The organism is Streptomyces poonensis, assembly GCF_014650915.1.
Classification (GTDB): domain Bacteria; phylum Actinomycetota; class Actinomycetes; order Streptomycetales; family Streptomycetaceae; genus Streptomyces; species Streptomyces poonensis.
In genome coordinates this window covers 462,727-518,578 of sequence record NZ_BMVW01000003.1, presented here as the reverse complement: position 1 = coordinate 518,578, position 55,852 = coordinate 462,727, and the positions used below count along the sequence as shown (strand labels likewise).

Here is a 55,852-nt window from a genome sequence, read left to right as displayed (position 1 = left end):
CGGACGAGACGATCTCGACCAGCTTCATCGCCGGGGCCGGGTTGAAGAAGTGCATGCCGAGCACCCGCTCGGGACGGGCCGACTCGGCGGCCAGCCGGGTCACGGACAGGGCGTTGGTGCCGGTCGCGAGGACGGCGTCCGGGCGGACGATCACGTCGAGCTCGCGGAAGACCTGCTGCTTGACCTCGTACGACTCCGGGACGACCTCGACGACCAGATCGGCGTCGGCCGCGGCCCGGAGGTCGGTGAAGGTGCGGAAGCGGGCGAGGACGTCGCCGCGCTCGTCCTCGGTGATCCGCCCGCGCGCCACGGCGCGGGCGGTCGAGGACTCCAGGGCGGCGACGGCCCGCGCCGCCGCGGCCGCGCTGATGTCGATGCCGACGACCTCGCGGCCGGCCCGGGCCAGGACCTCGGCGATACCGGTGCCCATGGTGCCGAGGCCGACCACGGCGATCGTCTGGAGCGGGGACGGGGAAGTGCCGGACTGGGGAGTGGCCATCGCGGGACTCCAGGGATGAGGGTGACGACTGGGAACACGCCGGGGTGCGTCGAAGAGTGCACCCGGCGCGAAGGGCTGCGATTGCGGGTGTTGCCGGGCTGCGTACGCACACGCCCGGTGCCGTCGCGCGGGCGTGCGCCCGCGGAACGGCGTTCACCGACCGGCCCTGTCCCGGAGCCGCGTCGTACTGCGGTACTCGACGTACCGAACCGACTGCTCTCGTGCTCTCGCGACGACTGCGTCACCAGGCCGTCGCGAGGAAGGCGAGCGGGTAGCTCGCTCGATTGAGCTTAACCCGTGAGTAACGAGCGCGCCAGTCCCCGCCGGTCCGCGTCGGCTTGGTCATGTACGCCCCCAGTGACGCGGCGCACCCCTAGGCTCGGTCGCATGAGCGAAGAGTTCCGATCACTCACGGAGCGCATACGAAGGGAGTCGGGGGCGTCGCTGGCGTACGACCGGCTGACGGCGACCGGCGACCTCGACGAACTGGCCGGTGTGCTCATCGCTCCCGGACAGCCGCTGTGGGCACGGGAGCTGGCCGCCTTCCGGCTCGGCGTCGCCGGGGACAGGCGGGCCTTCGAGTCACTCGTCCTCCTCCTCAACCACCGCGACCCGCAGCGCTGTGCCTCCGCCGCGTACGCCCTGGCGCAGCTCGGCGATCCGCGCACCGGCCGCGCCGCCGCCGCGCTCGCCACCAACGAACTCCGGGTCGCCTACGCGCTCCACCCCGTACGGCTCCTGGTGGCACTGCGCGCTCCCGAGGCCGTGCCCGCGCTGATCACCACCCTGGAGCGGCGGCTGCGCCCGCACGATCCGTACCGCAAGGTCGCCCTCGCCTGCGTCGAGGGACTGGGCGCGCTGGGGGACCCGCGGGCGCGGCGCGTCCTCACCGAGGCGCTGGCGCACCCGGCGCTCGCGGAGGCGGCGGCCGCCGCGCTGAAACGGCTGCCCACGGGGTGAGCGCCGCGATGGCGCCCGACGGCGTCCGCGGCGTCCGACGGTGTCCCGTGGTCAGCCCCGGAAGCCCAGCAGCCCGTGCAGCGCCGCGCCCGGTACGTCGTCGGCTCCCGTCTTCCCGGTCACCGGCCCCGGGTCGGGCAGCGGCTCGCACAGCGCGTCCACCTCACCGGCGGCGCGCGGCACCGTGCCGTCGGACAGGTAGGCCGCCAGATGCCGGTCCAGGCAGGCGTTGCCGCTCAGCGTGATGCCGTGGTTGCCGCCGCCGTCCTCCACCACCAGGCTGGAGCCGCGCAGCAGACGGTGCAGGGTGACAGCGCCCGCGTACGGGGTGGCCCCGTCGTGCGTCGCCTGGAACAGCAGCACCGGCGGCACCGCCTCGCCCGAGACGTCCACCGGCCGCAGCGGAGTGCCCGGCCAGAAGGCGCACGGGGCGTTGAACCAGGCGTTGTTCCAGGTCATGAACGGCGCCTCCGCGTACTGGGCCCAGTTGTCGTGGCGCCACCGCCGCCAGTCGCGCGGCCAGGGCGCGTCATGGCACTGCACCGCCGCGTAGACGCTGTAGGTGTTCTCGTCCGCCGCGTCGACGGCGCCGAGGTCGCGGTACGCCGCCACGAGCGGGCCGGTGTCCCCGTCGTTCACGAACTGTGCGAACGCCTCGGCGAGACGGGGCCAGTGGCCGTTGAAGTAGCCGCCGGGGAGGAACGTGTCCTCCAGTTCCCCGGCGCCCACCCTGCCACCCGCGGGCTCCGCGGCGAGGGTGTCGCGCATCGCGTACCACTGGGCCTCGACACCGGCCGGGTCGGTGCCCAGCCGGTACGTGGCGTCGTGTCGCGCCACCCAGGCCAGGAACGCCCGGTGGCGGTCGTTGAGGGCCCGGTCCTGCAGGAGGTTGCTGTCGTACCACACGCGCGCGGGGTCGACGACGGAGTCCAGCGCCATCCGCCGCACCCGGTCGGGGTGCAGCTTCGCGTACACGGCGCCCAGGTAGGTGCCGTACGAGTACCCGAAGTAACTGATCTTCCCCGCGCCGAGCGCGCGGCGGATCACGTCCATGTCCCTGGCCGCGCTCACCGTGCCCATGTACGGCAGGACGTCCCCGTACTTGCCGGCGCATCCCTCGGCGAACGCCCGCGCGCGGGCGAGGCCGGCGCCCTCCGCGTCCGGTGCGGCCGGCAGCGGGTCGGGCCGTGGCGCGGCGAAGTGCCCGGGCCGGCAGTTCAGGGCCGGCCTGCTCGCGCCGACGCCCCGCGGGTCGAAGCCGATGACGTCGTACTGGGCCGCCACCTCCTTCGGCAGCGAGGAGGCGACGAACCCGGCCAGCCTCCGGCCGCTGCCACCGGGTCCGCCCGGGTTGACCAGCAGCGGGCCCTGGTACGTCCGCGCGGTGTGCGGAACGCGGGACAGGGCGAGCGTGATCTGCCGTCCGTGCGGGTCCGCATGGTCGAGGGGCACCTTCAGGGACGCGCACTGGAGTGTCGGGTGCTCGCCGGTGCCGCAGTTCTTCCAGGCGGGGCCCGGTGCGGGGCGGGCGGTCGCCGTGGACGGGGCCGCCGTGACGAGCGAGGCGATCACTACGGCGCACAGGAGGGGTGCGCACAGGGCGGCTGCGTGTTTCCTCATCGGGTGCCTCCCGGGACGGAGGAATGCCGAGCCGCGCGCGTCACGGCTCTCGTCGCATCCGTCCCGGCAGGGGGCTGTGCAGGAACTCGCCGAGCCGGAACGTGACCCGATTGGTCCGCCAGAAGCGTCCGGACGCCCGGACACTCGGGTGCGGTGCGGTGCTCTGCGGTCAGAGCAGTGTGAGCTGGGTGGGTGCCGCGTCGGCCGCCTCCGCCGCCGTCTCCGGCGCGGGCGCCGGGATCCTGCGTGACAGCCCGGGGCGCCAGGGCCCGATGCCGTACTCCTGGGCCAGCGCGTGCACCTGGCCCGTGATCCGGCGCTGGTACCACTTCGGGGCGTACGAGCCCTGTGCGTACAGCCGCTCGTAGCGCCGTACGAGATGCGGATGGTGGCGCTCCAGCCAGGCCATGAACCACTCACGGGCGCCGGGCCGCAGATGCAGCACCAGGGGTGTCACCGAGGTGGCGCCGGAGGCAGCGATGGCCCGGACCGTCTCGCGCAGCCGGTCCGGCTGGTCGCTCAGGTACGGGATCACGGGGGCCATCAGCACGCCGCAGCCGATGCCGTGATCGGTGAGGGTGCGCACGACGTCCAGGCGGCGCTCCGGAGCGGGCGTGCCCGGCTCCACCGTGCGCCACAGCTCCCGGTCGGTGAAGCCCACGGAGACGGAGATCCCCACCTCGGTGACCCGGGAGGCCTGCACGAGCAGATCGAGGTCGCGCAGGATCAGCGTGCCCTTGGTCAGGATCGAGAACGGGTTCGCGTGGTCGCGCAGGGCCGCGATGATGCCCGGCATCAGCCGGTAGCGGCCCTCCGCCCGCTGGTAGCAGTCGACGTTGGTGCCCATCGCGATGTGCTCCCCGTGCCAGCGCGGGGAGGCGAGCCGGTGGCGCAGCAGCTCCGGCGCGTTGACCTTGACCACGATCTGGGAGTCGAAGCCGAGGCCCGTGTCGAGGTCGAGATAGCTGTGGGTCTTGCGCGCGAAACAGTAGACACACGCGTGTGTGCAACCCCGGTACGGGTTCACCGTCCACTCGAAGGGCATGCGGGAGGCGCCCGGAACCCGGTTCACGATCGATCTCGCCCGGACCTCGTGGAAGGTCATGCCGCGGAACTCCGGGGTGTCGAAGGTGCGGCTGACCACCGCGTCCGCGCCGAACAGCGCGGCGTTCCGGGCCGTGGCGGGGTTGTCGTCGGCCAGATGGTCCCAGCGCATGGGCGCCTCCTCGGTAGCACTGGCCTCAGAATAGAACATGTGTTCCCTTGATCGTGCGAACTCATTTTCGAGCGTCGTGTGAGGGTCCCGCCCGTACCTGCCCTGGGCGGTGGTTTCGCTGTCCGTCACCGGCCCCCGATTTGGGCGGCTCGGCAGCCTGATGGTTGGCTTTCCGCCAACACGAGCAACCAAGTGCTGGAGGAAGTGCAGATGGCACAGGTCGAGGCCACCACGGAGCGCATCGTCGCCGCGGACGCGGACACGGTGTTCGACACCCTGGCCGACTACAGCGGCACGCGCGCGAAGCTGCTGCCCGAGCACTACAGCGAGTACGAGGTCCGCGAGGGCGGTGACGGCGAGGGCACCCTCGTCCACTGGAAGCTCCAGGCCACCAGCAAGCGCGTCCGCGACTGCCTGCTGGAGGTCACCGAGCCGACCGACGGCGAGCTCGTCGAGAAGGACCGCAACTCCTCCATGGTCACCACCTGGCGGGTCACCCCGGCCGGAGAGGGCAAGTCCCGCGTCGTCGTCGTCACCGTCTGGAACGGTGCCGGCGGCATCGGCGGCTTCTTCGAGAAGACCTTCGCTCCCAAGGGCCTCGCCCGCATCTACGACACCGTCCTCGCCAACCTCGCCGCCGAGGTCGAGAAGTAGGAGGGGAAGGGCCGGCGGGCAGGGGGGAGGGCGGACGGGCCTTGTCCGCCCTCCCCTTCCTCCTTGCCCCACGCGGCGACCGCCGCGCTCCTCCGCGCCTTTCCGTGCCCCTCCGCACTCCCGCGCGCGCCGTCGCGCTCGATGTGATCGGCAACAGCCCGTGCTCCGGGGCCTGTTGCCATCTCACTGATTCGGGTGGATCTGCCGTGACGTGCGCCGTTTCGCCGTAACTCGTGGAGCTTGCCGGAAGTTGTCGCGTAACGCGGGAACCGCCCGGCATGCGACGAGGGGAGCGGCACATGAGCGGGATCACGCTGGCACAGGAAGAACCGGCCACCGCGCCTCCACCGGACCGCGAGCCGCCCGAACCCGCGCCGTTGCCGCTCGGCCCCCGGCGGGCGCGGCTGGTTCTCCTCGGGCTCCTGCTCACGCTGCTGCTCGCCGCGCTGGAGCCGCTGGCCGTGGCCACCGCGCTGCCGCGGATCGCCGGCGAGCTGGACGGCATGGACCGGATGTCCTGGGCGATCGCCGCCCCGCTGCTCGCCACCGCCGTCGGCCTGCCGGTCCACGGCAGGCTCGGCGACCGCTACGGGTACAGGACCGTGTTCCGGTTCGCGCTCGCCGTCTTCATCGCCGGCTCGGCGCTCGCCGGCTGGTCGCGCACCATGGACCAGCTCGTCGTCTTCCGCGCGCTCCAGGGCCTGGGCGCCGGCGGACTCCTGACCGGCGTGCAGATGATCGCCGCCGACATCGCGCCGGCCGGGAGGCGCGGCCGCTTCCTGGGAGCGATCGGCGCCGTCTTCGGCCTCGCCTCCCTCGCCGGACCCCTCCTGGGAGGCCTGCTCACGGACCACCTCTCCTGGAGATGGTGCTTCCTCCTCAACATCCCCTTCGGGCTGATCACCCTCGCCGCCGTCGCCCTGGTGCCCAAGCCGCCGAAGAACCGCCCGAAGGCGCGCCCCGACGTCCTCGGGGCCCTGCTCCTCACCGCCGCGTCGGCCTCCCTGGTGCTGCTCGCCGGATGGGGCGGCACCGCGTACGCCTGGAACTCGCCCGTCGTCCTGGGGCTCGCCGCCTCGGCCCTGGCCGCGACCGCCCTCTTCCTGCTCACCGAGCACCGCGCGGCCGACCCCCTGATCCCGCTCCGGCTGTTCAGGGACCCGGTCGTCACCGTCACCTGGGCGGTGGGCTGCACGACCGGCGTCGCGCTCTTCGCCGCCTGCGGCTACCTGCCGCTCCACCTGCAGATGGCCGGCGGGATGTCGGCGACCGCGTCCGGGCTGTTCATGCTGCCGATGACGGCCGGCATCGTCGGCGCGTCCGTCCTCGCCGGTGAGCTCGTCAGCCGTACCGGGCACTACCGGACGTACCCCGTCCTCGGCACCGCTGTCGCCGCCGTGGGCATGTGGCTCCTCGCCCGCCTGGAGGCGGACACGCCCCCGCTGTACTTCGCCATCGGGACGGCCGTCCTCGGCGCCGGCATCGGCACGGTGATGCCCGTCCTGGTGCTCGCCGTGCAGAACGCGGTGCGCCCGGCCGACGCCGGCATCGCGACCGGGGCGGGCGACTGGGCCCGGCACCTCGGCGGCAGCGTCGGCGTGGCCCTCTTCGGCGCGCTCCTCGCCGGCCGGCTCGCCGACCGCCTGCCCCCGCGCGCGGGCGACGGCTGGCCGGACCCCGCCGCCCTCGGCCCCGAGGCCGTGCACGCCCTGCCCGCGGTGCTGCGCGACGAGTACACCGGGGCGTACGCCGAGGCCGTCCCGGGCGTCTTCGGTCAGCTCGTGCCGGTGCTCGTCCTCGGCCTCCTCCTCGCCTTCGTCCTCCTCACCTTCCTCAAGGGCAGACCACTGGTGTCCGACAGCGTTCCCGAGTCCCCACCGGTCCCGCCGACGCGCTCCCCGCACACCGGCGAGCCGACCGTGCGCGGCACCGTGCGGCGCCACGACGGCATGGCCGTGGCACGAGCCGCGCTGACCCTCCTCGACGTGACGGGACAGCAGACCGGGCGGGGCACCGGCGGCGAGGACGGCCGGTACGCGCTCACCGCACCCGGCCCGGGGGCGTACGTGCTCATCGCCGCGGCCGACGGCCACCAGCCGCAGGCGGTGACCGTCACCGTGGGCAAGGGCCCCGTGGACGTCGACATGGTGCTCGGCGGCACCGGACGGCTCATCGGACGCGTCGCCACCGCCGACGGGAACCCCCTGCCGGACGCCGCCGTCACGGTCACCGACGTCCAGGGACAGATCGTCGCCACCACCCGCAGCGGACCGGAGGGCGGCTACGCCGTCACGGACCTCCCAGCGGGCGAGTACACCCTCACCGCGGCCGCGCACACCTTCCGCCCGGCCGCCCTCCCCGTCACCGTCCGCCCCGCGCGCGAGATCCACCAGAACATCGAACTCGCGGGCGGCGAGGTGCTGCGGGGCACGGTCCGCGCCGGCGCCGGTCGGCCCGTCGACGCTGCCCGCGTCACCCTGCTCGACACCGCGGGCAACGTTGTCGGCACCCTGGTCACGGGCCCCGACGGCACCTACTGCTTCGCCGACCTCGCCGCCGGCGAGTACACCCTCGTCGCCTGCGGCTACCCGCCCGCCGCCACGGTTCTCGAGGTCGCGGGCGGCAGCGGAGCGGAGAGGGACATGCACCTGGGGCACGACGACGAGGAAGGCTGACGAGTGAGGCCGGCGCGTGAGGCCGGCGAGGAAGGCCAGGGCAGGGCCGGGAGCATACGCGGAGGGGGCGCGTCCGGCGGAGGGACGCGCCGGTGAGAGCGCGCCGGAGGCGACCCGGGAGCCGAATTCGACCGTTGCCCCACATCGCGACCGTACGCCGCCGTACGGTGGTGACTTGCGGCACACATCTCGCCGAGAAGACGGCGCACATCCCACGAAACCGTGAGGAGAGAGGGCCGGGGCCATGGACCGTGGCGCAGGCAGCGGCGCACCTCCCGGCCAGGCGGCCGGAGGGGAACCGGCGGTGGAGCACACCGCCGGCCGTGTTCCCCTGGCCGTGGTCGTGGTCGACCGCGACGGCCTCGTCTCGCACTGGAGCAGCGGCGCGCGGCGGCTGTTCGGCGCCGCCAAGGAGGACGCCGTGGGCCGTACCGCGGTGGACCTGCTGCCCGTGTCCGGCGCACTGCCCGAGAACACCGAGAACGACGACGCGCCCTACGGGACGTACGCCGACCTGGACGGACTCGGCCCCGGACTGGAGACCTCCCTGGCGGGCCGGCTGTCCTACCCGGCCGCCGGACGGGCCCGGATCACGGTGGACCGGGGCCGTGTCGACGTGCTCTGGTGGGCGTACCCCCTCGTCGGCCCCGGACAGGGGCGGCTGCTCGTCCTCGCCGCCGACGCGGGCGCGCTGCGGCACGACGAGGGCGCGGCGGAGGCCGGGGGCGCCGAGGGCACCGGCGTCGAGCGGATCGCTCCCGGCTTCGCCCTGTACACCGACTTCCCCGGCGCGGAGGACCTCGCCCGCCGCCTCCCCGAGATCCTGCCGAGCATGAGCGTCGACGAGAGCGCCCGCATCGTCGCGCAGGTCCTCGAACTCGGCTATCCCGTCCTGGAGTTCAGCCAGCAGGACCGGGTGCCCGTCACTCCCGACTGGGGCGTTGCGCGCAGGGCGGAGCGCCGGGCACGCCGCGAGCGGGCCGCCCGCGCCGTCGCCGAGGGCCTGCCCGTACCGGAGGAGCTGCGCGACGAGGCCGAGGACCTCGAGTACGCCGCCGTGCGCGAACGTCTCGAGTTCCTGAACGAGGTCAGCTCGCGCATCGGCACCTCCCTCGACCTCTCCAGGACCATCGTCGAGGTCAGCAAGGCCGTCGTGCCCCGCTTCACGGACGTCGCGGGCACCTATCTGCGCGAACAGGTCGTCGCCGGCGAGGGGTTCCCCGAGGGCGTGCCCGACACCACCACCCTGTGGCACCGCGTCGCCGTCGAGCACACGGACGAGCCGGGCCGCTGGGACGACGTCGTGCCGGTCGGCGAGGCCATGCCGTTCCCCGCGCACACGCCGTTCTTCCAGTGCATGACCAGCGGCGAGCCCGTCCTCGTGCCGCGCATCAGCGAGCAGATGGGTCACGCGATCGCCGCCCAGTTCGAGAAGCGGGACATCCGGCCGCTGATCACCCACCGCTCCATGCTGGTGGTGCCCCTCAAGGCGCGCGACGTGGTCCTCGGCTTCATGATCCTGCTGCGGCACCCGGAGCGGGCCGAGTTCAACGACATGGACCGGGTCACGGGCGCCGAACTCGCCGCACGCGCGGGCCTCGTCCTCGACAACGCGCGCATGTACACGTACCAGGAGAGCGTCGCCGAGACACTCCAGGACAGCATGCTGCCGCACATCCCGGCGCGCCGCGCGGGCTGTGACATCGCCACCCGCTATCTGCCCGGCACGCTGCTCGGCCGGGTCGGCGGTGACTGGTTCGACTCGGTCAAGCTGCCCGGTGCCCGCACCGCCCTCGTCGTCGGTGACGTCATGGGACACGGACTCAACTCCGCGGCGATGATGGGGCAGTTGCGCACCGCGGTGCAGACGATGGCCGCGCTCGACCTGCCGCCGGCGCAGCTCCTGCGCAACCTCGACGACCTCGCCCAGCGCCTCGGCGAGCACTATCTCGCGACCTGTCTGTACGCCGTCTACGACCCGATCGCCGGCGAGCTGCACCTCGCCAACGCGGGCCACATCCCTCCCGTGCTGGTACGGGCGCGGGACGGCCGCAGCGAGCTGCTGGAGCTGCCCACGGGTGCGCCCATCGGGGTCGGCGGCGTCGCGTTCGAGGCGGTACGCGTGCGCATGGAGCCCGGCGACCGCCTCGTGATGTGCACCGACGGGCTGGTCGAGGTGCGCGGCGAGGACATCGGTGTCGGCCTCGCCACGCTCTGCGAGTCCGCCGCCCATCCGGCCGCGTCCATGGACGACGCCTGCGACACGATCATCCGCGCCCTCAACACCCGGGGCGGACGCAAGGACGACGTGGCCCTGCTGCTGGCCCGCCTCAACGGCATCGAACCCGAGGACGTCGCCGAGTGGGTGTTCACCCACTACCCGGCGGAGGTCGGCCGGGCCCGGGCCGCGGTCCGCGAACAGCTCCATGTCTGGGGTTTTACGGCGCTCGCGGACACCGCCGAGCTGCTGGTCGGCGAGCTGGTCGCCAACGCCGTACGGCACGCGCGCGGGCAGCGGATCGAGCTACGGCTCGTACGCGGCGACACACTGCTGTGCGAGGTCGACGACGAGGACCCCACACTGCCGACGCTGCTCGGCGCGGGCCCCGGCGACGAGTCCGGGCGGGGCCTGCGGGTGGTCAGCACCCTGGCCCGGGAGTGGGGCACCAGCCGGACCAGCGTGGGCAAGACGGTCTGGTTCGAGCTGACGCTGCCGCGACGGCGCTGACGGAACGCTGCCGGGGCGGGGGCGTACGAGAACCTCCTGAGGGGCGCGTGGGGCGCTCGACGGCGTGCGTCCCCGGAACGGGGCGTAAAGGAAGCCGCACTGTGCTTGTCGCTCCCTGTCCGGCGCGATACACCCGTGGTCCGGTCCACCGCCTTCGATGGGCCGCGCGCACCCTGGGGAGTAGGTATGAGCGTCACCAGTCGGTACAGGCAGGCGTGGGAGGGCTTCTGGAGCGAGGCCCCCGAGGAAGAAGGGGCCGTTTTCTGGGACACGGAGCCCAGGGCGACCGCGGGCATCCACCTCGCCCTCTTCGAGCCGTATCTCGCCCACCCCGGACTGCCGGTCGTGGATCTCGGCTGCGGCAACGGAACGCAGACCCGGTATCTGGCGGACCGCTGTCCGCGCGTCGTGGGCGTCGATCTGTCGGCCGCCGCCCTCGACCACGCCCGGCGCGCCGACCCCGCGGGACGGGCCGCGTACCGGCTGCTCGACGCGGCGGAGACGGCACAGGTCCAGGCGCTGCACGCGGAACTCGGCGACGCCAACGTCTACATGCGGGGCGTGCTGCACCAGTGCGAGCCCGAGGACCGGCAGCCGCTCGTCGACGCCCTGGCCACCCTGGTGGGGGAGCGGGGCCGGGCCTTCCTGGTGGAGCTCACCGAGGCCGCCCGCCCGCTGCTGCTGGGCCTGGCCCGGGGCAGCGACGGGCCGCCGGCCAAGCTGGCCCCCGTCCTGCGGCACGGCATCGCACCGGGCGAGGTCGCCGACGACGCCGTTCCCGTCTTCCTGCGCAGGGCCGGCCTCACGGTCCTCGCGAGCGGTGAACTGCCCCTCGCCACCACGGAGCACACCGCCGACGGGACCCTTATCGAACTGCCGTCGAAGTGGCTGGTCGCGGGCCGCGCGGAGGGGTGAGGAACGGGGTCGCACGAGCCGGTGCACGAGCACGTGGCTCGAACGGACGCACGCTGCCGGCCCGGCGAAGTGAGAGTTTTCCACAGGCCTGAGCGCGGATGGCCGAGGGCGCGTACGGTGCTGGCATGAAGATCCTCATCAGCGCCGACATGGAGGGCGCCACGGGGGTGACATGGCCCGCCGACGTGCTGCCGGGCACCCCGCAGTGGGAGCGGTGCCGGTCCATGTTCACCTCCGACGTGAACGCCGCGGTGCTCGGCTTCCTCGACGGCGGAGCCGACGAGGTGCTGATCAACGAGGCGCACTGGACCATGCGCAACCTGCTCCTGGAGCGCCTCGACGAGCGGGCCGAGATGCTCACCGGCCGCCACAAGGCGCTGTCCATGGTGGAGGGCGTGCAGCACGGGGACGTGGACGGGGTCGCGTTCGTCGGCTACCACGCGGGCGCCGGCATGGAGGGCGTCCTCGCGCACACCTACCTGGCCAACTCCATCACCGGGGTGTGGCTGAACGACACACGGGCCAGCGAGGGCCTGCTCAACGCCCATGTCGTCGCTGAGTACGGCGTCCCGGTCGTCCTCGTCACCGGCGACGACGTGGCCTGCGAGGACGCCCTCGGCTACGCCCCCGAGGCGCTCAAGGTCGCGGTCAAGGACCATGTGTCCCGCTACGCGGCGGTGTGCCGGCCACCCGCCAGGACCGCCGCCGAGATCCGCGCGGCGGCCAGGGACGCGGCGGCGCTCGCGGTGCGCCGCACACCGGTCCGGGCGGGGCCGCACACCGTCGCGCTCGAGTTCGACGCCGAGCACCTCGCGATGGCCGCCACCGTCGTCCCGGGCGTGGACCGCATCGGCGAGCGCAAAGTGGCCTACACCAGCCCGGACATGTACGAGGGCATCCGTACGTTCAAGACAGTCACCACGGTCGTCTCGGCCGCTGTGGAGGAGCAGTATGGCTGAGCGGAACACGAGTGAGCAGGACGAGCAGGGCGGGGAGATCGACGAGGGGGCCCTCGACGAGGTCGTACGGTTCACCTCCGACCTCATCCGCATCGACACCACCAACCGCGGCGGCGGGGACTGCCGGGAGCGGCCGGCCGCCGAGTACGCGGCCGCGCGGCTGGCCGAGGCGGGCCTCACGCCCACCCTGCTGGAGCGCACCCCGGGCAGGACCAACGTGGTCGCCCGCATCGAGGGCACCGATCCGTCGGCCGACGCGCTGCTCCTCCACGGGCACCTCGACGTGGTGCCCGCGCAGGCGGAGGACTGGAGTGTGCACCCGTTCTCCGGGGAGGTCCGGGACGGCGTGGTCTGGGGCCGGGGCGCCGTCGACATGAAGAACATGGACGCGATGATCCTCGCCGTCGTCCGCGCGTGGGCGCGGCTCGGCGTACGGCCCCGGCGCGACATCGTGATCGCGTTCACGGCCGACGAGGAGGCGAGCGCCGAGGACGGCTCCGGCTTCCTCGCCGACAAGCATGGCGAGCTGTTCGAGGGGTGCACGGAGGGCGTCAGCGAGTCGGGGGCGTACACCTTCCACGACGGGGCGGGCCGGCAGATCTACCCGATCGCGGCGGGTGAGCGCGGCACCGGCTGGCTCAGGCTCACCGCGCGCGGCCGGGCGGGCCACGGCTCCAAGGTCAGCCGGAACAACGCGGTGACCCGGCTGGCCGCCGCGGTCACGCGCATCGGTGCCCACGAGTGGCCCGTCAGGCTCACCCCCACCGTGCGGGCCGCGCTGGTGGAACTGGCCGCCCTGTACGGCATCGACGACCCGGACCTCGACGACGTGGACGCGCTGCTGAACGAGCTGGGGCCCGCCGCCGCCCTCGTCGAGGCGACCGTCCGCAACAGCGCCAACCCGACCATGCTGACCGCCGGTTACAAGGTCAACGTGATTCCGGGGGAGGCCGTGGCCTATGTGGACGGCCGGTATCTGCCCGGCGGGGAGGACGAGTTCGTCACGACCCTCGACCGGCTCACCGGACCCGGGGTGGAATGGGAGTTCCACCACCGTGAGGTGGCCCTCCAGGCGCCGGTGGACTCGGTGACGTTCGCGCGGATGCGGGCGGCCGTCGAGGAGTTCGCGCCCGAGGGGCACGTCGTGCCGTTCAGCATGTCCGGCGGCACGGACGCCAAGCAGTTCTCACGGCTCGGTATCACCGGCTACGGCTTCACCCCGCTGAAGCTGCCTCCGGGGTTCGACTACAACGCGCTCTTCCACGGCGTCGACGAGCGAGTGCCGGTGGAGGCGCTCCACTTCGGGGTACGTGTCCTCGACCGCTTCCTGCGGACGGTCTAGAGATGGGGGACGAGGTGCAGACCCTGGCGTACGGTTCGTGGCCCTCTCCGATCGACGCGTCGCTCGCCGCCCGGCACGACGGGCGTGCCGAGTTCGTGGGCTTCGTCGGGGAAGAGGCGTGGTGGACCGAGCCCCGGCCCACCGAGGGCGGCCGGCGCACCCTGGTCCGGCGCACACCCGACGGCACGGAGGAGACGGTGCTGCCCGCGCCGTGGAACGTGCGCAGCCGGGTCATGGAGTACGGCGGGCACCCCTGGGCGGGCGCCGCGCGGGTGGACGGACCGCTGGTGGTCTTCGTGAACTTCGCCGACCAGCGGCTCTACCGGTACGAGCCCGGCGGTGTACCCCGGCCGCTCACTCCGGTGTCCCCGGTGGGCGGCGGACTGCGCTGGGCGGAACCGCGGCTGCGGCTCGACCGGGACGAGGTGTGGTGCGTGCTGGAGGAGTTCACCGGGGACGGGCCCACGGACGTACGGCGCGTCCTCGCCGCGGTGCCGCTGGACGGATCGGCGGCCGGCGACCGGGACGCCGTACGGGAGCTGACCGGCGCCGGTCACCGCTTCGTGACCGGGGCCCGGCTCTCGCCCGACGGGCGGCGCGCGGCCTGGCTCGCCTGGGACCATCCGCGGATGCCCTGGGACGGCACGGAGCTGCTGGTCGCGGAGGTGACCGGGGACGGCACGTTCGGGGAGCCGCGCACGGTCGCCGGAGGACCGGAGGAGTCCGTCGCGCAGGCCGACTGGGCCGCCGACGGCACGCTCCTGTACAGCAGTGACCGTACCGGCTGGTGGAACCTGTACAGGAGGGACCCGCAGGGCCGCGAGCGGGCCCTGTGCCCGCGCGAGGAGGAGTTCGGCGGGCCGCTGTGGAAGCTCGGGTGGCGCTGGTTCGCGCCGCTGGACAGCGGGCTGATCGCCGTCGTGCACGGGCGGGGCACCACCTGTCTGGGCATCCTCGACCCGGAGAGCGGCGAGGTCGTCGACGCGGCCGGGCCGTGGACCGAGTACGAGCCCACGCTCGCCGTGCACGGCACCCGGATCCTCGGCGTCGGAGCGAGCCCCCGCAGCGCGTACGAGGTCGTCGAACTGGACGCCCGCACCGGCCACGCGCGCGTCGTCGGGGACGCCCACGACGACCCCGTCGACCCGGCGTACTACCCCGAACCGCAGATGCGCACCTTCACCGGCCCCGACGGACGGGAGATCCACGCGCACATCTACCCCCCGCACCACCCCGGCCACGTGGCGCCCGACGACGAGCTGCCGCCGTACGTGATCTGGGCGCACGGCGGCCCCACCAGCCGTGCACCCCTCGTCCTCGACCTGGCGATCGCCTACTTCACCTCGCGCGGCATCGGCGTCGCCGAGGTCAACTACGGCGGTTCGACCGGGCACGGGCGGGCGTACCGCAACCGGCTGCGCGAGCAGTGGGGCGTCGTGGACGTCGAGGACTGCGCGGCCGTCGCGCTCGCGCTCGCCGACGAGGGCACCGCCGACCGCGGCCGGCTCGCGATCCGCGGCGGCAGCGCCGGCGGCTGGACCACCGCCGCGTCGCTCGCCTCGACCGACGTCTACGCCTGCGGCACGATCCTCTACCCGATCCTCGACCTCACCGGCTGGGGCTCGGGGGAGACCCATGACTTCGAGTCGCAGTACCTGGAGACGCTGGTCGGGCCGCTCGCCGAGGTGCCCGGCCGGTACGCGGAACGGTCGCCCGCCGAGCACGCCGACCGGATCACCGCTCCGTTCCTGCTGCTCCAGGGGCTCGACGACGTGATCTGCCCGCCCGCGCAGTGCGAGAGGTTCCTGGCCCGGATGGAGGGACGGCGGGTATCGCACGCGTACATGACGTTCGAGGGGGAGGGGCACGGCTTCCGGCGGGCCGACACGATGGTGCGGGTGCTGGAGTCCGAACTCTCCCTGTACGCGCTGGTCTTCGGCCTCAACCCGCCCGGCATCCCCACCCTGGAGCTCACCAAGTGACAGCGACCGCCCCGCTCGGGCCGCTCACCCGGCCCGCCCGTCTCGCCCCCGGCGCACGCGTCGCCGTCGTCGCGCCCAGCGGCCCGGTCCCCGAGGAGCGGCTGAGCGCCGGACTCGACATCCTCCGCGGCTGGGACCTCGACCCCGTCGTGGCGCCCCATGTCCTCGGCCGGCACCCCGAGTTCGGCTATCTCGCGGGCACCGACGCCGACCGGGCGGCCGACCTCCAGGCCGCCTGGTGCGACCCGGACGTCGACGCGGTGCTGTGCGCCCGCGGCGGCTACGGGGTGCAGCGGATGGTGGATCTGCTCGACTGGGACGCGATACGGGCCGCGGGACCCAAGGTGTTCGTCGGGTTCAGCGACATCACCGCGCTGCACGAGGCGCTCGCCGTCCGGGCCGGGGTCGTGACGCTGCACGGACCGATGGCCGCGGGCGTCGACTTCCTCAAGAACGCGCGGGCGCAGGACCATCTGCGGGCCACCCTCTTCGCACCGGAGACGGTACGGACCATCACCGCCGGCCGGGCGGCGGCGCTGGTGCCCGGGCGGGCCCGGGGCGTCCTGCTCGGCGGCTGCCTCAGCCTCCTCGCGGCCGAGCTGGGCACCCCGCACGCCCGGCCCTCCGCACGCGGCGGACTGCTCTGCCTGGAGGACGTCGGCGAGGACACGTACCGCCTGGACCGCTACCTCACCCAGCTGCTGCGCGCGGGCTGGCTCGACGGCGTCGCCGGAGTCGTCCTCGGCTCCTGGGCGGACTGCGCCCCGTACAGCGAGGTGCGGACCCTGCTCGCCGACCGGCTGGGCGGGCTCGGGGTGCCGGTCGTGGAGGAGCTCGGGTTCGGGCACGGGGAAGGGGCGCTGACCGTTCCCTTCGGGGTGACGGCGGAACTGGACGCGGGGGAGGGCACCCTGACGCTGGACGAACCGGCGCTGGTCTGAGGCGGGCCGTGTCTCGGCGTCCCGGCCGCGTACTGTGACGGGATGCTCGCTCCTGGAAACGCCTGTCTCGCCGAAGGACCCGGCGTCGGCATCCGGCACTTCACCCTCCACGACGGCGCCGAGTTCACCGCACGGGCGCGGGAGAGCAAGGACCTGCACCACCCGTGGCTGTTCCCGCCCGACAACGTCACCGCGTACACCGCCTACGCGGGGCGGCTGATCGAGGACCCGACGAAGGCCGGGTTCCTCGTCTGCGAGAAGGACGGCGGGGGCATCGCCGGGTTCATCAACATCAACAACATCGTCGAGGGCGCCTTCCTGTGCGGGGCCCTCGGGTACGGGGCCTTCGCGCACGCCGCGGGGCGGGGGCTGATGACCGAGGGGCTGCGACTCGTCCTCGACCACGCCTTCACCGTGCTGGGCCTGCACCGGCTGGAGATCAACGTGCAGCCCGGCAACGCCGCGTCCATCGCGCTGGCCCGGCGCTGCGGGTTCCGGCTGGAGGGGTTCTCGCCCGCCTTCCTCTTCATCGACGGGGCCTGGCGGGACCACCAGCGGTGGGCGCTCACGGCGGACATGCCCCGGTGACCCCGGCCCTCACAAGGCACCCGCGCCGAATCGTGGCGATCTTCTCCGGCTGCGCCGACTGAGCCGCCCGCGACGGGGAACCCGGCAGGTCGTAAGGCCGACCGCAGGCAGCGACGGAAGGAGGCGGACAGCATGAGCCGCAGGCCGCACGATCCCGGGGCCGACCCTGAGGACGAGGGCATTCCGGATCTGCAGGACGGCACACCGGAACAGCAGTGGTCATCGGACCCGCAGCAGGAGTCCGTGCCCGGGGACGAGCCCACGGCAGCCATGGCACACGGCACCACCGCGAACGAGGCCCGGGAGGGCGAGTCGCTGGACGAACGGCTGGCGGAGGAGGAACCGGAACCCGACCCCACCGTTCCGCCGGGCCCGCCCGAGGAGCGGGCCGGGCTGCTGTACGACGAGCCGGACCCCGACCGGCCGCGTGAGCAGGACGTCTACTCCCAGGAAGGATCGACGCACGGGCTGTCGGCGGAGGAGGACGCGGTACGGATCCGCGACGAGGACGACTTCGCGGAGGACCAGCTGGAGTACCGGGCGGACACGCCCTGACCGCTCGCACCGGGCACCGGCCGGTCCGCCCGGTCCGTCTCAGGCGTCGGCCGCCCGGCGGTCCACGTACTCGTACACCGAGCCGTCCGGGTGCATGGCGATGAGGTTGCGGCCCACGGGTGTCGCCACCGGGCCCGCGAGGACACGGGCGCCGGACGCGGTGAGCACCTGGTGGGCCTCCTCCACGTCCTTGACGGCGATGGTCGCGGCGACCTTGCGGAGCACCTCCAGTTCGGCCTCGGGGCCGCTCATCAGGAGGAAGCAGCCGACCGCGGCCACCTGGACGCCGCCGCGTTCGAAGCGCAGCGCCCGGCTGCCGGCGAGCCGTTCGTAGAAGGGGACCGTGGTCTCCAGGTCGTCGACGCAGATGCGCAGCGTGGCTCCCAGAATCTCCATGCCGTCGAGCGTAGTTGGGACCGGCCGGGAAGGAGATCGTTTCCACGGGATCCCGCGGGACCCCACACGCTCTCCCCCTCCGGCCGGCCCCGGGCCACCTGTCAGCCCATCGCCTTGCGGATCGCGTCACGCGTGCGGTCGATGACGGCCGCGACCGGCCCCACCGCCAGGTTCTTCACGGCGGTGTCGGCGCCCGGGTGCGGGCGGGTCGGCGCGACGGCCTCGGCGGCCTTCACCGCGCGGGCCATGTTCTCCAGTTTGGTACGGTCCGCGATCTTGCTGAACTGCGCGAACTCGTACTTCTCCTCGGCCTCGGCGTGGTCCAGCACGTTCTGCCGCAGCTCCTTGAACTGCTGCATGAACTGGGAGGAGTCGGTGTCCATGTCGTCGAGGCGCGACAGCACCTCCTTGGCCCGCTCCTCCTCCCGGATCCGGTCGTTGACCACGAGCTCGCCGTTCTCGATGTTCTTGCGGGCGAAGGGGTGGACGACCTCTTCCTCCGCGGTCTCGTGCACCGCGAGGAGGCGGACGAGCTCGTGGAAGTGCTCCTTCCGTTGCTCGCCCTTGGCCGCCATCACCTCGTCGAGCAGGTTGCGGATCCGGGTGTGCTGAGCCTTCAACAGCTCCACGACGTCGGTGCGTTCGGTCATCCCGTTTCCCTCTTCTCCGGCTCCTGCTGTGGATGGAAGTCGTACGGGCGGGGCGGGTACCCGGGGCCGGCCGCGTTACGCGCGCCGCGGCGTTACGGGCCTTCGGACGGGGGTACTCGCGCCACATGAAACGTCTGGCTCACCTGGAACATCTGGACAGGCACCTGGTCGACGAGCTGGCACAGGTGGCCCGTGAGACCGTGCGCGACGAACTGCGCGAGCAGACGCGCAAGCAGCGCCGCACGGCCGCGCTCTACGCGGCGTCCGGCGCGGCGGCGCTGTACGCGGGCGCCGCGCTGGCGCTCGCCCTCGGTCTGGCGCTCGCGCTGGGCCTGCCCGGCTGGGCCGCCGCGCTGATCACGGGGGCCGTGCTCGGCGCCGTCGCGTACGCGCTGCGCAGCGCGGCACGGCCGGCCGCGGCCCGTCCCGCGGCGGGTGGTCCGGGCGCCGGTGGGGTTCCGGTCCCCGGGACGCCCTCCGACGGCCGGGGCCCGGCCGTTCCGCCGAAGCCGCGCGTCGCGCCCGATGTCTCCGGTACGGCGGGACGCCTGACCGGAGCGCCGGGCAAGGACGGCGGCCCTGTTCCCGGCGCCCCCGGCACGGGGACGACGCCGCCCCCGGGTCCGGCCGACCCCGAGGCACCGCACTTCAGGGAACCGTGAGTCAGCCCGTCCGGTAGTCCTTGATGTCCTCCGTACGCAGCGTCAGGCCATGGCCCACGCCCGCCGTGGGGCGGACGGCACCGCCCGTCGGGTCCAGCGCGCCGTCGAAGAACATCGACTCGATCCGTACATGGTCGTGGAACCACTCGATGTGCCGGAGGTTGGGCACCGAGGCGGCCACGGCGGCGTGTGCGTGCGGGGCGCAGTGGGCCGAGATCTCCAGCCCGTGCGCCTGGGCCAGGGCCGCCGCGCGCAGGAACTCGGTGAGGCCGCCGCACCGGGTGGCGTCCACCTGGAGGCAGTCGACCGCGCCGGCCGCGGTCATCCGGGCGAAGTACGGCAGGTCGTAGCCGTACTCGCCCGCCGCCACGTCGCACACCAGGGCGTCGCGGGCCATCCGCAGACCCGTCAGGTCGTCCGACGACACCGGCTCCTCGAACAGGCCCACGCCGTGGTCGGACAGCACCCGGCCCACGCGGACCGCCTGCTTGCGGTTGTAGGCGCCGTTCGCGTCGACGTACAGCTCGGCCCGCGCGCCGATGACCTGGCGGGCGGAGCGGACCCGGGAGAGGTCACGGGAGACCGCCCGGCCCCAGTCCTCCCCGATCTTGATCTTGACGCGCGGGATGCCCTGTCCGTGCACCCAGCCGCCCAGCTGTGCGGCGAGATGGGTGTCGTGGTAGGTCGTGAATCCGCCGCTGCCGTAGACCGGGACCGTCTCCCGGGCCAGGCCCAGCAGCCGGGCCAGCGGCACCTCGAGGAGCCGGGCCTTCAGGTCCCATAACGCGAGGTCGACCGCCGAGATCGCGCGGGACACCAGCCCGGCGCGGCCCGTGTCCCGCATCGCCCGGCACATCGCGTCGTGCGCCGCCGGGATGTCGAACGCGTCCAGGCCCGTGACGACCGGGCCGAGCTGCTCGTCCAGCACCTCCGCGATCGCGGCGGGGCCGTACGTCCAGCCCGTGCCGGTGCTGGGGCCGGCCGTGACCTCGGCGACGACGATGGTCGTGGTGTCCCAGGACAGGGTGCCGTCCGCCTCGGGCGCGTCGGTCGGCACCGTGTAGACGGAGACCGCCGGGCGCTGCAGCTTCACAGCGCACCCCACGCGCGGCATTCCCGGTGTCGTGGTGACGAGCCGCCGCGGACGACGGGCCGCACCGGCATCAGAGCTCACCCCGCTGCAACTGCGGCAGCACCTTCGTCCGGTAGAAGTCGAAGAAGCCGCGCTGGTCGGGGCCGATCTGGTTGACGTACACCCGGTCGAAGCCCGCCTCGGCGAAGGCGCCGAGGGCCGTGACGTGCTCGTCGGCGTCGTCTCCGCACACCATGTCCTCGCGCACCATCTCCTCGGTGACGAGCGGTGCCACCTGCTCGAAGTGGCGGGGCATGGGCAGCACCTGTCCCAGCTCGCCGGGGAGCAGCTCGTTGTACCAGAGCCGGCGCACCGTGCGGACGGCCTCGTCGCGGTCCGTGCCGTAGCACACCTTGGTGCCGCCGCTCACGAGCTTGGCGCCCCCGCCGCCCTTGCGGTACTGGGTCACCAGCGCCTCGTCGGGCGCCATCGTGATGTAGCCGTCCCCGATGCGCGCCGCGAGCGCCGTCGCCTTGGGGCCGAAGCCGGAGATGTCGATCGGGACGGACTCGTCCGGGACGGTGTAGAGGCGGGCGTTGTCCACCGTGTAGTGGGTGCCGCGGTGGTTGACCGTCTCCCCGGTGAACAGGCGCCGCATCACCTGGATGGCTTCTTCCAGCATCTCCAGGCGGACGTACGACGGCGGCCAGGGCCCGCCGAGGATGTGCTCGTTCAGTGCCTCGCCCGTGCCGACGCCGAGCCGGAAGCGGCCGCCCGTCAGCACCGCGCTCGTCGCCGCGGCCTGCGCCAGCACCGCCGGATGAATGCGTACGGTCGGGCAGGTCACCGCCGTCTCGACGGGCAGCGACACGGCCTCCGAGAGAGCGCCGATCACCGACCACACGAACGGGCTCTGGCCCTGGTGGCGGTTCCACGGATGGTAGTGGTCGGAGATCCACAGACACTGGAAACCGGCCTGCTCGGCCATCCGCGCCTGTTCGATCAGATCCGCCGGCCCCCATTCCTCCGTCGCCAGGAAGTAGCCGTACTCGGGCATTGGGAGCACCTCCGCGACATGCGACCGGACCGGTCGCCGTCCCGGGTAACCCCGCCCCGCGAGCGCGAAACGCCGGGAAACCATGCGTTTGGGCGCCCCGGCCAGGGGGACGCGGAAGACCCGTACGTGTGCCGTACGCGGGACACGTGTGCGTACGGTCGCTTCAGTGGCGCCCCGTACGCGGACCCATGACCGAGACCCGTACGCGACCACTGCCGGAGGCGAACCGTGAGTCGACCCCGCATCGTCATCGTCGGAGCCGGCTTCGCCGGCTACCAGACGGCCCGCACCCTGTCGCGGCTGAGCCGCGGCAAGGCCGACGTCACCGTGCTCAACCCGACCGACCACTTCCTCTATCTGCCCCTGCTGCCCCAGGTCGCCGCCGGCATCCTGGAACCGCGCCGTGTCACCATCTCGCTCACCGGCACCCTCAGTCACGTCCGCCTGGTGCTCGGCGAGGCCGACAGCATCGACCTCGAGGGGCGGACCGTGCAGTACACGGGCCCGGAGGGCGAGGTCGGCACGCTCCCGTACGACCGGCTGGTGCTGGCCGCGGGCAGCGTCAACAAGCTGCTGCCCATTCCGGGCGTCGCCGAGCACGCGCACGGCTTCCGCGGGCTGCCCGAGGCGCTGTACCAGCGCGACCACATCATCCGCCAGATCGAGCTCGCGGCCACCGACGACGACCCCAAGACCTGCGCTGCGCGCTGCACCTTCGTGGTGGTCGGCGCCGGGTACACCGGTACCGAGGTCGCGGCCCAGGGGCAGCTGTTCACCGACGAACTGGTGCGCCAGCACCCGTTGACGAAGGACATCCGCCCCCGCTGGATCCTGCTGGACATCGCCGACCGGGTGCTGCCGGAGCTGGACGAGCGGCTGTCGCGCACCTCGGACCAGGTGCTGCGGCAGCGGGGCGTCGAGGTGCGGATGGGCGTCTCCGTGAAGGAGGCGACGCGCACCGGAGTGCTGCTGACCGACGGCGAGTTCGTCGACACCCGCACGGTGGTGTGGTGCGTCGGCGTCCGGCCCGACCCGCTCGCCGCCTCCCTCGGGCTGCCGATGGAGCGCGGCCGGCTGCTCGTCGAGCCCTCGCTCCAGGTGCCCGGCCACCCCGACGTGTACGCCGCCGGTGACGCGGCCGCCGTGCCCGACCTGGAGAACCCCGGCAAGTACCACCCGATGACGGCCCAGCACGCCTGGCGGCAGGGCAAGGTGGCCGGGCACAACGTGGCCGCCTCGCTCGGCGTCGGCACCCGGCGCCCCTACCGCCACAAGGACCTGGGCTTCGTCGTCGACCTGGGCGGGGTGAAGGCCGCAGCCAACCCGCTGGGCGTGCATCTGTCCGGTCCGTTGGCCGGCGCGGTCACCCGCGGCTACCACCTCGCCGCGATGCCCGGCAACCGCATCCGGGTGGCCGCCGACTGGGTTCTGGACGCCGTACTGCCGCGACAGGCCGTGCAGCTGGGGCTCGTACGGTCCTGGTCGGTGCCGCTGGACACCGCCTCGCCCGAGGTGGCGCGGGTGCCGGGCGGCCCGGAGAAACCGCGGGCCAAGGCCGATGGCAAGCCGCAGGACGAGGGCACTGGAGGAGCGCAGCAGGCGCAGCAGGAGCCCGCCAAGCCCGGACCGGCGGAGATGTCCGGGGGCCCCGCGCGGACCGCGGACCAGCCGGGTGCGCCCGACGCCGGGGACAAACCGGGACCGGTCAAGATCACGGACGACGGCCCGGACGTGTCCCGGCGGCCGGACGGCAAGGAGGGCGCATGAGCGACGAGGGAAGGAACGACGTCACCGTGACCGACCACCAGCTGTCCGAACTCGCCCAGCAGTTGCGCGTCGACAGCGTCCGCGCCGCCGCGGCGGCGGGCTCCGGGCACCCCACCTCCTCCATGTCGGCCGCCGAGCTGATGGCCGTCCTGCTCGCCCGGCACTTCCGCTACGACTTCGAGCGCCCCGACCACCCCGGCAACGACCGGTTCGTGCTCTCCAAGGGCCATGCCTCACCGCTGCTGTACGCCGCGTACAAGGCGGTCGGCGCGATCGACGACGACGAGCTGCTGACCTTCCGCAAGCTCGGCAGCCGCCTCGAAGGGCACCCCACCCCGCGGCGGCTGCCGTGGGTGGAGACCGCCACCGGCTCGCTCGGCCAGGGGCTGCCCGTCGGCGTCGGCATGGCGCTGGCCGGCAAGCGGCTGGACCGTACCGGCTACCGCGTGTGGGTGCTGTGCGGCGACAGCGAACTCGCGGAGGGCTCCATCTGGGAGGCGGCCGAGCATGCCTCGTTCGAGCACCTCGACAACCTCACCGCGATCGTCGACGTCAACCGGCTCGGCCAGCGCGGCCCGACCCGGCACGGGCACGACCTGGACGCGTACGCCCGCCGGTTCGCGGCCTTCGGCTGGCACACCGTGGAGATCGACGGCCATGACGTGGACGCCGTCGACCGCGCGTACGGCGAGGCCGCCTCGACCCTCGGCCAGCCCACCGTGATCCTCGCCCGCACCCTCAAGGGCAAGGGCGTCGCGGCCACCGAGGACCGGGAGGGCCTGCACGGCAAGCCGGTCAAGGACGCCGACGAGGCGATCGAGGAGCTGGGCGGCATCCGCGACCTGCGCGTCGAGGTGCGCAAACCGCCCGCCGCGCGCGTGATGCACGCCGCCCGCGCCGGTCATCTTCAGCTCCCGCCCTTCCAGACCGGCGACGAGGTCGCCACACGCGACGCCTACGGCCAGGCCCTCGCCGCCCTCGGCAGCGGACGCGGCGACATCGTCGCCCTCGACGGCGAGGTCAGTGACTCCACCCGCGCCGAGTACTTCGCCAAGGAACACCCCGAGCGGTTCTTCGAGTGCTACATCGCCGAGCAGCAGATGGTCGCGAACGCGGTCGGGCTCGCGGCGCGCGGCTGGGTGCCGTACGCGTCCACGTTCGCCGCGTTCCTCACCCGCGCCCACGACTTCGTGCGCATGGCCGCCGTCAGCGGAGCGGGCATCAACCTGGTCGGCTCGCACGCGGGCGTCGCCATCGGCCAGGACGGGCCCTCGCAGATGGGCCTGGAGGACCTCGCGATGTTCCGCTCGGTGCACGGCTCCACCGTGCTGTACCCGTGCGACGCGGGCCAGACGGCCAAGCTCGTCGCCGCCATGGCCGACCACGAGGGCATCCGCTATCTGCGCACCTCGCGCGGCAAGACCCCGGTGATCTACGGTCCCGACGAGGAGTTCCCGATCGGCGGCAGCAAGGTGCTGCGCTCCTCCGGGCGGGACCGGCTGACGCTGGTCGCCGCCGGTGTCACCGTCCCCGAGGTCCTCGCCGCCGCCGACGCGCTCGACCGCGAGGGCATCCGGGTCCGGGTGATCGACCTGTACTCGGTCAAGCCCATCGACCGCGCCACCCTGCGCGAGGCCGCCGAGCAGACCGGCTGCCTGATCACGGTCGAGGACCACCGGGAGGAGGGCGGCCTCGGCGACGCGGTCCTCGACGCCTTCGCCGACGGGCGCCCCGTACCGCGCCTGGTGCGCCTGGCCGTGCGGACGATGCCGGGCTCGGCCACGCCCGAGGAGCAGCTGCACGCCGCGGGCATCGACGCCGAGTCGATCGCGGCGGCGGCCCGGCTGCTGGTGGAGCAGGCGGTGGTCCCCTGAGCCCGCCCGTCACCAAGTCTGCTGTCAGTGAAGGGAGTTGAGGATGCCCAGCGCGCGTACGGTGCGGGCCGGCCGGCGCACCGTGGAGCTCCACCGGCCGGACAAGGTGCTCTTCCCCGGCGGCGGACATGGCGAGGAGCACAAGGAGTACACCAAGGCGGACCTCGTCGCGTACTACCGTGCCGTCGCCCCGTATCTGCTGCCCCAGCTGCGGGGACGGCCCCTGATGCTGGAGCGGCACCCGGACGGGACCGACGGGCCCCGGTTCATGCAGAAGAACGCCTCCGAGCACTACCCGGACTGGATCCGGCGGGTGGAGATGACCAAGGAGGGCGGCACCGTCCGCCACGTCGTGTGCGAGGACACGGCCACCCTCGTGTACCTCGCCGACCAGGCCTGCATCACCCTGCACCGCTGGCTCTCCCGGGCCGCCCGGCCCGATGTCCCCGACCGGCTGGTGTTCGACCTCGACCCGGGCGCGGACGACTTCGAGCAGGTCCGGCAGGCCGCCCACGACCTCGGCGAACTGCTCGGTGAGCTGGAACTGCCGTCCGGGCCGATGACGACGGGCTCGCGCGGGGTGCACGTCGTGGTCCCGCTCAGGGGCGACGACGACTTCGACGGTGTGCGGGCGTTCGCCAAGGACGTCGCCGAGGTGCTCGCCGCACGGCGTCCCGACCGGCTCACCACCGCCGCCCGCAAGAAGGACCGGGGCGACCGGCTCTACCTCGACGTCCAGCGCAACGCCTACGCGCAGACCGCCGTCGCCCCCTACACCGTGCGCGCCCGGCCGGGCGCGCCCGTCGCCACCCCGTTCACCTGGGAGCAGCTGGACGACCCGGCGCTCGGCGCCCGTCGCTGGACCGTCGCCGACGCCGTCGACCAGGCGCGGACCGACCCCTGGGCAGGGCTGGCGAACCGGGGCCGCGCACTCGGCCCCGCGCGACGGCGCCTGAACGCGCTGCGCGCCTAGAACCGGCGCCGGGGAAACCGGCCACGCGGTGCGCCGCGCACCGCGTGGCCGGTACACGCTTGCCCGCAGGTTTGGTCAACCCACTTGTGAGCACCCGGTGTTCGAGGTGGCCATGTCGAACACATCGAATGCATCGAATTCACCGAAGACACGCAACTCACCCGAGTCCCGCAAGGGCAACAGCACATCGGAGGACACACGGAGGGCGGCGGACGCCCGGCTCAGCCCGATGGAGGTGCTGCGCCACGCGCGCTCCCAGCTCACGGAGCTGACCGGCATGGTGCCCGAGTCCGTGTCGTCCTTCGAACAGACCGAGGACGGCTGGGCGTTGGAGGTCGAGGTCCTGGAACTGGCCCGGGTCCCCGACACGATGAGCCTGATGGCGAGCTATCTGGTCGAACTCGACCCGAACGGCGAGCTCACCGGCTACCGGCGCGTCCGCCGTTACGAACGCGGGAGGGCCGACGCACATAGGCCCGGCGGCCGGTAGGCCGCCGTCCCGCACCGTCCATCACAGACAAGGAGGACCGGCCGGCATGACCGTGGTTCCTGCACAGCAGACCGGCGGAGGAGGCGGCAGCAGCGGCCTGTACGACGTCCTGGAGCTCGTCCTCGACCGAGGGCTTGTCATCGACGCCTTCGTACGGGTCTCCCTCGTCGGCATTGAGATTCTGAAGATCGACGTCCGTGTCGTCGTCGCGAGCGTCGACACGTATCTGCGTTTCGCCGAGGCGTGCAACCGCCTCGACCTGGAGTCCGGGCCGCGCAAGAGCCCCGGGCTGCCCGACATCGTCGGCGAGATCACCGAGTCGGGTGCGCGCGGCAAGTCCAAGGGTGCCCTGTCCGGTGCCGCCCAGACGATCTCGGACGCCTTCCAGCAGGCCCGCGGCGAGGGGCAGTCCGAGTCGCGGCCGCGTGCCCGCAAGGCCACCGCGCGCAAGAGGGAGGACGAGGAGTGACCACGTACGTCTACGGCATCGCGGCGCGTTCGCACCCCGCGCTCCCCAAGGACATGGGCGGCGTCGGCACCCCGGCCCGGCCCGTGCGCGTCCTTCAGGAGGGCGAGCTGGCCGCCATCGTGAGCGACGCACCCGAGGACCTGCGCCCCAAGCGCAAGGACCTGCTCGCCCACCAGAACGTGCTGAGCGAGGCGGGCGCCGGCGGCGCCGTGCTGCCCATGCGGTTCGGCAGCGTGGCCCCGGACGACGCGGCCGTCACCGGTGTGCTCGCCGAACGTGCCGAGCACTACCTGGAGCGGCTCCAGGCCCTGGACGGCAAGGTCGAGTACAACGTCAAGGCCAGCCACGACCAGGAGGCCGTGCTGCACCGCGTGATGTCCGACAACCCGGAGCTGCGCGCCCTCGTCGAGTCCAACCGGCAGGCGGGCGGCGGGAGTTACGAGGACAAGCTGCGGCTCGGCGAGATGGTGGCGGGCGCGGTGCAGGCCCGGGAGGGCGAGGACGCGGCGGTGCTGCGGCAGGCGCTGGAGACGGCCGCCGCGGCCGAGAGCGTGGGCCCCGAGTCCACCGGCTGGCTCGCCAACCTGTCGTTCCTCGTGGACCGGGAGAAGGCGGAGGAGTTCCTCGCCGCCGTCGAACGGGTCCGCGAGGGCAATCCGCACCTGGACGTGCGGGTCAACGGGCCGCTGCCGCCCTACAGCTTCGTCGAGCCGGCACCGTCCGAGCCGGCGGAGGCGAGGGCGTGAGCGACGGCGGAACGTGAGCGACGGCGGAACGTGTCAGTGACGGCGACGACCGTACGGGCCCGGATCGCGGGCACGGGTGAGGACGGATGGCATGGGACTGATCGGTGAGGTGCTGCTGCTGCCGTTCGCACCCGTGCGCGGCAGCCTCTGGGCGGTACGGCAGGTACTCGCCGAGGCCGAGCGCCAGTACTACGACCCGGCCGCCGTCCGGGCCGAGCTCGCCCGCCTCGAGCAGCTGCTCGAGGCGGGCGAGATCAGCGAGGAGGAGTTCGACCGGCAGGAGGACGTGCTCCTGGACCGGCTGGAGGAGAGCGCGCGCAGGGGCGCGGGAACGGGCAACGGGACGACAGGATGAATCGACTGGGACTGGGCCTGGCCGTCGGGGCCGGATATCTGCTCGGGCGGACCAAGAAGATGAAGCTGGCGTTCGCCGTCGGCACCATGGTGGCGGGCAAGCGGATGAACCTGAGCCCGCGGGGGATCGCGGACCTGGTCTCCCAGCAACTGCAGAACAACCCGCAGTTCAAGGAGATCGGGGACCAGCTCCGCGAGGACCTGCGCGGTGTCGGCAAGGCGGCCTCCGGAGCGCTGGTCGAGCGGCAGATCGAAGGGCTGGCCGACCGGCTGCACGGCAGGACCGCCCAGGTGCGCGACCAGCTCGCCGGAGTGACAGGGAACGTTCCGGGCCGCGGTGGCGAGAAGGACGAGCGGTACGAGGACGAGCAGGACGAGGACGACGAGCGGTACGAGGACGACGCGTACGACGACCGTGAGGTCCGCGACGACCGCGACGACCGCGAGGAGGAGCCGGACGAGGAACCGGAGGAGGAGCCGGAGCGGCGGCCCCGCGCCGCCAGGGCGCCGGCGAAGAAGGCCGCGTCCGGGAAGCCGTCCGCCGGACGGGGCGCGGCCAGGAAGGCGGCGGAGGCCGGCGAGGCCCCCGCGAAGAAGGCGGCCGCCGTGAAGAAGACGGCCAAGAAGGCCCCCGCCAAGGCCCCCGCCAAGAAGGCCGCCGCGAAGAAGGTCCCCGCCAAGAAGACGGCGGCGAAGAAGACGGCCGTGGCCGGGGAGACCGCTCGCGGTGTCCGCACCGCCCGGTCCCCGAAGGGAGGCGGTGACCGATGACCGAGACCCTCCGTTCCGGGCTGGGCGGGGCCGCGGACCAGGCCAAGGACAGTCCGCCGGCCGGTCTGTCCGGTCTGGCCGGCAGTGAGGCGGCCGACCGCCTGAAGGCGGAGGTGCAGGAGTACCTCGCCGTCCAGGCACAGCGCCTGCTGGCCGGCGTCGGCCGGAAGCTCGGCGAGACGACCGGCAAGCTGAACGACATCGCCGAGGGCAACAGCCCGGGCTTCGCCAAGCTCGCGCTCGAGGGCGGCCGCAAGCTCGCCGAGGGCAAGGGCCCCCTGCGCAGCGCCGTGGAGATCGGCGCCTCGCGCGCCAAGGACAACGTGGTGGGCGCGCTGAAGAACCTCGGCGGCGGCAAGGGCAAGCGCAAGGGCGGTGCGGGCCAGAAGCCCACCGTCATCATCGAGTCCATCGACGTCGGCGTGTCCGTGCGCACCGCGTACGACCAGTGGACCCAGTACCAGACCTTCAGCACCTTCGCCAAGGGCGTGAAGAGCGCGAGCCGCGCAGACGACACGCACTCCGACTGGCAGATGAAGATCTTCTGGTCCAGCCGCAGCTGGAAGGCGCACACCACCGAGCAGGCGCCGGACGACCGGATCGTGTGGACCTCGGAGGGCGCGAAGGGCACCACGAAGGGCGTGGTCTCCTTCCACGAGCTCGCCGAGAACCTCACGCGCGTGATCCTGGTCATCGAGTACTACCCGAAGGGCCTGTTCGAGAAGACCGGCAACATCTGGCGCGCCCAGGGCCGCCGAACCCGTCTGGACCTGAAGAACTTCGCCCGTTTCATCATGCTGCGCGGTGAGGCGGAGGACGGCTGGCGCGGTGAGATCCGCGACGGCGAGGTCGTCCGCACCCACGAGGACGCCGTCGCCGAGGAACAGCGGGCGGAGTCCGGGGAGCCCGAGGAGCCCGAGGAGCCCGAGGAGCCCGAGGAGACGGAGGAGACCGGGGAAGAGCGGTCCGAGGAGTCCGAGGCGTCCGACGCGTACGAGGGGCCCGCGGAGGAGGGTGAGTACGAGGAGGGCGAGGAGTCCGGCGAGTACGGGGACCAGGAGTACGAGGAACCCGAGGACTCCGAGGAGCCCGAGGAGTCCTACGAGGAACCCGAGCAGGAGTACGAGGAGCCGGAGCGGGCTTCCGGGAAGGACCCCGAGGACGCCCCGGACGCTCCGGAGGACGAGTACGAGGGCGAGTACGAGGACGAGGACGAGGACCAGTACGACGAGTATGAGGACGAGGAAGAGGAAGAGGACGGGGACCGTGCCGCCGTAGCCGGGGACCGGCGATGACGTTCCCGAGCGGGGGCAGAGTCCCGGAGCCGTACGGCCAGAGCAGCGGCGCCAACCTCGCCGACATCCTCGAGCGCGTCCTCGACAAGGGGCTCGTGATCGCGGGGGACATCCGCATCAACCTGCTCGACATCGAGCTGCTCACCATCAAGCTCCGCCTGATCGTCGCCTCCGTCGACAAGGCGAAGGAGATGGGCATCGACTGGTGGGAGACCGATCCCGCCCTGTCCTCGCGCGCGCACCGCGACGAACTCGCCCGCGAGAACGCCGAGCTGCGCGCGCACCTCGCCGAGTTGGAGCGCGGCCGCGGCCAGGAGGATCCCTCCCTGGAGCGTGGCCGCGTCAGTGAGGAGCCGTCATGACGACCGGTCTGCGCTATGTCTACGCCGTCTGCCGTCCCTTCGACGCCGCGCTCCAGTCGCAGCTGACGGGCGTGGCGGGCGTGCCGCCGAAGCTCCTGTCCCATCACGGGCTGATCGCCGTGCTCAGCGAGGTGCCCGAGTGCGACTTCGCGGAGGAGCCGCTCCGGGCCCATTTGGAGGATCTGGACTGGCTGAGCGCGACCGCCCGCGCCCACCAGGGCGTGATCGACGCGCTGACCACCGTCACCACGCCGCTGCCGCTCCGGCTGGGCACCGTCTTCCGGGACGACAGCGGCGTACGGACGATGATCGAGGCGCGTGAGGACGGTTTCCGGCGCACCCTCGACCGGCTGGAGGGGAGGGTCGAGTGGGGCGTCAAGGTGTATCTCGACGCCGGGACCGCCGTACCGGAGAAGCCGTCCGCGAAGGCCGTGTCGGGCCGGGAGTATCTGCGGCAGCGACGTATGCGGACGCGGTCGCGCGACGAGATGTGGCAGAACGCCGAGACGTTCGCGCAAGGGCTGCACGAAGCGCTCTCCGGCCGTGCCGAGGATTTCCGGCTGCACGCACCGCAGGATTCCGCGCTCTCCGGTGCCGCCGGCCGGAACGTGATGAACGCCGCCTATCTGGTGCCGCGCGGGGAATCGGAGGAATTCGTGGAACTCGTGGACGGTACGAAAGACGCTAAGGACGACACTCCCGGGCTTCGGGTCGAACTCACCGGCCCGTGGGCGCCCTATTCCTTCACCGGGGAGTCCGGAGAGTCCGGCGGGGAGGGACCGGCGTGACGGTCGTGGAGCGGCGTGAGGTCGCCCTCGTCGATCTGCTCGACCGGCTGCTCGCGGGCGGTGTCGTCATCACCGGCGACCTCACCCTGCGCATCGCGGACGTCGACCTGGTCCGTATCGACCTGAACGCGCTGATCAGCTCGGTGAACGAGAACGTTCCCCCGCCGTGGGAGGAGGCCCCGTGACCGGCCCCAGGACCGACGGCGGGAACCGGCTGGAGTTCGAACCCGACACGGTGGAGCGCGACCTCGTCAAGCTCGTGCTGACCGTCGTCGAGCTGCTGCGCCAGCTCATGGAGCGCCAGGCGGTGCGCCGCTTCGAGACGGGTGGCCTGACCGAGGACCAGGAGGAGCGGATCGGCCTCACCCTGATGCTGCTCGACGACCGCATGACCGAGCTGCGAGAGCGCTACGGACTGCGGCCCGAGGACCTGAACCTGGACCTCGGGCCGCTGGGGCCGTTGCTGCCCCGGGACTGACGACCGCTGTCGCAAAGCGATGGGCCCCGCCCTGTTGCCGTCAGGGCGGGGCCCATCGGCCATGTCGCCGGTTACCAGCGGTACCAGCGACCCCGTGTCCCCGATGCGCTCGTGCTCCGCATCAGGAATCCGAGCAGCCAGACCACGAGGACGATCGCGGCGATCCACCAGAGCGCCTTCAATGCGAATCCGGCGCCGAACAGAATCACGGCCAGAAGCAGTACGAGCAAAAGGGGAACCATGATGACACCTCCTGCTCTACGTGTGACCCGAAAACCTTGAATCAGGCATCACCCGGCTATTTCATCGCCGTTTCATTTGCGGCACAGGATCTCCCCGTGCAGTACGGAGAACCAGCCGTCCTCCTGCTCCCCCCACTCCCGCCACGCCCCGGACACCGCCCGCAGTTCCTCCGGAGTCGCGTGACCGCCCCCGGTGGCGCGCTCCGCGTACGCGGACGCCAGTGTCCGGTCCGCCCACAGTCCGCTCCACCAGGCCCGCTCCTCGGCGGTGGCGAAGGTCCAGGTGCCGGACGTGGCCGTGATGTCGGTGAGCCCGGCAGCCAGCGCCCAGGAGCGCAGCCGGCGCCCCGCGTCCGGCTCGCCGCCGTTGGCGCGGGCGACCCGCCGGTACAGGTCCAGCCAGCCGTCCAGGCCCGGCGTGTGGGGGAACCACGTCATCGCCTCGTAGTCCGAGTCACGGGCCGCCACGAACCCGCCCGGCTTGGTCACCCGGGCCATCTCGCGCAGCGCCGCCACCGGGTCGCCCACGTGCTGCAGCACCTGGTGGGCGTGGACCACGCAGAACGTGTCGTCCGGGTACGGCAGCGCGTGCACGTCCGCGACCGCGAACTCGATGTTGTCCAGGCCCCGTGCCGCGGCCGCGGACCGGGCCTGCTCCAGGACGCCCGGGGCGCGGTCGATGCCGGTGACGTGCCCGTCCGGGACCAGTTCGGCCAGGTCCGCGGTGATGGTGCCCGGCCCGCAGCCGATGTCCAGGATCCTCATGTGGGGCTTGAGCGAACCGACGAGGTAGGCCGCCGAGTTGGCGGCCGTCCGCCAGGTGTGCGAGCGCAGCACCGACTCGTGGTGCCCGTGCGTGTAGACGGCGGTCTCCCGTGCCTCCGACATGACCGATCCCCTCCTCGTGTACGGAGCCCCGCGCAGTGGAACGCCGCGCGAGGCACTGAAGGAACCGTACGCGCTCATGCCGAATAATGAGACCCGGGTATCAGAATGTGGACCAGACCAGACCGGGATCGGCGCGGTCAGCGCGGGGACTGCGGGCGGTACACCGTCAGTGCCTCGGGCAGCTTGCACAGCGTCAGCTCGCCCCCGACCTCCGTGACCTCGCCGTCGTACGCGAGGAGGGTCCCCGGAGCGACGCCGTCCACGTGCAGCCGCGGCACGCGGACCGCGGCATGGGCGGGGGAGCGGGTCAGCGGGCCGGCCAGCGCCGCCGCCAGCAGCCGCAGCGCCGGGCGGCGGCCGCCGTGCACCACGCGCACATCGAGCAGCCCGTCCGCGAGGTCGAAACGGCGGCCCGGGGCGAGACCCATGCGGTGGTACGCGCCGTTGCCGGCGAACAGCAGCCACAGCGGATGGGGCCGGTCCTGGAACCGGGCGTGCAGGGGATGCCGGTCCGCGCGCAGGACGCGCAGCGCGCCGAGCACACCGGCCGGCCAGCCGCCGATCCGCTCCGCCCAGCGCTCCCGCTCACGCACCAGCTCCGGGTAGACGCCGAGGCTGCACGTGTTGAGGAAGATGCCCTCCTTGGCTTCCTCCCCCTTCGCTCCCTCCACTCCCTCCTCCGGGGAGCTCCCCGAGGAGAAGCGCCCCACGTCCACCCGGACGGCCTCGCCCTCCCGTACGGCGCGGCCGAGGTCCCGCGCGTCCTCGATGCCGAGGTCGTGCGCGAAGTGGTTGAGCGTGCCGCCGGGGAGGACGGCGAGGGGCAGGCCGTGGCGCAGGGCCGTGCCGGCCGCCGCGTTCACCGTGCCGTCGCCGCCGCACACGCCGAGGACCCGCGCGCGGGCGGCCGCCTTCTCCAGCTCCTCGCGGATGTCCTGCGGCTCGCACTCCACGGTCTCGGCGCGGGGCAGGGCCTCCTGCAGGGCGCGGACGCGGTCGGCGGTGCCCGCGGCCCGGTTGGCCACCACGACCAGGCCGTCGCCGTCGGGCAGCGCGGGCGCCTCGGCGTACGGCCGCCCGGGCGGCGGGAGCTGGTCGCGGGTGGGCACCATGCCGCGTACGGCATAGGCGGCGCCCACACCGAGGGCGGCGCCCACGAGGACGTCGCTCGGATAGTGCACGCCCGTGTACACCCGGGAGAGCGCGACCGCGGCGGCCGCCGGCGCGACCGCGGCGCCCAGGGTGCGGGACTCCAGGGCGACCCCTGCCGCGAAGGCCGCCGCCGACGCCGAGTGTCCCGACGGGAACGAGGTGGTGATCGGCTGCCGCTTGAGCTGCCGCACCAGCGGAACCGGGTCCAGCACCGGACGCGGCCGGCGCACCGTGCGCTTGCCCAGGGTGTTGATGGTGGCCGAGGCCAGCGTGAGCGAGGCCAGACCCCGGACGGCGGCCCGGCGGGCCCGCGGGCTGCGGGTCGCGGCGAGGCCGGCCGCCACGGCGAACCAGAGCTTGCCGTGGTTCGCGGCGTGGCTCAGCCGGGGCAGTACGTGATCGCCGCCCGGCCAGTGGCGCGTCGCCACCGCCTCGAACAGGCGGCAGTCCAGGGAGAGGAAACGGTCCCGGAGGACGTGGTGGCCCGGCGGGCGCATGGTGAGATCGACGTCTGCGGTCATGGATGACAGGTACCCCGGGGTGGCCGGTTCCTGCCAGGGGCCCGGCCGGGCCGGGCCGCGGGGAGCCGGGCCGGGCCGGGTCGCGGAAGGGCGCGTTCCGTACCGGCCGGCGCGGCCCCGCAAAACGGTTTGCGGGACCGTCCCGGCCGCCCGGACAATGCCTGACCATGGGACATCTGGAAGCCGCGCACCTCGAGTACCACCTCCCCGACGGGAGGACGCTGCTCGGCGATGTGTCCTTCCGGGTGGGGGAGGGCAGCGTCGTCGCCCTCGTCGGGCCCAACGGCGCCGGGAAGACCACCCTCCTCCGGCTGCTCTCGGGCGAGCTGAAACCGCACGGCGGGACCGTCACCGTCAGCGGCGGGCTCGGCGTGATGCGGCAGTTCGTGGGCTCCGTACGGGACGAGACGACCGTACGGGACCTGCTCGTGTCCGTGGCGCCGCCCCGCATCCGGGAGGCGGCCCGTGCCGTCGACGCCGCCGAGCACGCCGTCATGACCGTGGACGACGAGGCGGCCCAGATGCGGTACGCGCAGGCCCTCGCCGACTGGGCGGAGGCGCGCGGCTACGAGGCCGAGACGCTGTGGGACATGTGCACCACGGCCGCGCTCGGGGTGCCGTACGAGAAGGCGCAGTGGCGGCAGGTGCGCACGCTCTCCGGCGGCGAGCAGAAGCGGCTCGTGCTGGAGGCCCTGCTGCGCGGCACCGACGAGGTGCTGCTCCTCGACGAGCCCGACAACTACCTCGACGTCCCCGGCAAGCGCTGGCTGGAGGAGCGGCTCGCGGAGACCCGCAAGACCGTGCTGTTCGTCTCCCACGACCGGGAGCTGCTGGCCCGCGCCGCCGAGCGGATCGTGAGCGTGGAGCCGGGCCCGGCGGGCGCGGACGCGTGGGTGCACGGCGGCGGGTTCGCCACCTACCACGAGGCGCGCCGGGAACGCTTCGCCCGCTTCGAGGAGCTGCGCCGCCGCTGGGACGAGAAGCACGCCCAGCTGAAGAAGCTGGTGCTGAACCTGCGGCAGGCGGCGGCGGTCAGCCACGAGATGGCGTCCCGCTACCAGGCCGCGCAGACCCGGCTGCGCAAGTTCGAGGAGGCCGGGCCGCCGCCGGAGCCGCCCCGCGAGCAGGACATCACGATGCGGCTCAAGGGCGGCCGCACCGGCGTCCGGGCGGTGACCTGCGCGGGGCTGGAGCTCACCGGCCTGATGAAACCCTTCGACCTGGAGGTCTTCTACGGCGAGCGCGTCGCCGTGCTCGGCTCCAACGGCTCCGGCAAGTCGCACTTCCTGCGCCTGCTCGCGGGCGAGGACGTGTCCCACACCGGACAGTGGAAGCTCGGGGCGCGCGTGGTGCCCGGGCACTTCGCCCAGACCCACGCCCACCCCGAGCTGGAGGGCCGCACCCTGCTCGACATCCTGTGGACCGAACACGCCCAGGACCGGGGCGCCGCCATGTCACGGCTGCGCCGCTACGAGCTGACCGGCCAGGCCGAGCAGGCCTTCGACCGGCTCTCGGGCGGCCAGCAGGCCCGCTTCCAGATCCTGCTCCTGGAGCTCCAGGGAGTCACCGCGCTGCTGCTGGACGAGCCGACGGACAACCTCGACCTGGAGTCCGCGGAGGCGCTCCAGGAGGGTTTGGAGGCCTTCGACGGAACGGTCCTCGCGGTCACCCACGACCGCTGGTTCGCCCGCGCCTTCGACCGCTTCCTCGTCTTCGGCTCCGACGGCCGCGTACGGGAGACGCCGGAGCCGGTGTGGGACGAGCGGCGGGTGGAGCGGGTCCGGTAGGGCCCGGGCCCCGGCCATGAGCGGGAGACGGGGGCGTCCGGGGGCAGGCCGACACCCCGGACACCCCCGGTGCGGGGCCGTCCCGGCCCCGCGGCTCACTTCCAGCGCAGCAGTGCGCCCACGCCGCCCACCGGGGCGTCGCCGGCCTCGGCCGAAGTCACGCAGATCGCCGGGGCGCCCGTCGCCACCGCGGCGCGCAGCAGGGCGTCGTCCGCGCGGGCCGGCCACGCCTGCCGTTCACCGATGGCCTGCAGGTCGGTGCGCCGTACCGCCAGCTGGTCCGGGTCCTCGCCGACCCACACCTCACGGTGGGCGTCCGGACCGTCAAGGCGGACCAGCAGTTCGTCGATACGGTGCTCACGGGCGGCCTCGATGACCGCGGGCACGCCCTCCACCGCCCTGGCGCGGCCGTCGGGGCCGGGCTCCCGCGCGGCCAGGAACCGGCCCAGGTCGTCCTCGACCCGCCGCCGCACATGCTCGGCGCGGAGGCGCTCCACGTCGTCGTCCAGCAGCCTGCTGGCGGCACCGTGCTCGGTCTCCATCACATGGTCCCGCAGCCGCTTCGGCAGCCGTTCGTGCACCGCCCGCCGCTCCCGGACGTCCCCGACCAGGATCAGCAGATCGGCCCGGGTCTCCTCCTGGCACGCGGCGAGCGCCTCGGCGATCTCCGCCGCGTTGCGCTCCCAGGTGTTCTCCACCCGGAGCTGGAAGTGCCGTTCCGACCACTCGGCCGAGCCCGTACGGTGCAGCGGCCACTGCCGGCCGGCGACCGTGCCGGCGTCCTGGCTGCCCAGCGCGGCGCTGCGCAGCTCGAAGTCCGCGCCCCGCCGGTCGATGTACGCCACCACGCACACCGGGTCCTCGCCCGCCAGCTCCAGCAGCGGCGCGGTGTGCGGCAGGGGTGCCCAGTGGGCGGTGCTGCCGCCCGCCGGACGCCGGGCCAGCGGCGGATCCAGGACGACCCGCCCGTCCCGGGCGAACAGGGCCCGTCCGTGCGGATCGGTCGCGTGGCGCAGGCCGCGCACGGCGTCGCGCACGGCCCGGCAGGTGTCCTCGTCCGCGCCCTGGTCCGCGAGCTGCCGGGCCAACGCGTCGGCCGTCAGCTCCCGCTCGTGGACCGTGTTCTCCGTGTGCCGGGAGAGGTCGACGTAGACGGAGGCCCAGGGCCCCGGAGTTTCGTACAGGGGGTCGAGAAAGGCGAGATCCATGGCTCCCTCCCGGAGGCCGTTCGGGGTAACGCTTGCCAGGCGGGTACCCGGACCGCATGAAGGAACACGACGAGCGGGACACCACCATGACCGGAGTCGATCCCCGTCAGCTGGACGACCAGCAACTGATGAAGGAGCTGGAGACGATCCACCGCACGCGGCACGACACGCTTCTGTACGGTTCGAACGACGCGCTGCGTGTGCACAACGAGCGCATGGCGGAACTGGAGGGCGAGTACCTGCGCCGCAATCCGCGCCGTGTCGTGGCGCCCGGCCGTACCCGCGAGGGCGCGCGGGAACGGCAGCGGGAGGCCGGACAGCCCTGATCCGCCGGCCCCGCTCCGGTACGGCGACGGCCGCCGCGCGGGACCGACGTACGGTGCCGTCGCGGCGGCCGTGAGCGTCACGACTGAGGCCGGGGCTGCTGCGGTCGCCGGACGGCGTCCGCGGGATGTTCAGCCGCTCCGCCCGGCGGTCTCCGTGGAGAACACGTCCAGGAGCGCCTCGCAGAAGGCCTTCAGATCGTCCGGCTTACGGCTGGTGACCAGCTTGTTGGGGCCGTGGTCGCAGATCTTCACCTGCTCGTCCACCCACTCGGCGCCCGCGTTGCGCAGGTCCGTCCGCAGGCTGGGCCACGAGGTCAGCACCCGGCCGCGGACGACGTCCGCCTCGACCAGCGTCCAGGGCGCGTGACAGACGGCCGCGACCGGACGGCCCTGGTCGAAGAAGTCGCGCACGAAGGAGACGGCGTTCCCGTCCATGCGCAGGAAGTCCGGGTTGGCCACCCCGCCCGGCAGGACGAGCCCGTCGAAGTCGCCCGCGGACGCCTCGCTCACCACCTGGTCCACGCGGAACGTGTCCGCCTTGTCCAGATGGTTGAACGCCTGCACCTCGCCGGGCTGCGGCGACACGAGCACCGCCTCGTGGCCCGCTCCCGTCACCGCCTGCCACGGCTCGGTCAGCTCGACCTGCTCGACACCCTCGGGTGCGGTCAGAAACGCGATACGCATCCTTCTCACTCTCCTTTCCCCGCACGCCGGCGGGCCGCCGCGCCGCGGCTCCCGGTCCCCCGGCGTGCTTTTTCCTGTTCCTCGCGCTCAGCGATGTCCTGTGGATGTCCCGCGGTCACGCGGGGCGCCCGCCCGGCCAGCTGTCCGGCTCGGCCCGGCTGATGTCGGCGAGTGCCGAGTCCGCGTCCTGTGCCAGGGCCACGTCGCCGAGGCTCACCATGCCGACGGGACGGCCGTTGTCGACGACCGGCAGCCGCCGTACGGCGTGGCCGCGCATCAGCTCCACCGCGGCGGACACCGCGTCGTCCGGCCCCACGACCACCGGGTTCGGGGTGCACACGGCCTGCGCGCTCACCGTCAGCGGATCCGCGCCGTCGGCGACCGCGCGCAGGGTGATGTCGCGGTCGGTCAGCACCCCGACGACCCGGTGATCGGTCGTGACGAGGACGTCGCCGATGTCCTGCGCCCGCATCAGCTGCGCCGCTTCGACGAGCGAGGCGTCCGGACGCACCGTGACGACCCCTGGCGTCATGACCTCCCTGACGAGAACAGCCATGGCTGTGGCCCCCTTCCCCGCGTTTCCGCGCTGGAGTGGCTGAAATAGGACGGATGCTCGATCGAACACGATGTCGCCGCAGTACCCCGGAGTGCGGCGCTCATGCTTCGCCGCCCGCATGCTTCGCCGCCCGCCTCAGGACCCGGCGCCCTCCGTGGCTCCCACGACCGCCTCCGCGAGTTCGTGCACGGTGGCGTACCGCTCGCTCTCCGGCAGCCGCTCCACGGCCTCGACGAGTCCGTCCGGGGCGTGCCGGTCTCGCAGGCCGTCGGCCAGCCGGCGGGGACCCGCGGGGAACGAGGTGCGCCCCAGGACGCGAGCCAGTTCCAGGCGCACCGACTCCAGCCGGGCGACGGGGGTGCGGCCCGGGGAGCCCGGGTTCTGCCACACCTCGGGGTCGTCCTCGGCGGTCGGCTCCGGGTCGTGCCACTCCTCCGTGCGCGTGGGATGGCCGGACCGGAGCAGGCCCTGCAGTTCGTGCTTCATCTCGTCGTCGCGGTGGACGTTCAGCCGGTCGCTGCCTCGCTGCATCTCTCGCTCCAGATCTTCTCAGGTGGCCACCGCGTACCCGTCCGGTGGACGTCGACACGGATTCCGCCGGAACGGCCCTCACCTGTCCTTCCGGTCCCTGTCCCGCCCCGGCAGGAACTCCTGCACCTTCGCCCTGATGCCCTGCTTCGCCATCGGACCGCGCTGCGGGTCGCCCTTGAGGACGGCCGCGGCGGTGGCCTCCGCCTGCTCCCAGGTGACGTGCGGCGGGACCGGCGGGACGGCCGGGTCGGTGAGGAACTCGATCACCGCCGGGCCGTCCGCCGCCAGGCCCGCGCGCCAGGCCGCCTCGACGTCCCCCGGCTTCTCCACCCGGACACCGGTCAGGCCCAGGGAGCGGGCGAAGTCGGCGTACCGCACGTCCGGCAGTTCCTGGGAGGGGCGGAAGGACGGCGCGCCCTCCATCGACCGCATCTCCCACGTCACCTGGTTCAGGTCACGGTTGTTCCACACGCCCACGACCAGCCGCGGATCGTCCCACTGGTTCCGGTACTTGGCCGCCGTGATCATCTCCGCCAGCCCGTTCATCTGCATCGCCCCGTCCCCGACCAGCGCCACCACCGGCCGGTCCGGATGCGCGAACTTCGCCCCGATCGCGTACGGCACCCCGCAGCCCATCGACGCCAGCGTGCCCGACAGGGACCCCCGCATCCGGTCCCGCAGGGTGATGTGGCGCGCGTACCAGTTCGCCGCCGAACCGGAGTCCGCGGTCACGATCGCGTTCGGGGGCAGCAGCGGGTCCAGCGCGTGGGCGACGTACTCGGGGTGGATCGGGTCGGCCGACAGCCGGGCCCGCCGTGCCATCACCTCGCGCCAGCGGGCGACGTTCGCGCACACCGTGTCGAACCACTCGTGGCCCCGGTCCCCGTCCAGCATCGGGATCAGCCGCTGGAGCGTCGCCCGTGCGTCACCGATCAGATTCACCTCGTACGGGTAGCGCATGCCGACCATGTGCGGGTCGATGTCGATCTGCACCGCCCGCGCCTTCCCGTACTCCGGCAGGAACTGCGAGTACGGGAACGACGAGCCGATGGTCAGCAGCGTGTCGCAGTCCCGCATCAGCTCGTACGACGGGCGGGTGCCCAGCAGGCCGATCGCCCCGGTCACGTACGGCAGTTCGTCGCTGAGCGCGTCCTTGCCCAGCAGCGCCTTGGCGACGCCCGCGCCCAGCAGCTCGGCGATCCGCCGCACCTCGGCCCGCGCCCCGGCCGCGCCCTGTCCGACCAGGATCGCCACCTTGTCCCCGGAGTTGAGGACGTCGGCCGCCCGCTCCAGGGCGCCCTTCGAGGGCAGCGCGGTCCAGCTGCTGCGGTCCAGGCTGGAGGGCACCATCTTGAACTCGTGCGTGGGCGGCGAGTAGTCCAGGTCCTGCACGTCGCCGGGGATGATCACCGCGGTGGGGGCGCGGCGCGCGTACGCGGTGCGGATCGCCCGGTCCAGGACGTTCGGCAACTGCTCGGGAACCGTCACCGTCTCCACGAACTCCGAGGCGACGTCCTTGTACAGGGTGTGCAGGTCGATCTCCTGCTGGTACGAGCCGCCCATCGCCGTACGGTGCGTCTGGCCCACGAGCGCCAGCACCGGGACGTGGTCCAGCTTCGCGTCGTACAGGCCGTTGAGGAGGTGGACGGCGCCCGGTCCGGACGTGGCCGTGCACACCCCGAGGCGGCCGCCGAACTTGGCGTATCCGACCGCCTGGAACGCGGACATCTCCTCGTGCCGCGACTGGACGAACCGCGGCTGGTCCTCGGCCCGGCCCCAGGCGGCGAGGAGACCGTTGATGCCGTCGCCCGGATAGCCGAAGACGTGTTCCACACCCCACGCGCGCAGCCGCTGCAGGACGTGGTCGGCGACCTTGGTGCTCATGACTGAACCTCCGAGGCGGGAGACGGCGTGCCGCGGGAGCGCACGCACGGCAGCTGACGGGTCACCAGGGAGCGGCCCGGAAAACCTGAGGGGGTTGTTTGCGGGCCACACCTCGGGGCAGGCGCACACCAGTGCTTCGGACAGGAGGCACGTCCGTGGGAGCGGTGAACACTCGCCACGGGTGTGCCCCGCCGGACACGGGCGCGCTTCCACGGTGACCGTCCATCCCAGAGCACCCCTCAAGGGAGTTGCGACGCACCATGCGTACTCAGGCAAGCGCGAAGCACCACCCGCACGACGACGCCCCCGACACCGCGGAGGCGTTCCGCCGGCTCGCCGCACTCCCGCCGGGCCGGGAGCACGACGAACTCCGCGAGCGCATCGTGGAGGCGTGGCTGCCCATGGCCGAACGGCTCGCGGGACGGTTCCGCAGCCGCGGCGAGAGCTACGAGGACTTGCGCCAGGTGGCGGCCCTCGGCCTGGTGAAGGCCGTCGACCGGTACGACCCCGACCGCGGCAACGCCTTCGAGAGCTACGCCGTCCCCACCGTCACCGGCGAGATCAAGCGCCACTTCCGCGACCACATGTGGACCCTGCACGTGCCGCGGCGCGTCCAGGACCTGCGCAACCGGGTGCGGTTCGCCTGCCAGGACCTGTCCCAGACCGTCCCCGGACGGCGGCCCACGGTCGCCGAGATCGCCGCACACGCGGGCATGAGCGAGGAGGACGTCCAGGCCGGCCTGGAGGCCCTGGAGAGTTTCACCGCGCTCTCCCTCGACGCGGAGCTGCCCGGCAGCGAGGACGGCTACTCGCTCGGCGACGCCCTCGGCTCCCCCGACCCGGCGCTCGACACCGTCGTCGACCGCGAGGCCGTCAAGCCCCGCCTCGCGGCCCTGCCGGAGCGCGAGCGCGCCATCCTCTACATGCGTTTCTTCAACGACATGACCCAGAGCCGGATCGCCGAGCAGCTGGGCATCTCCCAGATGCACGTCTCCCGGCTGATCACCCGCTGCTGCAGCCGGCTGCGGGAGCAGGTGCTGAGGGACGCGGCGTAGCCGCGCACCCGTGGACATTCACGCGTAGACAGGTACGTGCAGACGTGCACGCGTAGCGGTGTCAGGGGCTCGCGTTCCCGTGCCGGGCGCAGGCCATGGCCAGGGCGACATGGCGCGACAGCATGTCCACGGCCTGGGCCTCGGCCAGGGAGAACGCGGGCCGGGCGCCCGACCGGAACAGGGTGAGCACGCCCCGCACCGGGCCGTCCGCGGCGGCCAGCGGCACGCACATCAGCGAGGTGACGTCGGCCCGGACCAGGACCGGCGCGCCCGAGGCGTCACGGCCGAAGGCGTCCGGATCCGCCGGCCGTACCCGGAGGACGGGGGAGCCGCCGCGCGCCGCCTCGACGACGTAGGGACAGCCGGCGGGATCCTGGACGGCGACGACCGTCGCCTCCTCCTCGGACGGCCCCAGCGTGACCGTACGGGAGAGACCACCGCCCCCGGTCACCGGGCCGTCCGCCGCGTCGGCCACCACCCAGTCCGCGAACCGGCCGTGCAGCACGCGCGCGGCCCGCTCCAGTGCGCCGTCCGCATCCCCGTCGAGCAGCGCCGTCGTCACCGCGTCCACCAGGTCCATCAGCGCCGCGTGGCACGTCGTCTCGGCGAGGTCGGGCGGCCGGTGTACGGGCCGCTCCACGCCGGCCGGGATCCTGGCCGCCGCGGGCTGCAGCACCACGAGGACGGCCGTGCGCGGCTCGTTGCCCGGCCGCAGCGCGGTCAGGGTCGCCCGTACCGGCGCCGAGGGCCGCTGCTGGAGATGGACGGTGAGACTGCGGTCGCCCTCCCCGCGGGCCACCGCCGCCGCCTGGGTGCGGAACGCCACCCGGTCGGCGTGCGCGAGGAACCCGGTCAGCGGCCGGCCCGTGGCGTAGCCCGCCCGGACCTCGGTGAAGGAGGCGGCCGCGAAGTTCATCCGGCGCACCACCGTCTCGCGGTCCACCAGCGCGACGGGCAGCGGCAGCCGCTGGAACACACCCTTCAGCAGCTGGAGTTCCTGGCGGCCCCCGGAGGTCCCGCCGGAGGCGCCGGACGCGAGGAGCCGCTCGTACCCGGGCCACAGCCGGTCGGCCACGTGATCGAGCTCGAAGATCGCCGCGTCCAGCACCGTCGGCAGATCTCCGCTCGGGACCGACCGGGCGGCCTTGAGCTCCGCCACGCGGCGTACGAAATCCGCGAGTTCCTCGCCGAACTCGTCCGTCTGCCCCATGCCACGAACGTAACGCGGACCGTCCGCGCCCGGGACCGCCCGGCAGAGTCCGTCCCTGCCGTTTTCCCGGCCGGTGAGCGGGAAAACGCGCTGCCATGGGAGGCGTACGCATGCCGGAAACCCCAAGCTTCGGCCGCCTGGTCCCGGAGTCCCCGGAGACCTCTCTTCCGGGCCGGAGACTCTCCGAACTCGCCGAACAGGCCGCCCGCTGCACCAACGCCTGCTGCGGGGCCAGCAGCAGCATGGTGAGCTGGGACGGTGCGGTACGGCCCGCGGCGGTGACCCACCCGGATCTGGCCGCACTGGTCTCCGTCCAGCTCCGCTCCGGCGACGGGCCCATACCGGCCGCACTCGAACGCGGCGAGCCGGTGGACTCGGCGGACCTGCTGCGGGAGGACCGCTGGCCGGACTACCGCGCGGTCGCCCTCGACGCGGGGGTGCGCTCCAGCGTCAGCATCCCGTTCCGGCGCTCCGGCCTGACGGTCATGCTCAGCCTGTACAGCTTCCGGCCCGGCAGCCTGCGGGACGCCCCGCACGGGCCCGCCTGCACGCTGGGCCACCTCGCCGTGGCCTGTCTGGTGCGCGACCGCTCCTACCGGGCGGCGCTCGTCGAACTCGACCAGCTGGGTGCCGCGCTGCGCTCCCGGCCGGTCGTCGACCAGGCCTGCGGCATCCTCATGCATGTGCTGGGCTGCGACGCGGCGGCCGCCTTCGAGGTACTGCGCCGGGTCTCCCAGGGCACCCAGCGCAAGCTGATGGACGTGGCCTCGGCCGTCGTGGACAGGCGGGGGAGAGGCATGGAGGAGGAACTGGTGTCGCTGTCCGGGTGAGGCCGGGCCCGGGGGCGGGCGTCCCGGACGGTGGTCACTTGCCCGGTGGCTGGTCATCCGCCCGGGGGCTGGTCACTCGCTCGGCGGGCGGGGGTCCCGCGAATGGTGTCCGGCCGCGCGCGGCGCGGTGGCGGGCGGGCTCTGATGGAGCGTGCGTGGGGCACGGCGGTCGTCGTACCCCGGGCCCAGTCCGCCGGAGCCTGCCGAAGGAGCCCCGCCCATGCGCCGCAGCGCCGGAGCCGTGTCCGTCACCGCCGCCCTGTCCGTCACCGCCGCCCTGCCCGTCACCGCCGGCCTGTGCGCCGCCGCCCTGGCCGGCGCCGCACCGGCCGCGGCCGGGGAAGCAGCGGCCGCCGAGGTCAGCCCGCACACCGTCGCCCCGGGCGGCTCGGCCACCGTCTCCGTGTCGTGCGCGCCCACCGGAGGCGCCCCTCCCGAGGCCGTCGAGGCGAGCTCCGAGGCCTTCGAGGGGGGCGTGGCCCGGCTGCGCGCGGTCCCCGGGACCGACCCCGCCGCCGGCCCCGCCTACCGGGGTACCGCCCGCATCGCGCCCGCCGAGCACTTCGTGACCGGGCCCGGCGCCGCGGCTGGGACCTCCCAGTGGTCCGTCGAGGGGGTCTGCCCGGCGTCGGCGTCGACGCCGGCGGGATCCGGCGGCCGGGGCGATCAGTGGAGTGCCGTTCTCACCGTCTCCGGCGACAGCGACCGGCACGGAGGGAACGCCCACGGCAGTGACCGCGGTGGCCCCTACGGGGACGATCCGTACGGGGATCCGCACGGCGAGGAAGAGGACCTCGTGGACGAGGACCCTCACGGCGAGGAAGAGGATCTCGTGGACGAGGACCCTCACGGCCAGGACTTCGGGAGCGAGGAGGTGCCCGGCGAAGATCCGCACGCGGGGGACCCGCAGGGCGGTGATCCCGAGGAACACGGACGCGAACACGGATACGAACGGGACGGCGAACGCGATCCCGGCCGCGACCCCGGACACGGTCGCGAAGGCGGACACGAACGCGAACACGAACGCGAACACGGCAAGGACCCGCACGACGGCGCCTCCCACCCGCCCGCGCCCCGTCCGCGGACGACCCACGCACCGGCGACGCCCCAGCCCCACGGAGTCCACGCCGGTGAAGGCGGCGCCTTCACCGACTCCGTCCCGGCCCTCGTGGCCGGCGGCCTCCTCGTCGCGGGCGCCCTCGGCGCCGCCGTACAGCGTCTGCGTCCGCGCCGCAAGGGGGCCTCCACGCACCGCTGACGCCGTGACCGACGCAACCCGGCCGGACGCCCATGACCACACGGGACCCTGGGTACTCAGTGGCCGAGGAAACGACCGGCACGCACGGGACGGGCCGGCATCCTGCGGGTGGGACACCCGCACCGGGACTCGCGGAGGCAGCACATGGGGCGGACGCATCCGGAAGGGCACGGTCCCGTCCGTTACGGCCCGCCCCTCCCCGACCAGGGCCTTCCCGTACTGCCGGGCCTCACCGCCCGGCTCTGTGCCGCCGCGGACCGCCCCGACGCCGAACCCGTCGGCGGGGGCCCCGCGTTCCTCGACGCGGCCGCCGGTCACTGGGAACGGCGCGGCCTGCCCACCGAAGCCCGCCGGGTGGCCGCCGCACCCGGAGCCCCCGCGCTGCTCCTCGCGCTGACCACCGCGGTCGGCGGGGACGTCCTGATCCCCCGGCCGTGCGCCGCCTGGTGGGCGCCGGGGACCCGGGCGTCGGGCAGGTCGCCGTTCCCCGTGCCGACGCCGGCCGAGTGCGGTGGCGTACCGGACCCGTACGCCCTGCTGGAGACCGTGCGCAGGGTGCGTGCCGAAGGCGGTGATCCGCGGCTGCTCGTGCTCTGCGTCGCCGACGACCCCACCGCCACCGTCGCGCCGCCCGAACTCGTGCACGAGGCGGTCGAGGCCGCCGTGGGCGAGGGACTGCACGTGGTCAGTGACGAGACCTGGCGCGACACCGTGCACGAGCCGCGTGACACCGTGCTGCTCGGCCCGGCCGAGATGCTGCCCGACCACGTCACCGTGGTCACCGACCTGGCCGGCTCGTTCCTGCCGCCCGGCTGGCCCGCCGCCGTGGCCCGGTTCCCGGACAACGAGACGGGCGGCGCGCTGCGCTCCCGGGTCCTCGACGTGCTCACCGCGCTCGGCGCGCAGGTCGCGACCCCGGTCGCCGCGGCGGCCGGGTACGCGCTGGCGGAGCCCGCGGAGGTGACCGCCCGGCTGACCGCCGCCGTGCGGCTGCACGCGCGCCTGGCCGCGGCCCTGCACCGGGCGGTGGTCGCCGCCGGAGCGCTCGCCCCGCCGCCACGGGCCGGCCGGCACGTGTACGCGGACCTCGGCCCGCTCCGCCCGGCGCTCGCCACGTACGGCGTCGGTGACGCACAGGAACTGGAGGACTTCCTCACCTTCCGGCTCGACATGCCCGCCCCCGGCGGCCACCGGTTCGGCGACGATCTCGGGGCACTGCGCGTCCGGCTGTCCACGAGCTCTCTGCTCGGTGCCACGGCCGAGGAGCGGGCGGCGGTCCTCGGGGCGCCCGACCCCCTGGAACTGCCGTCTGTGGAACGCGCGCTGACCCTGTTCGGCTCGGCCTTCGACGATCTCCGCGACGACGCCCGGCGAAGGGAGTCCCCCCGATGACACGACGATCCGAGCCGGCCGGACGCCCGCCCACGGGCCCGGCCCCCCCGGACACCGACGCTCCGACGTCCCCGCCCCCACCGGCCTCTCCCCGCGGCTCCGCGGCCACCGGCGCGCCGGCCGCCGGCCCCGCGGCCACCGGGCCCGCCCCGCCCGGCACCCCAGCACCTGCACCTGCACACGCATCCCCCGCCCCCGCCCCCGCCGCCACCCTCATGACCGTCTCGCTCCCCGGGCCGTCCGCCGGGCCGCCGGCCCCGCCCGCCGCGCCGCGGTCGCTCGGGGAGCGGCGGCTCTGGCCGCGGTCCTTCGCCGACCGGCTGACCACACCGCTGCCGGGCATAAGAGCCTTCGCGCGCTTCGCCCGCGAGGGCGCCCTGCGTCCGGCCCGTGAGGATCTCGCCGACATTCCCCGGCTGCCGTACGACCCCGAGCCGCTGCCGCGCGTCGACGCCCGTACCGTGGCCGTCTCCTGGGCGGGGCACGCGAGCTGGGTGATCCGCATCGGCGGGCTCACCGTGCTCACCGACCCGGTCTGGTCCCGCCGCATCCTCGGCACGCCCGCCCGGATCACGCCGGTCGGCGTCGCCTGGTGCGCCCTGCCGCGCGTCGACGCGGTCGTCATCAGCCACAACCACTACGACCACCTCGACGCGCCCACACTCGCCCGGCTGCCGCGCGACACCCCGCTGTTCGTCCCCGCCGGGCTCGCGCGCTGGTTCCTGCGCCGCCGGTTCACCTGTGTCACCGAGCTGGACTGGTGGGAGGGCGCCGAGCTCGGCGGGATCCGTTTCGACTTCGTACCGGCCCACCACTGGTCCAAGCGCACCCTGACCGACACCTGCCGTTCGCTGTGGGGCGGCTGGGTGCTGACCGGCCCCCACGGGCACCGCGTCTACTTCGCGGGCGACACCGGCTACGGCCACTGGTTCTCCCGCATCGGCCACCGCCACCCGGGCATCGACCTCGCGCTGCTGCCGATCGGCGCGTACGACCCGCGCTGGTGGCTCAGCGACGTCCACTGCGACCCGGAGGAGGCGGTCCGCGCCCTCCAGGACCTCGGCGCCCGCCGTATGGCCCCCATGCACTGGGGCACGTTCGTGCTGTCGGCCGAGCCGGTCCTCGAACCGCTGACCCGGATACGGTCCGCCTGGGAGCGGGCGGGCCTGCCCCGCGAGAACCTGTGGGACCTGCCGGTGGGAGGGGCACGGGTGCTGGACTGACGCGGGCACCGCCCCGTCCCGTCCTCCTCCCCGTGCTACTGCGTCGCGGCCCGCCGCACCTTCCGCCACAGCCCCGGCACCGCACTGATCAGCACCGTCAGCACGACCGCAGCCAGCACGCCCTCCCACGGCTGCGCGAACAGGGCGCCCCCGAGGATGCCGATGAGCTGGTAGGTGACCGTCCAGGCGAGGCAGGCCGGGAAGTTGCCGCGGGCGAAACGGCGCAGCGGCATCTCGGCCATCAGGCAGGCCAGCATCACCGGGAGGCGGCCGGCCGGTACGAGCCGGGACAGGACCAGCACGGTCACCCCGTGGTCGTCCAGCTTCCGGCGGGCCTGTGCGAGCCGGTCCTCCGGAGCCCGCCGGCGGATCGCCTCCAGCCAGCGCGAGCCGTTCCTGGAGCGCATCCCGCGCCGCCCCAGCCAGTACAGCGCCATGTCCCCGAGGAACGCGGCCGCGGACGCCACCGCGAAGAGCAGCGGCAGCGACACCGCCGCCGTCTGGTGGACGGCGACCACGGCGGCCGAGCTCACCAGCGCCCCGGTCGGCACCACCGGCACCAGCGCCCCGATCAGCACCAGCAGGAACAGCGTCGGGTAGCCGACCGCGTGCTGGGTGGACACGGCGGGCACGGCCGTGTCCGTCACGGCGAGGAACATCACGCGGCTCCCTCCCCCTCCGTGCCCGGTGGGAGGGCCCGCCCCGGCGCGCGGCCCGGACGACGCCTCACCGCGACACCTCCGGGCGTATGCGGTCACCGTGCCCCGGCCGGTACACCGTTACCCCGGGAGCCTGCGAGGCGGCCAGGCGTGCGAACTCGTCGCCCGGCCCGTGGAACTCGTGGGGGCGTACGGCGTCCATCCCGATCGGCCAGTACGTGCCGTAGTGCACCGGCACCGCGCTGCGCGGCTTCAGCCGGACGAGCGCCTCGGCCGCGCGCCCGGCGTCCAGATGCCCCTCACCGAGATACGGTCCCCAGCCGCCGACCGGCAGCAGCGCCACGTCGACCGGGCCGACCTCCTCCGCCATCGACTCGAACAGTCCGGTGTCCCCGGCGAAGTACGTCCGTGCCTCGCCCTCGACGACGTAGCCGAGAGCCGGTGAGCGATGCGGTCCGACCGGCAGCCGCCGCCCGTCGTGCCGTGCGGGCACGACCCGGACGAGCAGGTCGCCCACCCGGATCTCGTCCCCGGGCGCCACCTCGGTGAGCCGCAGACGGTCCAGCCGGCGCAGCCCGGGCACCTGGCGCGGCGCGCCTCTGGGCACGAGCAGCCGGGTGCCGGGGGCGAGCCGCGCCAGCGAGGGCACATGCAGATGATCGGCGTGCAGATGGGAGACGAGCGCCACATCCGCCACGGCCGCCTCGGGCGGCGGCGGCGCCCCCCGGCGCCTGCGCAGATGCGCGAGCCGGCGTGCGAAGAGCGGATCGGTGAGCAGGCGCATACCGGAGTCCTCGACCGTGCAGGCGGCATGCCCCCACCACGTGATCTCCACCGGCACTCCCCCAGCCTCCTTCGCGCGACTCCCCCCGAGCCTACGGGCAGGAGTAGGGTCTGCGGCTGAACCCGGAGGCGAGGGGGACCCATGGGAGACGTGAGCGACGCCTCCGGCAGGCCGTACGCGGCCTCGGGCATGCCGTACGGCGGGGTCTCCCGCGGAACGGACGTGACCTCCCGCACGCCGTGCGACGTGGTGCGGGTCGCGGCGATCGCCAGCCTGACCCCGCTGGAGCAACTCGAGGCGGACCCCTTCCTGGTCGACTCCCGCAGCCAGCACGCCATGTGCGCCCGCTGGGCCGCCGAACGCGGCTACGTGGTCACCCGTGAACTCCTCGTCCGCGCCCTGCGCCCCGACCACACCGTCCTGTGGTCCGACGTGGACGCGGGCCTCGTCGACCTGTTCGTCGCGCCCAGCCGCCGCGTCCTGGAACGGGCGCTGGCCTCCGTCGAGGATTTCACCGCCGAGTGCGCCCGGCGCGGCGTACGGCTGGAGACGGTCGGCTCCGCGGAACCGGCGTACGACGCGCAGATGAAGGCCCGGGTGCACCGGCGGCTGTCCATGCCGACCGCCGGGTACGACGGCCGCTGAGCCGCCGTCCCGCCGCTCGCTCCGCCCGCGCACCCCGGCGACCCGCCCGTGCTCCTCGCACATCCGGGTGACGAACGAACGGCCCCACAGGGTGTGACAGGCTGGGGCAAGGCTCGCGCACCGGGCGGCGGGCCGGGACGTGAGGTGCATGGAGCGTGGGTGACGGGCGATGGCGGCGCGTGCTGAGCGGAGTGTGGCGGAGTATCGCCGTATGGGCCGTGTCGACGCTGACCATGCTGCTCCTCGCGGGCGCGCTGCCGGACTTCCAGCTGCAGTCCGACACCGGTGACGACGCCACCACGATCGCCGTCACGGCGGCCTTCGGGGCCGGGGCCTTCGGCCTGCTGTCCTCCCTGGTCTGGCCGCTCCTCGTCCGGCTGCTGCTCCTCGTCCCCGCCCTCGTGCTCGGTCTGCTGGTCTTCTTCCTGAACGGCTCGCTGCTGCTGCTGGCCCTCAGGCTCAATCCCTCCGGGCGCGGTGAGGCCGCCCCGGAGACCGCCGTCGTGGTCGCCGCCGTGATGTCCGCCGTCGCCTCCGCCACCGGCGCGGCCCTCGCCGTACGGGACGACGACGCCTACCGCAGACGCCTGTACCGCCTCGCCGACCGGCGCCGCGGGCCCGGGCGCGGGCGCGGGACCGGGACGGGGATCGGGCCCGGACCCGACGGTCACGCGGGTCCGGCCGGCCCCGGCACCGTCTTCGTGCAGCTCGACGGGGTCGGCCACGACGTGCTGCTCGCCGCCGTGGCCAAGGGCCTCATGCCCACCGTGGCCGGCTGGCTGGGCCACGACGGCGCGGGCCCGGCCACCCACCGCCTCACCCCGTGGCGCACCGACTGGTCCAGCCAGACCGGCTCCAGCCAGCTCGGCATCCTGCACGGCACCAACCACGACGTCCCGGCCTTCCGCTGGTACGAGAAGGAGACCCGGGAGGTCATGGTCTGCAACCGGCCCTCCAGCGCGTCCGAGCTCCAGCGCCGGGCCGTCGAGCGCACCGGGGACGGCGGGCTGCTCACCGCGGGCGGCGCGAGCCGCGGCAACCTCTTCAGCGGCGGCGCCGGCCAGCTCGCCCTGGTGCTGTCCGTCTCCGCCCGCCGCGACCGCAGCAACCGCTCCCGGGCCGGGTACTTCACCTACTTCAGCGATCCCGCCAACGCCGTCCGCACCGCCATGTCGTTCGTCGCGGAGGTGTTCCGCGAGATCGGCCAGTCCGTCCGGGCCCGGCTGCGCAAGGAGCGTCCGCGCGTGGGGCGCGGCGGTCTCTACCCGTTCATCCGCGCCTTCGCCACCGTCGTCGAACGCGACGTCGTCGTGGCCGCGGTCATCGGCGACATGCTCGCCGGGCGCCCCGCGGTCTACGCCGACCTGGTGGCCTACGACGAGGTGGCACATCACTCCGGGCCGCGCAGCCGGGACGCCGCCAAGGTCCTCGAACGGCTCGACCGCTCGCTCGCGCTGATCGCGCGGGTCGCCGAGCACGCCCCGCGCGCGTACCGGATCGTCGTGCTCTCCGACCACGGCCAGAGCCCCGGCGAGACCTTCCTCGGCCGCTACGGCCTCACCCTCGGCAACCTCGTCCGGGCCGGCTGCGGGCTGCCCGTGCCGCGCCGGGCGCGGCGCACCCACAGCGGGGCCGAGGCACGGTCGGCCGTCCGGGCCGCGCTGCGGAGGCCCGTCGAGGAGAGCGCGGAGGAGCACCGGCCCCCGCGCCGCTCCGAGCCGGTCGTGCTGGCCTCGGGCAACCTCGGGCTCGTGTCCTTCCCCGACGTGCCCCACCGGATGAGCAAGGAGGAGATCGACCGCCGGCACCCCGCGCTGCTCGCCACCCTCGCCAACCACCCAGGCATCGGCTTCCTCCTCGTCCGCAGCGAGGAGCACGGCGGAGTCGTCCTCGCCGCGCACGGCACGGAGATACCCGTGGACGAACTGGACGACGAACACCCCGGCCCGCTCGCCGACTTCGGGCCGGGCGCCGCGGCCGCCGTACGGCGCACGCACGGGTTCCCGCACGTCGCCGACATCATGGTCAACTCCTGGTACGACCCCGTCGACGGTGAGGTCCTCGCCTTCGAGGAGCAGATCGGCTCCCACGGCGGACTCGGCGGCGCCCAGGGCCGCCCGTTCCTGCTGTCGCCCGTGGCGCTGTCCGCACCGGTGCGGGACGGCGGGGAACTCGTCGGCGCGGAGCAGGTCCACCGGGTACTGCGGCGCTGGCTGCGCGAGTCGGACGGGCCCCAGGTGCCGCAGGCGGCCCGCCGGCCCGACCGCCGGGCCGCCTGACCTCGTAACCCCACACGAAAATGGGCTGCGGCCGACAGCGCGTGCCCCACAGACTGTTCGCACAGGGCCGGGCGCCCTCGCACGCCCGAGCACATCGAACACGTCACAAGGAGCAGCCGCTTGCAGGCAGCCGTCACCGTCACACCCTCCCGCATTCCGGAACTGCTGCTCGGCCTCGCGACCGTGCGGCCGGTCTTCATCTGGGGCGCGCCCGGAATCGGCAAGTCGTCCCTGGTGCGGGCGTTCGCCGAGTCGCTGGGGCTCGAGTGCGTGAGCCTGCTGGGCACCCAGCTCGCTCCCGAGGACCTCGTCGGGGTGCCGCAGATCCGCGACGGGCGGTCCGTGTTCTGCCCCCCGGAGGCGATCGCCCGTGACGAGCCGTACTGCCTGTTCCTGGACGAGCTGAACGCGGCCACGCCGGACGTGCAGAAGGCGTTCTACTCGCTGATCCTGGACCGCCGCATCGGCTCCTACGAGCTCCCGGAGGGCTCCATCGTCATCGGCGCCGGCAACCGGGCCACCGACAACGCCCTGGCCCGCCCGATCGCCTCGGCGCTGGTCAACCGCCTCACGCACGTCCACCTGGAGGCCTCCGCCAAGGACTGGCTGGCCTGGGCCGAGGCCAACGGCATCCACCCGTGGGTGGTGGACCACCTCACCGACCGGCCCGATCACCTGTGGTCCAGGCCGCCGAAGACCGAGGAGCCGTTCTCCACGCCCCGCTCCTGGCACATGCTCTCCGACGCCCTGCACTCCTTCGGCCGGAACCTCGACGAGGAGACCCTGAGGATCCTCGCGCACGGCACGCTGACGCCCGCCCACGCCACCGCCTTCTGCGGTTACGTGAAGGTTGTGCGCAGCCGCTACGGCATCGAGGCGATCCTCCGCGGCGACGCCCGCTGGCCCCACCGCATCGAGGACCGCGACCTGCTCTACTACCTCGCCGAGTCCTTCCGCGGTCGCCTCGTCAAGGAACTCCCCGCGAGCAAGGAGCACATGTCGGCGAACGGGCGGCAGACCGCGTACCGCGCCAAGTCGCTGCTCGTGCAGCTCGCCGAGATCTCCGTCGAGGTGGCCCAGAGCGTCATCGCCCCGGACGACGACGGCAACGCCGTACTGCCCGCCTGGTTCCTGGTGGAGGCGGCGCGGGACATGCCGCGGCTGGTGGAGGCCCGCCGGTGAGCCGTAACCGCGGCGGCAAGGGGCGGCAGAAGCGGGACCTCGCGGCGGAGGCGTTCGCCGAGGGACTGCGGCTGGTGCGCGCCAACCCGGCCCTCGCCGCCGTGGAGTTCACCGTCTGCCGGCAGGAGGAGTGCACCGACGCCCCGCGGGACGGCCTGGTCCGCGTCGCCTCCGACGGCGTGCTGCACGTCCACCCCGCACGGCTCGCCGACCCGGACGTCTGGGCCTGGGCCCTCGCGCACGCCGCGCTCCACCTCGGCTTCGGGCACGTCCCGGCGGCGCGGGGCGAGCGCACCCAGCCCGACCGGTACGAGCTGGCCGCCCGCTGCGTGGTCGTCAACCGGTTCCTGCTCGGCTTCCCCGTCGGCCGGGCCCCCGACGACCTGCCCGCCGCCTACCCCGACGGCGACGAGGAACAGCTCGCCGCGCGCTGGCGCCGCGACGGCATACCGGATGCTTACGGACGCTGTGGTACGGCGGGTGGTGAGGCCGACCTGAAGCTGGTGCCGTGGACGGGCTGGTACGGGCAGCGGCCCCCCGACTGGCAGACGGCGTTCGCGGGCGCGCTGGCCCGGACCGTGTCCGCCGCGATCGACCTGGCGGGCGGCCGCCGCGACTCGATGACCGGCGAGACGGCCCCGCTCAGGCCCTGGCAGCAGGCCCTGAGCTGGTTCGTCTCCTCCTACCCGCTGCTCGGCGGCATCGCGGCCGGCATCACGCTCGTCGCCGACGCCGAACTCGCCCGCGCCCACGGCATCTCCGTCGCCGCGGTGAACGCCGAGGCCGGGGAAATCTACGTCAATCCGCACCGGCAGTTCGAGGACGAGGAGTGGCGGTTCGTCCTCGCCCACGAGATGCTGCACGCCGCCCTCCGCCACGGCGACCGCTGCGGCACCCGGGACCCGTACCTGTTCAACGTCGCCGCCGACTACGTGATCAACGGCTGGCTGAGCGAGATGCAGGTGGGCACGGCGCCCGACGGGCTGCTGTACGACCCGGAGCTCGCGGGACTCTCCGCGGAGGAGGTCTACGACCGGATCGCCACGGATCTGCGCCGGATGCGCCGCCTGTCCACACTGCGCGGCAAGGGCGTGGGCGACATCCTGGGCGGCCCGCTCGGCAGCCCCCGCGACCACGTGGACCTCGACGGGTTCTACCGCCGGGGCCTCGCCCACGGCCTGGACCTGCACCAGCGGCAGGAGCGCGGATTCCTGCCCGGCGGTCTCGTCGAGGAGATCCGCGCGCTCAGCCACCCGCCGCTGCCCTGGGACGCCCGCCTGGCCCGCTGGTTCGACGAGTTCGTGCCCCGCCCGGAACCGGTCAGGTCGTACGCGCGCCCCTCGCGCCGCCAGTCCTCCACCCCCGACATCCCGCGCGCGGGACGGTACTTCCCGCCGGAGGAGATCGCCCGCTGCACCTTCGGCGTCGTACTGGACACCTCGGGCTCCATGGACCGGGTGCTGCTCGGCAAGGCGCTGGGCGCGATCGCCTCGTACGCCGAGGCCCGGGACGTACCGGCGGCGAGGGTGGTGTTCTGCGACGCGGCCCCGCACGACGCGGGGTATGTGCCGGTCACCGAGATCGCGGGCCGCGTACGGGTGCGCGGGCGGGGCGGTACGGTGCTCCAGCCCGGCGTCGACCTGCTGCAGCGGGCGGACGACTTCCCGCCGGGCGCCCCCGTCCTCGTCATCACCGACGGGGAGTGCGACGTGGTGCGG

54 protein-coding genes (2 of these 54 running past the window's edge) are annotated in these 55,852 nt (G+C 73.6%); 36 read left to right on the top strand and 18 right to left on the bottom strand.

Annotated features, from left to right (window positions below):
• Window positions 1–499: the 5' end (the start) of a 3-hydroxyacyl-CoA dehydrogenase family protein gene (locus IE242_RS12290; protein WP_189858307.1), read on the bottom strand. It extends 1,307 nt beyond the left edge of the window; the window shows 499 of its 1,806 coding nt (coding positions 1–499); its start codon is at window positions 497–499; its stop codon lies beyond the left edge, outside the window.
• Window positions 500–886: 387 nt separating this feature from the next.
• On the opposite strand from IE242_RS12290, the gene IE242_RS12285 reads away from it, so the two are divergent.
• Complete coding sequence (locus tag IE242_RS12285) at window positions 887–1,459, top strand: adenylosuccinate lyase (RefSeq protein ID WP_189858305.1); 573 nt, start codon at window positions 887–889, stop codon at window positions 1,457–1,459.
• A 51-nt stretch (window positions 1,460–1,510) separates the two neighbouring features.
• Here IE242_RS12285 and IE242_RS12280 read toward each other — a convergent pair whose 3' ends face one another.
• On the bottom strand, window positions 1,511–3,079 hold the full coding sequence (locus tag IE242_RS12280) for an alpha/beta hydrolase (protein WP_189858303.1): 1,569 nt from the start codon (window positions 3,077–3,079) through the stop codon (window positions 1,511–1,513).
• 169 nt (window positions 3,080–3,248) lie between these two features.
• Window positions 3,249–4,295, bottom strand: a complete 1,047-nt coding sequence (locus tag IE242_RS12275; RefSeq protein ID WP_189858301.1) for an Rv2578c family radical SAM protein — start codon at window positions 4,293–4,295, stop codon at window positions 3,249–3,251.
• Window positions 4,296–4,505: 210 nt separating this feature from the next.
• On the opposite strand from IE242_RS12275, the gene IE242_RS12270 reads away from it, so the two are divergent.
• The 10 genes from IE242_RS12270 (at window position 4,506) to IE242_RS12225 (ending at window position 17,634) form a co-directional block, all read left to right on the top strand.
• Window positions 4,506–4,949 (top strand): SRPBCC family protein, encoded by a 444-nt coding sequence (locus tag IE242_RS12270; RefSeq protein WP_189858299.1) that lies wholly within the window; start codon window positions 4,506–4,508, stop codon window positions 4,947–4,949.
• Between the two features lie 299 nt (window positions 4,950–5,248).
• Window positions 5,249–7,624, top strand: coding sequence for an MFS transporter (locus IE242_RS12265; RefSeq protein ID WP_189858297.1), 2,376 nt, complete (start codon window positions 5,249–5,251; stop codon window positions 7,622–7,624).
• 244 nt (window positions 7,625–7,868) lie between these two features.
• Window positions 7,869–10,352: an ATP-binding SpoIIE family protein phosphatase gene (locus IE242_RS12260; protein WP_189858295.1), complete on the top strand. Its 2,484-nt coding sequence runs from the start codon at window positions 7,869–7,871 to the stop codon at window positions 10,350–10,352.
• Window positions 10,353–10,538: 186 nt separating this feature from the next.
• The gene (locus tag IE242_RS12255) at window positions 10,539–11,267 is read left to right on the top strand and encodes a class I SAM-dependent methyltransferase (protein ID WP_189858293.1); all 729 of its coding nucleotides are present in this window, start codon (window positions 10,539–10,541) and stop codon (window positions 11,265–11,267) included.
• A gap of 125 nt (window positions 11,268–11,392) precedes the next feature.
• Window positions 11,393–12,226: a M55 family metallopeptidase gene (locus IE242_RS12250; RefSeq protein WP_189858292.1), complete on the top strand. Its 834-nt coding sequence runs from the start codon at window positions 11,393–11,395 to the stop codon at window positions 12,224–12,226.
• Window positions 12,219–13,568 carry a M20/M25/M40 family metallo-hydrolase gene (locus IE242_RS12245; RefSeq protein ID WP_189858290.1) on the top strand — a complete coding sequence of 450 codons (1,350 nt, stop codon included), beginning with the start codon at window positions 12,219–12,221 and terminating at the stop codon, window positions 13,566–13,568. The genes IE242_RS12250 and IE242_RS12245 overlap by 8 nt, the downstream gene beginning before the upstream one ends.
• Before the next feature lie 2 nt (window positions 13,569–13,570).
• Window positions 13,571–15,550: a S9 family peptidase gene (locus tag IE242_RS12240; RefSeq protein WP_189858288.1), complete on the top strand. Its 1,980-nt coding sequence runs from the start codon at window positions 13,571–13,573 to the stop codon at window positions 15,548–15,550.
• Window positions 15,547–16,491, top strand: a complete 945-nt coding sequence (locus IE242_RS12235; protein ID WP_189858286.1) for a S66 peptidase family protein — start codon at window positions 15,547–15,549, stop codon at window positions 16,489–16,491. The genes IE242_RS12240 and IE242_RS12235 overlap by 4 nt, the downstream gene beginning before the upstream one ends.
• Before the next feature lie 42 nt (window positions 16,492–16,533).
• Entirely contained in the window at window positions 16,534–17,079 is a 546-nt protein-coding gene (locus IE242_RS12230; protein ID WP_189858284.1) for a GNAT family N-acetyltransferase, read from the top strand.
• Window positions 17,080–17,211: 132 nt separating this feature from the next.
• A complete protein-coding gene (locus IE242_RS12225) occupies window positions 17,212–17,634 on the top strand; it encodes a DUF5709 domain-containing protein (RefSeq protein WP_189858282.1) in 423 nt (140 codons plus the stop codon).
• 39 nt (window positions 17,635–17,673) lie between these two features.
• Here IE242_RS12225 and IE242_RS12220 read toward each other — a convergent pair whose 3' ends face one another.
• Together IE242_RS12220 and IE242_RS12215 are read right to left on the bottom strand one after the other, a co-directional pair.
• Entirely contained in the window at window positions 17,674–18,030 is a 357-nt protein-coding gene (locus IE242_RS12220; protein WP_189858280.1) for a VOC family protein, read from the bottom strand.
• 101 nt (window positions 18,031–18,131) lie between these two features.
• A complete protein-coding gene (locus tag IE242_RS12215; RefSeq protein ID WP_189858278.1) occupies window positions 18,132–18,680 on the bottom strand; it encodes a hemerythrin domain-containing protein in 549 nt (182 codons plus the stop codon).
• A gap of 125 nt (window positions 18,681–18,805) precedes the next feature.
• Here IE242_RS12215 and IE242_RS12210 point away from each other — a divergent pair, with 125 nt between their 5' ends.
• Window positions 18,806–19,342 (top strand): phage holin family protein, encoded by a 537-nt coding sequence (locus tag IE242_RS12210; protein ID WP_189858276.1) that lies wholly within the window; start codon window positions 18,806–18,808, stop codon window positions 19,340–19,342.
• A gap of 1 nt (window position 19,343) precedes the next feature.
• On the opposite strand, the gene IE242_RS12205 is transcribed toward IE242_RS12210, so the two are convergent.
• Window positions 19,344–20,435: an enolase C-terminal domain-like protein gene (locus IE242_RS12205; RefSeq protein WP_189858274.1), complete on the bottom strand. Its 1,092-nt coding sequence runs from the start codon at window positions 20,433–20,435 to the stop codon at window positions 19,344–19,346.
• Between the two features lie 70 nt (window positions 20,436–20,505).
• Window positions 20,506–21,471, bottom strand: a complete 966-nt coding sequence (locus tag IE242_RS12200) for an LLM class F420-dependent oxidoreductase (protein WP_189858272.1) — start codon at window positions 21,469–21,471, stop codon at window positions 20,506–20,508.
• A gap of 228 nt (window positions 21,472–21,699) precedes the next feature.
• On the opposite strand from IE242_RS12200, the gene IE242_RS12195 reads away from it, so the two are divergent.
• The 13 genes from IE242_RS12195 (at window position 21,700) to IE242_RS12135 (ending at window position 31,838) form a co-directional block, all read left to right on the top strand.
• Window positions 21,700–23,238 (top strand): NAD(P)/FAD-dependent oxidoreductase, encoded by a 1,539-nt coding sequence (locus IE242_RS12195; RefSeq protein ID WP_189858270.1) that lies wholly within the window; start codon window positions 21,700–21,702, stop codon window positions 23,236–23,238.
• Entirely contained in the window at window positions 23,235–25,112 is a 1,878-nt protein-coding gene (locus IE242_RS12190; protein ID WP_373299509.1) for a transketolase, read from the top strand. The genes IE242_RS12195 and IE242_RS12190 overlap by 4 nt, the downstream gene beginning before the upstream one ends.
• Window positions 25,113–25,155: 43 nt before the next feature.
• Window positions 25,156–26,085 carry a non-homologous end-joining DNA ligase gene (gene ligD, locus IE242_RS12185; protein WP_189858269.1) on the top strand — a complete coding sequence of 310 codons (930 nt, stop codon included), beginning with the start codon at window positions 25,156–25,158 and terminating at the stop codon, window positions 26,083–26,085.
• 112 nt (window positions 26,086–26,197) lie between these two features.
• On the top strand, window positions 26,198–26,575 hold the full coding sequence (locus IE242_RS12180) for a gas vesicle protein GvpO (RefSeq protein WP_189858267.1): 378 nt from the start codon (window positions 26,198–26,200) through the stop codon (window positions 26,573–26,575).
• Between the two features lie 46 nt (window positions 26,576–26,621).
• A complete protein-coding gene (locus tag IE242_RS12175) occupies window positions 26,622–27,044 on the top strand; it encodes a gas vesicle structural protein GvpA (protein WP_189858265.1) in 423 nt (140 codons plus the stop codon).
• The gene (locus IE242_RS12170; RefSeq protein ID WP_189858263.1) at window positions 27,041–27,790 is read left to right on the top strand and encodes a GvpL/GvpF family gas vesicle protein; all 750 of its coding nucleotides are present in this window, start codon (window positions 27,041–27,043) and stop codon (window positions 27,788–27,790) included. The genes IE242_RS12175 and IE242_RS12170 overlap by 4 nt, the downstream gene beginning before the upstream one ends.
• A gap of 91 nt (window positions 27,791–27,881) precedes the next feature.
• Window positions 27,882–28,145: a gas vesicle protein GvpG gene (locus IE242_RS12165; RefSeq protein ID WP_189858262.1), complete on the top strand. Its 264-nt coding sequence runs from the start codon at window positions 27,882–27,884 to the stop codon at window positions 28,143–28,145.
• Window positions 28,142–28,915: a DNA primase gene (locus IE242_RS12160; RefSeq protein WP_189858260.1), complete on the top strand. Its 774-nt coding sequence runs from the start codon at window positions 28,142–28,144 to the stop codon at window positions 28,913–28,915. The genes IE242_RS12165 and IE242_RS12160 overlap by 4 nt, the downstream gene beginning before the upstream one ends.
• Window positions 28,912–30,210, top strand: coding sequence for an SRPBCC family protein (locus IE242_RS12155; protein WP_189858258.1), 1,299 nt, complete (start codon window positions 28,912–28,914; stop codon window positions 30,208–30,210). Before IE242_RS12160 ends, IE242_RS12155 begins: the two co-directional genes overlap by 4 nt.
• Window positions 30,207–30,572, top strand: coding sequence for a gas vesicle protein (locus IE242_RS12150; RefSeq protein WP_189858256.1), 366 nt, complete (start codon window positions 30,207–30,209; stop codon window positions 30,570–30,572). Before IE242_RS12155 ends, IE242_RS12150 begins: the two co-directional genes overlap by 4 nt.
• Window positions 30,569–31,360 carry a GvpL/GvpF family gas vesicle protein gene (locus tag IE242_RS12145; protein ID WP_189858254.1) on the top strand — a complete coding sequence of 264 codons (792 nt, stop codon included), beginning with the start codon at window positions 30,569–30,571 and terminating at the stop codon, window positions 31,358–31,360. Before IE242_RS12150 ends, IE242_RS12145 begins: the two co-directional genes overlap by 4 nt.
• The gene (locus tag IE242_RS12140; protein WP_189858252.1) at window positions 31,357–31,545 is read left to right on the top strand and encodes a gas vesicle protein; all 189 of its coding nucleotides are present in this window, start codon (window positions 31,357–31,359) and stop codon (window positions 31,543–31,545) included. Before IE242_RS12145 ends, IE242_RS12140 begins: the two co-directional genes overlap by 4 nt.
• Entirely contained in the window at window positions 31,542–31,838 is a 297-nt protein-coding gene (locus tag IE242_RS12135) for a gas vesicle protein K (protein ID WP_189858251.1), read from the top strand. Before IE242_RS12140 ends, IE242_RS12135 begins: the two co-directional genes overlap by 4 nt.
• 71 nt (window positions 31,839–31,909) lie before the next feature.
• Here IE242_RS12135 and IE242_RS12130 read toward each other — a convergent pair whose 3' ends face one another.
• The 3 genes from IE242_RS12130 to IE242_RS12120 all read right to left on the bottom strand — a co-directional run bounded on the left by IE242_RS12130 (window position 31,910) and on the right by IE242_RS12120 (window position 34,641).
• Window positions 31,910–32,080, bottom strand: coding sequence for a hydrophobic protein (locus IE242_RS12130; protein ID WP_189858249.1), 171 nt, complete (start codon window positions 32,078–32,080; stop codon window positions 31,910–31,912).
• Between the two features lie 72 nt (window positions 32,081–32,152).
• Window positions 32,153–32,968 (bottom strand): methyltransferase domain-containing protein, encoded by an 816-nt coding sequence (locus IE242_RS12125; protein ID WP_189858247.1) that lies wholly within the window; start codon window positions 32,966–32,968, stop codon window positions 32,153–32,155.
• A 137-nt stretch (window positions 32,969–33,105) separates the two neighbouring features.
• Window positions 33,106–34,641, bottom strand: a complete 1,536-nt coding sequence (locus IE242_RS12120; RefSeq protein ID WP_189858245.1) for a bifunctional phosphatase PAP2/diacylglycerol kinase family protein — start codon at window positions 34,639–34,641, stop codon at window positions 33,106–33,108.
• 167 nt (window positions 34,642–34,808) lie between these two features.
• Here IE242_RS12120 and IE242_RS12115 point away from each other — a divergent pair, with 167 nt between their 5' ends.
• A complete protein-coding gene (locus IE242_RS12115; protein WP_189858243.1) occupies window positions 34,809–36,428 on the top strand; it encodes an ABC-F family ATP-binding cassette domain-containing protein in 1,620 nt (539 codons plus the stop codon).
• Between the two features lie 95 nt (window positions 36,429–36,523).
• Here IE242_RS12115 and IE242_RS12110 read toward each other — a convergent pair whose 3' ends face one another.
• Window positions 36,524–37,636, bottom strand: a complete 1,113-nt coding sequence (locus tag IE242_RS12110) for a baeRF2 domain-containing protein (RefSeq protein ID WP_189858241.1) — start codon at window positions 37,634–37,636, stop codon at window positions 36,524–36,526.
• Between the two features lie 56 nt (window positions 37,637–37,692).
• Here IE242_RS12110 and IE242_RS12105 point away from each other — a divergent pair, with 56 nt between their 5' ends.
• Entirely contained in the window at window positions 37,693–37,962 is a 270-nt protein-coding gene (locus tag IE242_RS12105) for a DUF6158 family protein (protein WP_189858239.1), read from the top strand.
• 129 nt (window positions 37,963–38,091) lie between these two features.
• Here IE242_RS12105 and IE242_RS12100 read toward each other — a convergent pair whose 3' ends face one another.
• The 4 genes from IE242_RS12100 to IE242_RS12085 form a co-directional block, all read right to left on the bottom strand.
• Window positions 38,092–38,646: a type 1 glutamine amidotransferase domain-containing protein gene (locus IE242_RS12100; protein WP_189858237.1), complete on the bottom strand. Its 555-nt coding sequence runs from the start codon at window positions 38,644–38,646 to the stop codon at window positions 38,092–38,094.
• Window positions 38,647–38,761: 115 nt separating this feature from the next.
• Window positions 38,762–39,202: a CBS domain-containing protein gene (locus IE242_RS12095; protein WP_189858236.1), complete on the bottom strand. Its 441-nt coding sequence runs from the start codon at window positions 39,200–39,202 to the stop codon at window positions 38,762–38,764.
• Between the two features lie 135 nt (window positions 39,203–39,337).
• Window positions 39,338–39,733, bottom strand: coding sequence for a DUF2795 domain-containing protein (locus tag IE242_RS12090; protein ID WP_189858234.1), 396 nt, complete (start codon window positions 39,731–39,733; stop codon window positions 39,338–39,340).
• Between the two features lie 78 nt (window positions 39,734–39,811).
• The gene (locus tag IE242_RS12085) at window positions 39,812–41,617 is read right to left on the bottom strand and encodes a thiamine pyrophosphate-requiring protein (protein WP_189858232.1); all 1,806 of its coding nucleotides are present in this window, start codon (window positions 41,615–41,617) and stop codon (window positions 39,812–39,814) included.
• Window positions 41,618–41,877: 260 nt separating this feature from the next.
• On the opposite strand from IE242_RS12085, the gene IE242_RS12080 reads away from it, so the two are divergent.
• The gene (locus IE242_RS12080; protein ID WP_189858231.1) at window positions 41,878–42,672 is read left to right on the top strand and encodes an RNA polymerase sigma factor SigF; all 795 of its coding nucleotides are present in this window, start codon (window positions 41,878–41,880) and stop codon (window positions 42,670–42,672) included.
• A 61-nt stretch (window positions 42,673–42,733) separates the two neighbouring features.
• Here the strand turns inward: IE242_RS12080 and IE242_RS12075 are convergent, their stop codons facing one another.
• Window positions 42,734–43,882, bottom strand: a complete 1,149-nt coding sequence (locus tag IE242_RS12075; protein ID WP_189858229.1) for a PAS domain-containing protein — start codon at window positions 43,880–43,882, stop codon at window positions 42,734–42,736.
• A 110-nt stretch (window positions 43,883–43,992) separates the two neighbouring features.
• Between IE242_RS12075 and IE242_RS12070 the strand changes: the two genes are divergently transcribed.
• The 4 genes from IE242_RS12070 to IE242_RS12055 all read left to right on the top strand — a co-directional run bounded on the left by IE242_RS12070 (window position 43,993) and on the right by IE242_RS12055 (window position 48,585).
• Window positions 43,993–44,712, top strand: coding sequence for an ANTAR domain-containing response regulator (locus IE242_RS12070; protein WP_189858227.1), 720 nt, complete (start codon window positions 43,993–43,995; stop codon window positions 44,710–44,712).
• A gap of 220 nt (window positions 44,713–44,932) precedes the next feature.
• The gene (locus IE242_RS12065; protein WP_189858526.1) at window positions 44,933–45,970 is read left to right on the top strand and encodes a hypothetical protein; all 1,038 of its coding nucleotides are present in this window, start codon (window positions 44,933–44,935) and stop codon (window positions 45,968–45,970) included.
• A gap of 144 nt (window positions 45,971–46,114) precedes the next feature.
• On the top strand, window positions 46,115–47,362 hold the full coding sequence (locus IE242_RS12060) for an aminotransferase class I/II-fold pyridoxal phosphate-dependent enzyme (protein ID WP_189858225.1): 1,248 nt from the start codon (window positions 46,115–46,117) through the stop codon (window positions 47,360–47,362).
• Window positions 47,363–47,577: 215 nt separating this feature from the next.
• Window positions 47,578–48,585: an MBL fold metallo-hydrolase gene (locus IE242_RS12055; protein WP_189858224.1), complete on the top strand. Its 1,008-nt coding sequence runs from the start codon at window positions 47,578–47,580 to the stop codon at window positions 48,583–48,585.
• 35 nt (window positions 48,586–48,620) lie between these two features.
• Here IE242_RS12055 and IE242_RS12050 read toward each other — a convergent pair whose 3' ends face one another.
• Window positions 48,621–49,244: a DedA family protein gene (locus tag IE242_RS12050; RefSeq protein WP_189858222.1), complete on the bottom strand. Its 624-nt coding sequence runs from the start codon at window positions 49,242–49,244 to the stop codon at window positions 48,621–48,623.
• A gap of 67 nt (window positions 49,245–49,311) precedes the next feature.
• On the bottom strand, window positions 49,312–50,085 hold the full coding sequence (locus tag IE242_RS12045) for an MBL fold metallo-hydrolase (protein WP_189858220.1): 774 nt from the start codon (window positions 50,083–50,085) through the stop codon (window positions 49,312–49,314).
• A gap of 84 nt (window positions 50,086–50,169) precedes the next feature.
• Here IE242_RS12045 and IE242_RS12040 point away from each other — a divergent pair, with 84 nt between their 5' ends.
• The 4 genes from IE242_RS12040 to IE242_RS12025 all read left to right on the top strand — a co-directional run.
• The gene (locus IE242_RS12040; protein ID WP_373299508.1) at window positions 50,170–50,673 is read left to right on the top strand and encodes a hypothetical protein; all 504 of its coding nucleotides are present in this window, start codon (window positions 50,170–50,172) and stop codon (window positions 50,671–50,673) included.
• Window positions 50,674–50,828: 155 nt separating this feature from the next.
• Window positions 50,829–52,952, top strand: a complete 2,124-nt coding sequence (locus IE242_RS12035) for a phage holin family protein (RefSeq protein ID WP_189858218.1) — start codon at window positions 50,829–50,831, stop codon at window positions 52,950–52,952.
• A 120-nt stretch (window positions 52,953–53,072) separates the two neighbouring features.
• Entirely contained in the window at window positions 53,073–54,134 is a 1,062-nt protein-coding gene (locus IE242_RS12030) for an ATP-binding protein (RefSeq protein WP_189858216.1), read from the top strand.
• Window positions 54,131–55,852: the 5' portion of a vWA domain-containing protein gene (locus IE242_RS12025; protein WP_189858214.1), read on the top strand. The gene runs 84 nt beyond the window's last position; only the first 1,722 of its 1,806 coding nucleotides appear in the window; its start codon is at window positions 54,131–54,133; its stop codon lies beyond the right edge, outside the window. The genes IE242_RS12030 and IE242_RS12025 overlap by 4 nt, the downstream gene beginning before the upstream one ends.

Coding starts and splice junctions, on each gene's coding strand:
- IE242_RS12285 (WP_189858305.1), top strand. CDS start 887: ATGAGCGAAGAGTTCCGATCACTCACGGAGCGCATACGAAGGGAGTCG.
- IE242_RS12280 (WP_189858303.1), bottom strand. CDS start 3,079: ATGAGGAAACACGCAGCCGCCCTGTGCGCACCCCTCCTGTGCGCCGTA.
- IE242_RS12275 (WP_189858301.1), bottom strand. CDS start 4,295: ATGCGCTGGGACCATCTGGCCGACGACAACCCCGCCACGGCCCGGAAC.
- IE242_RS12270 (WP_189858299.1), top strand. CDS start 4,506: ATGGCACAGGTCGAGGCCACCACGGAGCGCATCGTCGCCGCGGACGCG.
- IE242_RS12265 (WP_189858297.1), top strand. CDS start 5,249: ATGAGCGGGATCACGCTGGCACAGGAAGAACCGGCCACCGCGCCTCCA.
- IE242_RS12260 (WP_189858295.1), top strand. CDS start 7,869: ATGGACCGTGGCGCAGGCAGCGGCGCACCTCCCGGCCAGGCGGCCGGA.
- IE242_RS12255 (WP_189858293.1), top strand. CDS start 10,539: ATGAGCGTCACCAGTCGGTACAGGCAGGCGTGGGAGGGCTTCTGGAGC.
- IE242_RS12250 (WP_189858292.1), top strand. CDS start 11,393: ATGAAGATCCTCATCAGCGCCGACATGGAGGGCGCCACGGGGGTGACA.
- IE242_RS12245 (WP_189858290.1), top strand. CDS start 12,219: ATGGCTGAGCGGAACACGAGTGAGCAGGACGAGCAGGGCGGGGAGATC.
- IE242_RS12240 (WP_189858288.1), top strand. CDS start 13,571: ATGGGGGACGAGGTGCAGACCCTGGCGTACGGTTCGTGGCCCTCTCCG.
- IE242_RS12230 (WP_189858284.1), top strand. CDS start 16,534: ATGCTCGCTCCTGGAAACGCCTGTCTCGCCGAAGGACCCGGCGTCGGC.
- IE242_RS12225 (WP_189858282.1), top strand. CDS start 17,212: ATGAGCCGCAGGCCGCACGATCCCGGGGCCGACCCTGAGGACGAGGGC.
- IE242_RS12220 (WP_189858280.1), bottom strand. CDS start 18,030: ATGGAGATTCTGGGAGCCACGCTGCGCATCTGCGTCGACGACCTGGAG.
- IE242_RS12215 (WP_189858278.1), bottom strand. CDS start 18,680: ATGACCGAACGCACCGACGTCGTGGAGCTGTTGAAGGCTCAGCACACC.
- IE242_RS12210 (WP_189858276.1), top strand. CDS start 18,806: ATGAAACGTCTGGCTCACCTGGAACATCTGGACAGGCACCTGGTCGAC.
- IE242_RS12200 (WP_189858272.1), bottom strand. CDS start 21,471: ATGCCCGAGTACGGCTACTTCCTGGCGACGGAGGAATGGGGGCCGGCG.
- IE242_RS12190 (WP_373299509.1), top strand. CDS start 23,235: ATGAGCGACGAGGGAAGGAACGACGTCACCGTGACCGACCACCAGCTG.
- ligD (WP_189858269.1), top strand. CDS start 25,156: ATGCCCAGCGCGCGTACGGTGCGGGCCGGCCGGCGCACCGTGGAGCTC.
- IE242_RS12180 (WP_189858267.1), top strand. CDS start 26,198: ATGTCGAACACATCGAATGCATCGAATTCACCGAAGACACGCAACTCA.
- IE242_RS12175 (WP_189858265.1), top strand. CDS start 26,622: ATGACCGTGGTTCCTGCACAGCAGACCGGCGGAGGAGGCGGCAGCAGC.
- IE242_RS12165 (WP_189858262.1), top strand. CDS start 27,882: ATGGGACTGATCGGTGAGGTGCTGCTGCTGCCGTTCGCACCCGTGCGC.
- IE242_RS12160 (WP_189858260.1), top strand. CDS start 28,142: ATGAATCGACTGGGACTGGGCCTGGCCGTCGGGGCCGGATATCTGCTC.
- IE242_RS12155 (WP_189858258.1), top strand. CDS start 28,912: ATGACCGAGACCCTCCGTTCCGGGCTGGGCGGGGCCGCGGACCAGGCC.
- IE242_RS12150 (WP_189858256.1), top strand. CDS start 30,207: ATGACGTTCCCGAGCGGGGGCAGAGTCCCGGAGCCGTACGGCCAGAGC.
- IE242_RS12145 (WP_189858254.1), top strand. CDS start 30,569: ATGACGACCGGTCTGCGCTATGTCTACGCCGTCTGCCGTCCCTTCGAC.
- IE242_RS12130 (WP_189858249.1), bottom strand. CDS start 32,080: ATGGTTCCCCTTTTGCTCGTACTGCTTCTGGCCGTGATTCTGTTCGGC.
- IE242_RS12125 (WP_189858247.1), bottom strand. CDS start 32,968: ATGTCGGAGGCACGGGAGACCGCCGTCTACACGCACGGGCACCACGAG.
- IE242_RS12120 (WP_189858245.1), bottom strand. CDS start 34,641: ATGACCGCAGACGTCGATCTCACCATGCGCCCGCCGGGCCACCACGTC.
- IE242_RS12115 (WP_189858243.1), top strand. CDS start 34,809: ATGGGACATCTGGAAGCCGCGCACCTCGAGTACCACCTCCCCGACGGG.
- IE242_RS12110 (WP_189858241.1), bottom strand. CDS start 37,636: ATGGATCTCGCCTTTCTCGACCCCCTGTACGAAACTCCGGGGCCCTGG.
- IE242_RS12105 (WP_189858239.1), top strand. CDS start 37,693: ATGAAGGAACACGACGAGCGGGACACCACCATGACCGGAGTCGATCCC.
- IE242_RS12100 (WP_189858237.1), bottom strand. CDS start 38,646: ATGCGTATCGCGTTTCTGACCGCACCCGAGGGTGTCGAGCAGGTCGAG.
- IE242_RS12095 (WP_189858236.1), bottom strand. CDS start 39,202: ATGGCTGTTCTCGTCAGGGAGGTCATGACGCCAGGGGTCGTCACGGTG.
- IE242_RS12090 (WP_189858234.1), bottom strand. CDS start 39,733: ATGCAGCGAGGCAGCGACCGGCTGAACGTCCACCGCGACGACGAGATG.
- IE242_RS12085 (WP_189858232.1), bottom strand. CDS start 41,617: ATGAGCACCAAGGTCGCCGACCACGTCCTGCAGCGGCTGCGCGCGTGG.
- IE242_RS12080 (WP_189858231.1), top strand. CDS start 41,878: ATGCGTACTCAGGCAAGCGCGAAGCACCACCCGCACGACGACGCCCCC.
- IE242_RS12075 (WP_189858229.1), bottom strand. CDS start 43,882: ATGGGGCAGACGGACGAGTTCGGCGAGGAACTCGCGGATTTCGTACGC.
- IE242_RS12070 (WP_189858227.1), top strand. CDS start 43,993: ATGCCGGAAACCCCAAGCTTCGGCCGCCTGGTCCCGGAGTCCCCGGAG.
- IE242_RS12065 (WP_189858526.1), top strand. CDS start 44,933: ATGCGCCGCAGCGCCGGAGCCGTGTCCGTCACCGCCGCCCTGTCCGTC.
- IE242_RS12060 (WP_189858225.1), top strand. CDS start 46,115: ATGGGGCGGACGCATCCGGAAGGGCACGGTCCCGTCCGTTACGGCCCG.
- IE242_RS12055 (WP_189858224.1), top strand. CDS start 47,578: ATGACCGTCTCGCTCCCCGGGCCGTCCGCCGGGCCGCCGGCCCCGCCC.
- IE242_RS12050 (WP_189858222.1), bottom strand. CDS start 49,244: ATGTTCCTCGCCGTGACGGACACGGCCGTGCCCGCCGTGTCCACCCAG.
- IE242_RS12040 (WP_373299508.1), top strand. CDS start 50,170: ATGGGAGACGTGAGCGACGCCTCCGGCAGGCCGTACGCGGCCTCGGGC.